We start from the raw sequence: 55454 nt of genomic DNA, 5'->3' as shown, positions 1-55454 counted from the left end.
ACCTATCAAGAAACAGCAAGAAAGGTCGCCGCTGATCAAGGGATGTCATTACAAGAGGGTGTTTATATGGGCTTCTCCGGTCCTACGTATGAAACACCAGCTGAAATCCACATGGCTCGTACAATGGGAGCAGATGCAGTGGGCATGTCCACAGTCGCAGAGGTTATCGTAGCAGCACATAGCGGCTTGAAGGTCCTTGGTATTTCTTGTATTACTAACTTGGCTGCCGGCATGCAAAGCAGTTTGAACCATGAGGAAGTTGTTGAAACAACGCAGCGTGTGAAAGAACAGTTTAAACAGCTGATCAAGAGAACGTTGGAGGAGTTATAATTTAGTTCGAAAAATAAGAAAAAAGGGGCGAAACAAATGAGTGTTCATATCGAAGCGAAACAAGGTGAAATTGCTGATAAAATTTTATTACCGGGCGATCCGCTGAGAGCAAAGTATATTGCTGAAACATTTTTAGAAAACCCTGTCTGTTACAATCAGGTTCGAGGGATGTTGGGCTATACAGGTACGTATAAAGGTGAGCGTATTTCTGTTCAAGGAACAGGGATGGGTATGCCGTCAGCGACGATTTATGCCCATGAACTGATCAATTCTTATGACGTGAAAAAACTGATTCGTGTAGGGACTTGCGGTGCACTTTCAACAGATGTTCACGTTCGCGATTTGATTATCGCGCAAGGAGCAGCGACAAGCTCTTCCATGATTGCGAAGAACTTCCAGCAATTCCACTTCCCTCCAATCGGGGATTTTGATTTATTGCTGAAGGCTTACAAGCTTTCAATGGAAAAGGGCTTTACGACACACGTTGGGAATGTCTTGTCAGAAGATACATTCTATAAAGATGATACTACTGAAACCATGAAGCTGGCAGAGCTTGGCGTTCTTGGTGTTGAGATGGAAGCAGCAGCTTTATACTATCTAGGTGCGAAATTCCATGTACAGGCATTAGCTATTTGTACAGTTAGCGACCATATTATCACAGGCGAAGAAACAACCGCAGAAGAAAGACAAACGACCTTTAATGAAATGATTGAGGTTGGATTGGAAACGGCAATCGCGTAGTAATGATAGTCTAGTGATATGACCAAATCGTTCTCAAAAATTAGACGATAACTCTAATTTCTGAGAACGATTTTTTACGTCATTAGAATTAGTTAGAAAACTGCTTTCTGTACGGCTGTATATGGTATGCTGTTGTTATCGTTGTTTGAGCAAAATAGGAGGATGAAATGAAAATAAGAAGTGATGAATCAAACTATATTTCCTACTTAGAAAAAACTATCCAGAAGAGGAATTCGTTTTAGGCAGATCTGTAAGATGCGGCGAGCCTGACGAGGGGTCAGCGCTTGGAGGAACGGCCTTCTTTCTTTATTTTGGCAAAAAATCCGTCTATTTTACCCCTCTAGATCCAGTTGACCTTGATTATATTGAAGTGGATTGTTGGAACTATAGAGAAAAAAATATTTTAGGGATAAGGTTAAGTAAAACATTTTTAGCGTTTGTTATTGATATTATTTTTCAAGATGATGACGAAAATGTTTGCTTGAGACAATTTACTTGTGGTCGATTTGATATATTCAATAAGTTTAATAGAGAAACTTTTGCTAAGCTGCTGCAGGGAAAAAGTAATGTTCTAATTTACAAGTCAGAACATTTTGATGATTTCATGGAACGAGTATCAAAAGATAATGGAGGGCATTACGAAGCTATTCCTTTAGGGGTTCAAGTAGATCAATGAGTGCTAGCAAGACCTAAGAGAAGAGTAATAAGAAAAATTGATTATGTAAATTATAGAAGAGGCTGAGCCGAAAGTGAATGCTCCGAGAAATAAGAAGAAATAGACGAAGATAGCTGTTCATAGTTTCAGTATCCAAGTAGGTACTTTGCCGCATCAGATCTACTGCGGTAGTTTCTGTGTGTTAAAGCAATTTCGGCTTAATTTCGAAGGAGCAGTTTTTGGCTCGCCGTTTATTTTGTGTTTAGAGTGTAAGACAATTTCTAATTTGAATATTGTCTTACACTCTTTTTAATATATTATATGTTGCTGCTTCAGTTTTGAATCTCTATCAAAAGTAAGAAACATGCCTAAAAAAGTGAATAGTAAATAAAATTTTTGATATTTATTTTTTAATTTTTGTAATATGGTAATGAGAAGGAATTCGTTCCTATTCTAAGTATAATTAATGTTATTTTTTAGTCAAATAGCGCTATTTTCCTTTTTTATTGTCTTGTTTATTTGTATATTTTTATCTAAACTAAAATAAAGGAGGAAATAAATGATGAGTGAAGTATCAGTTAAGTTGGGGGTTGCAGCCGCTGCCTCACAGAGAATGAGTCAAGCTGCCAGTGCATTAGCCAGTGTGTCGACAACAGGAAACAGCAGTAGTCGAACCACCGTATCAGGAAACAATAACGCAAAGAGTAGTATTCAGAGAACGGTTCAATCAGGGCAGCGGATTTCCAATGCTTTGGCAAGAGACGGCAATAATATTCATTCGGTGGCACAAGAGTTTTCTGCCATTGATCAAAAGCTGGGTCAGAAATTTGATGGATTCAGTATCCTTTCCGGTCCTGGTACAGGCGGCTCCTCATGAGAGAGGTAGAGGATCAGGAGCTGGCTATTCTAAAACAGCTTTCAGCAGTAGTTGCGAATCAGGAGAAAAATCGCAAAGCGTCATGGAAGCTGGAGGAACGAGAAAACGATTATCGCCTATTGGCGAAAAAACAAGAAGCGTATCTAAATGAACTCATTTATACAAATAGGGGAGAGCATCACGATTATTTTGCAGAAATGGAAGAAGAGCTGTCCTTTCTTCAGAGAAAAAACTTGGCAGAGTTGGAGGAAGAACGGGAGGCTCTTTACGAAGAGGCAAAAGCTCTTACTATAAAAGAAGAAGCGCTTCTTAGTGAGAGACGAAGCTTGTTGTTGGGAGAAAACAATCAGTTGAAGGAGATGAAAGATAAAAAGGGGGAAAAGAGTTGAGTATCAATTTTTATATTGGAGAGGTTCAGGCACAAAGCAGTTCGGCGGTATCCGTCGCCAATGCTTACATTCAACATGCCGGCACTTTGAAGGATAGTATCAATACCTTTTTAAGGGCACCGCTATCTGGTGAAACGTATAAATCAGCAAAACGGTATTTCACGGCGGTCTATCCGCCTATCAGCAGTGCGCTGATTTTGGTGGGGGAGTCCATGATCGAAGCCCATACGAAATTCCCGGAGGAATTTCAAGCGATGGTGGATACCTGTGATGTAGAGGAAGATCGGTTGAAGGCACAAATCCAACAGGGACAGAACCTGTTGAAATCCTATGCGGAGGTGCTGAACAAGGAAGAGAAGACCAACCAGCGTATGGAACAAGCCTATATGCGTATGCAAGAGGGTATTGGCAAGCTGGAGGAAAAGCTGAACGATCTCTACAGCTTTGATGCGAAATCCACAGGAATCTTTTCCGAGGTGGAAGCGAATCTGGATAACTTGGAACAAGGCTTATCAGCTATCGAAAACTGTACAGCATGGAATCCAAGCACTGGCACCTTTGATATTTCAAAGCTGAACCTATCATGGACGAAGCCGATCAATGAAGCTTGGCGGGAAAGAGAAGAGCGAAACAAGCAGGAGATCCAAAAGAGACTGGCACGATTGAATGCTTATGAGATAGAATGTATAGAGTATGGCGGCAAATATGGAAAGAGTTGGACAATCATCAAAGACGGTCAGCGACTATCCAAAAAAGACCATCCGGAGCTTTATGCTCTGTTGGAAGAATACGGAGAACATCTGGCAAAGGACCAGTATACCGTAAAAGAACTGAAGATCATCAAAAATGAAGTGACCTATCTTCCAGGAGCCGGAATATTTGGAAACCTGGGTGCTATAGACAAGCTTGTGAAAGGGCTGGGAGCACTAAAGGTTGGCCAGCAGTTTCTGGATCAGATGAAGAATGGTATCACGATATCTAGGAGCGATGCTGAAGAGGTTGAAATTGAGATACCCAAAGATGTTCAACGGAAGATAAAGAAACTTTCGCCTGAACAGAAAAAAATATTCGATGAAGCATTAGACAAATTATCTAAAGGAGATAAGACTGGTTTGAATGACCATGCTTTGCAAGGAGATAGAAAAGGTCAAAGAGCTTTTGATGTAAAAGGAAAAGGTACTGGTGGGAATAGAGGAGGGATCAGAGGGGTATACGAAAGGCTCAAAGATGGTAGTTTGAGACTTAAAGATGTTATAAGAGGACATAACTATAAGAAATGAGGAATTAAATATGGAAATGGTACATGTATTATTTGAAATCTATTATGAAGATGGGCTTGATCTAGAAAAATTATTTGATGATACTACTTCTTTTGAAGAGCTAGTTGCGAGTGGTATTAGTTTTACCTATGCTCCTTACGAGCTCGCTTATGCAGGTTCGAAAGGAATTGTTTATAATATTGAAGATTTGGCAGGTTTTGGCGGAGATATGGAGATAGATCCCGAAGAAGAAAACTATGAGGCAAAGAGGGGAAAGCTGATTGAAAAATGGCAAGAAATAGCTGTGAAAAAAATTGATGAGGCAATGAAAGAGTATATGGCAGTGAAAGACTCTGTTCTGGCGGAGTTTGATAAAGAAAATTAGTTATAGCGAGCGAATAAAGTACTGAGGTCTGTTATTGGAGAGGTGAATGAAACACGTATTGTTTGAGATATTTTACCCAGAGGCTTTGAATTTGGAACACGTTTTTAGCGAAGCAGCAAGATTTGAGGAAATTGTTCACAGTGGAATTAGCTTTACTTACGCAGAAAACAAACTGTGTTTTGCTGGGGAACATGGTATTGTACACAAGCTAGAAGACTTTGTTGGTTTTTGTGGAGATATGGATATCGATCCAAGCTTAAGTGATTACCATGAGCATAATGTACAGTTGAAAAAAGAGTGGGAGAAAATCGCTAAAAATAAAGTGCAAGAGGCCTATGAAGAATACATGATTTTGAAAAAGAACTATAAGATAGAACATGGAATCAAAGATGATCTTGAATAACTGAGGAGAGTCAAGCTGATTGAGATATTCTGAAGTCAGCTTGGCTTTTTAAATAGTATACTGTAAAAGAACTGAAGATCATCAAAAATGAAGTGACCTATCTTCCAGGAGCCGGAATATTTGGAAACCTGGGTGCTATAGACAAGCTTGTGAAAGGGCTGGGAGCACTAAAGGTTGGCCAGCAGTTTCTGGATCAGATGAAGAATGCGCCGAGTCTTGTGAAGGTAAGGGAAGTTAATGGAACTGATGAGCTTCCCCACCAAAGACAAGTTGATGGCGGTGTAGAGGGTGGTAATCCAGTAGCAGCCGGAAAACAAGGAAAGCATGTTATAGGGCATAAAAATAATAATCAGTCTAAGGAAAAAGGAGAAAAGAAAAATACTTGGACAGAAGGAACTAATGGTGTCCCTGAAACTCAAGAAGGTTGGATGAATGGGGAGGATGTTCCAGATAGAAATGGGGAGTTTGGTACAGTAAAGGAATATGATACGGGAAAAGTTGTCGGCAGTGAGGGGGAAACCTGGATTAAAGTTCATACTGATCGGTATGGAAATATTCATGGTTATCCAATACACAAATGATAGAAAGAGGAAATGATATGAAAAGTAAGTTAGCAATAGATTTTGTAAATAGAACCTTGAATGAGGGCGATTATGGTTATACACTGAGAAATTATTTAAAGATAGATACATTAGATTATCTATTACTAGATAACATGGACGGGATTACTTTTCTGCATATGACAGATTTTAATTATGGACGTTGTTTTGCATATATGTTTATGGAAGATATTCAGTTAAGTAAATCTTTTTTTACAGTTAAAGCAAGAGAAGAAGTGATTCAGCGCGGCTACATTGAGTTTATCAGTTTAAAAATTTCTGCTATTAGTCCTTTTTTTTATATGGATAAGGCAATGTATATACCGGAAGAGGGAAAATTGAGAATTGTACTCTTAGATCAATTTAAAAATGAAAAATTGGAAGAGAAATTTAGTAATATATTGCTAAATTTAGATGAAAAATTTGATAGAGTAGATCCAGACGACTTAAGGATTCCATTAGAAGGGGTTCGTTTGGAGAATGTAGAGCCAGAAGATGTAACGATAGGAAGATATCTATTCGAATAGTTGGATGAAAAGATTTCTGTTCGAGCAAATGAAGCTGACTGGATTTGAACTATTCCGAAATTTAGTCAGCTTTTTAATCATAACGATGCAATAGAGTGCAGAACATGGAATCAAAGATGATCTTGAATAACTGAGGAGAGTCAAGCTGATTGAGATATTCTGAAGTCGGCTTGGTTTTTTAAATAGTATACCGTAAAAGAACTGAAGATCATCAAAAATGAAGTGACCTATCTTCCAGGAGCCGGAATATTTGGAAACCTGGGTGCTATAGACAAGCTTGTGAAAGGGCTGGGAGCACTAAAGGTTGGTCAGCAGTTTCTGGATCAGATGAAGAATGGTATCACGATATCTAGGAGCGATGCTGAAGAGGTTGAAATTGAGATACCTAAAAATGTTCAGCGGAAGATAAAGAAGCTTTCCCCTGAGCAAAAGAAAGCATTAGATAAAGCGTTGGATAAATTGGCAAAGGGAGATAAAACTGGTTTGAATGATCATGCTCTCGGTTATGATAGGCGTGGAGAGCGAGGGATAGACATAAAAGGGTTTGGTCCGCGTAGGGGAAGTGGAAGACTAACGTACGAAAAAGACTCAAATGGAAATATAAGAGTAAAGGATTTTTTACCGAAACATAACTATTAATAAAATGAGGTGTATTGAATGCTGCGAATGAAGCATGTATTATTAGAAGTCTATTTTGATGATGAACGAGTGAAGTTGGAAGAAGTGCTTACACATACATCAAATCTGGAAGAATTGATGTACAAAGAGGTGAAATTTACCTATGCAGATAATGAGTTAGCTTATGCGGGTCAAAAAGGAATTGTTTATAACATTGAAGATATGGCAGGCTTTGGTGGAGATATGGAGATAGAGCCCGAAGAAGAGAATTATGAAGCGAAAATGGAAAAGTTGATTGAGGCATGGCAGGAAATAGCTGTAAGAAAAATTGATGAAGCGGTAAATGAGTATATGGCTGTGAAGGACTCAATTCTTGCGGAGTTTGATAAAGAAAATTAGTTATAGCGAGCGAATAAAGTACTGAGGTCTGTTATTGGAGATGTGAATGAAATACGTATTGTTTGAGATATTTTACCCAGATGCTTTGAATTTGGAACACGTTTTTAGCGAAGCATCGACATTTGAAGAAATTGTTCACAGTGGAATAAGCTTTGCTTACGCAGATAATGGACTATGATTTGCGAGAGAACATGGAATCAAAGATGATCTTGAATAGATGGGGAGAGTCAAGCTGGTTGAGATATTCTGAAATCGGCTTGGTTTTTTTAATAGTATGCCGTTAAGCTTGTGAAAGGGCTGGGAGCACTGAAGGTTGGCCAGCAGTTTCTGGATCAGATGAAGAATGCATCAAATATACAATTGAGTGAGAAAAAAGAATATAAGACACCTATATCTGGCAGTGGAAAAAAAGGCAAATGACAGGGCAGAAGGAGAAAGACCATACGTTGATGAGAATGGAAATGGGTTTGCTGAGAAATTAATGGATGGAAAATATGGAAAGGGAAACTGGAATAAAAAAATCCAGAATTAAAGAAACTTAAAAAATATGGAGATAGAGGTTTCAAATGAGGAGGGAAATAATTGGATTATAACGATGAAGAAACAGTATATTTATATCAATTGCTTATATATAAGCAATTGAAACAATACGTTATAGAATGTATTGATGAAAAAGATTTTTATGTTAGTGAGCAAGAAAAAATCCTGCTTTTTCAAAATAAAGAAGACATTGAGAAGTATGTAAAAAGGAACAAAATTGATTTAGAAGAAAGCGACATGGCAGAAGAAACAATTGATTTAGATAAATTGGCACATTGGTTAAATGAAAAACAAATAGCTTTTGATAATTCAGAGTTTTTGACTTTATGGAATTTTTTTGATGATGTATCCTTTTCTATCAAGAAAATTTTTATTGGTAATGGTAATGATTACGATAATATTTATGTTAAGCTCTTTCATGGAAATAACCTACCGACAATCAATACTTCTGGAAAAGAATATGTCCCTGAATGGAACGATAATGAAATTATTAAGATTAGGAATGTTATGAAAGCAGGTTTGGAGTTGTTTGGTGATAATATATGCATATATAACTAACGAGTTAGCTTTATGGAGTAGAATCGTTGAACTCTGAGAAAGGGAATACATGTAAAAGAATGGGAGAATATTGCTAAAAAGAAGATAATGAAGAATACATGATTTTGAAAAAGAATTATATAGTAGAGCATGGAATCAAAGATGATCATGCATAGATGTGTATTATTCGCTGCCTATAATGCTTGAACAAGCAAGAAAAGCTGAATTGATTTTGGATGTTAACTCCAAATCAGTTCAGCTTCTTCATATTTTTAACTATATATGATTAGGGAAATAGTACATAGTTTTCTATTCACCCAGCAAGGATGTTTTCACATCTTCGATGATCTTTGTGTAAGCGATAGGACCGTTGTATAGCCAGCCTGAATCTCCTCCGAAGGTGAAGACTTTATCATTTTTGACAGCAGGGAGATTTTTCCAAACCTCTTCTTGGAAGAATGGATCTGCTTCGTCGCTGTTGATGACGAAAAGGTTGTCGGCATCCAATTCAGCCAGCTTTTCTAAAGAGACGCTACTCCAATCCGCTGTGGCAGATGCTGAAATTTCTTTGACCAAGTCAGGTACCTTCAAGCCAAGATCCCCATAAAGAACAGCACCACTTGACCGAGTTTCTCCAACCATGAATGCTTGATTATTTGTGATCCATAGAACTGCAGCAGATTGATCTCCTGCTTTATCAGCCAGTTCTTCTTTTGTTTTTTCTGCAAGAGTATCGTAGTCAGAAAGGACTGCTTCAGCCTCGTCCTCTTTGTCTAAAACAGCACCGACATCTAAGAGTTGATCTCTCCAAGTGACATCGTCACCATTTTTTACCACATAGGTTGGTGCGATTTTACTGTATTCATCGTATTTTCCACCTTCTACAAGCGCAGAAGAGCTAACCAATAATAGGTCGGGTTCATATTTTAGGACTTCTTCGTACGGCAAGTCATATGAAATTGTAGGTATCCCGTCTAGTTCATCCTGTAGATAATCTTGAATGCTTGAGTTGTTAACTGTCCATTGGGCAACAGGCGTCACATCCAATGCAACCAGATAGTCTTCCAAATAGCTTCCGATGATCTTCTTTGGATTCGCTGGAATCGTTACTTCATTGCCTAGAGCATCAGTCATTACTCGTTCTTTTGCAGAAGTACTTTCTGTTGTGCTATCTGATGAAGAATCAGTTGAACCGCAGGCGGCAAGTAGTGATCCGCCTACTAATAAAGATAAGCCTAAAGCAGTGTATTTATTGAATAATTTCATGTTGTTCTCTCCCCGTTGTTTTATTGATAAAGTGAGTCAGATAATTGCCTCGTTTGTTTGATTTACAAATCTTAATGTTCCGTGTTTCTCATATAAATGATAATGATTCTCATTATCATTTATATAGATGGTTTTGTCAATCCTTATCTGAAAAATAAAGTGATTTTGAATAAGATCTTTTGTAAAATAGTTGTTCGTTTAAATATCATTGCTTTTTGAAGGAGAGTTTCTTATAATTAAGTGCGGTCTGTTGAGAATGATTCTCAATATGACGACGGAGTAAGAAAAAAATAAGGACTTCGCAGGGGAAGGAAAACTATGGCAATTTTATCTACTGAAGAGCTGGCAACAGGCTACGGTAAGGAAACCATCAGCGAAAAATTGAACTGCTCTTTTGAAGCAGGAACAATTACTAGTATTATTGGCCCTAATGGTTGTGGGAAATCGACATTGTTGAAAACATTAGCGCGAATCCAACCGGAAATCAAAGGACATGTTCTATTGGAAAGTAAAGCGTTGAATCAATATACATCAAAGGAAATCGCACGAAAGCTGGCGATCCTGTCGCAGAATCCGGAAAGCGCAATTGATCTATCCGTCTTCGATTTGGTTTCTTTTGGGCGTCATCCTTATCAATCTGGTTGGAAAAATCTGACAAACCAAGACCAGAAATATATCCAATGGGCATTGGAAATGACAGGTTTGACAGAATTGGCTCGAGAATCTGTTGCCATCCTATCCGGCGGTCAACGTCAAAGGGTTTGGATCGCTATGGCGCTTGTTCAGGATACAGAGGTGTTGCTGTTAGATGAGCCGACTACCTATTTGGACCCGGCACATCAGCTGGAAATCTTGAATGTATTGAAAATGATCAATAAGGAGCACAAGAAAACGATCGTTATGACGATTCATGATATCAATCTTGCCTCACGTTTTTCAGATCGAGTCATTGCAATGAAGCAAGGACAGGTACTGAAGGAGGGAACGCCTTCGGAAGTGATTACAGCTGAGACGCTGAAGCAAGTCTTTGCGATTGAAGCAGAGATTGTCTGTCACGGCAAAACCCAGCGGCCGTTACTTCTTTCTTATGAGATGATGAAGGAGAATGGTGATGACCTTGAAAGCTAAACTGCAGCAGCATCAATGGCTCTCCTTTATTTCCTTATTGTTTCTTCTTATCATTGCAATAATGATATCGATCAGATATGGTGCAGTTCAAGTACCGCTTGAAACATTTTGGGAGGCGCTTTGGCACTTTGATAAGCAGAATCAGCTGCATCAAGTTATCTACTCGATTCGTCTTCCGAGAGTGTTGGGGGCGGTGCTGGTTGGTACGAGCTTGGCAGTCAGCGGCGGCTTGGCTCAAGGAATCACTCAAAATCCATTGGCAGACTCGGGGCTTATGGGGGTCAATGCAGGGGCAGCTTTAGGGTTGGCGTTTGTTTTCGCCTTCTTTCCATCTGCGGGGTATTGGCAAATACTGCTGGTTTCTTTTTTAGGCGCAGGTGTCAGTATTGCGATCATCTATTTTATATCCAAACGCTCAAGCCGTGGAGCAACACCGATTCGTCTGGTGTTGGCGGGTGCGGGGATCAGTGCCCTATTTATCTCAATCAGTCAGTTTATTGCTTTGCAATTCAATTTGAGTCAAGACATTACATTTTGGTCATTGGGGGGAGTTAGTGCGATTTCTTGGAAGCAGCTGCAAGTTGCAGCACCGTTCTTTCTGTTGGCATTACTGCTGGCGATCGGCTTCAGTTCTTCAGTGACTATTCTGCGCTTCGGGGATGATACGGCTGTCAGCTTAGGAAAAAATCCGCAACGTATTCGTCTGATCGTCAGTCTGCTGATTTTGATTTTATCAGGGCTTTCGGTGGCTATTGCTGGCTCGGTCAGCTTTGTCGGTCTGATTGTTCCTCATATGATGCGCTTTTTTGCGGGAGAAAATTATCGCAAGCTAATTCCGTTCACGGCTGTTGGCGGTGCCTTATTGGTCGTGTTGGCAGACTTTGCAGCTCGTATGATCAATCCGCCTTTTGAGACACCATTCGGCGCAGTGGTAGCAGTTATCGGTATCCCCTTCTTTATTTATTTGTTTCGTAAAGGAGGGAATCTGGGATGAGCAAAAAGAAACTTACTGGATTTTACCTGAGTGTTGCTGGTCTGATTATTGTAGTAGCCTTTTATAGTTTAACTCATGGCCAATTGGCGATTTCAGCGAGTGATCTGTGGGCAGTTATTGGTGGGTCTGGAAGTAGAGCGCAGAGACTATTGATTCTTGATTTTCGCTTGCCGAGGATCATCCTAGCTGTGTTGGCTGGCGGGGCTCTGGGAATGAGCGGCACGATTTTGCAAAGCGTGACAAGGAACCCATTAGCAGATACAGGGATTCTAGGGATCAATGCTGGTGCAGGATTTACCGTACTATTGTTTATCAGCTTTGTTGAAACGACGACAGCAACTGTCTTTCTATTGCCGTTTGTGGCCTTGATAGGTGCTTTGGCTGCTGCCGGAGGGATTGTATTGATTGCTTTCGATAAGCGAAAGGGACTGACACCGGTTCGAATGATTCTGACAGGGGTGGTTTTAAGTACAGGTATTTCTGCCATGACAATTTTATTGACCACCAAGCTGGATTCTGAAAATTATCGATTTGTGACGATGTGGCAAGCGGGAAGTATCTGGGGAAGCAACTGGTCCTTTGTGGTTGCAATGATCCCATGGCTGTTGATCTGTTTCTTGGCGGCGATGAGCAGGCATCGAATCTATGATATCCTGCAGTTGGGAGATGAGACAGCTGTTTCTGTTGGCGTAAATGTTGGACGGGAACGCTTGCTTTCTCTGGTTTTGGCGGTTGTTGCCGCAGCTGCCGCTATTTCTGTGACCGGCGGCATCGGCTTTCTTGGGCTGATTTCACCGCATATCGTTCGTGGGCTGGGGATCAAAAAGCATATGAATTTACTACCGGCATCACTTTTGACTGGCGGCTTGCTGCTGCTGTTGAGTGATACGTTGGGGCGACTGCTGCTGCCCACGGGAGAAATACCTGCAGGTGTGATTGTAGCAATCATTGGAGCACCATATTTCTTATATTTGCTATTGAAAAATGATCAGTGAAATATAAAAGCAACTATCTGAGGCGGAACTCATTTCTACCTCAGTTTTTTTGTATTTATCAACTGGACACTGTCGTCGTTTTACTTTTGGTTGTTTGGAAAAATGATTGCCTCTATTAAGCATCAGTGACTGGCAGAAGTGTTGAAAAAAGTATATGATGGAATTGAATTAAAACTATACTTTTAAAGTGGGTGAAAGAATGGATAATTTTCGTTTTTATGTACCAACTGATGTCCGTTTCGGTAAGGATCGTCTGACGGACGAATTGGCGGATGTTTTGAATGTGTATGGTAAGACAGTTCTGCTGGCGTATGGCGGCGGCAGTATCAAGAAAAACGGCTTGTACGATCAGCTGATTCAGCTGATGGAAGCAAACGGAAATACAGTAATTGAGTTAAGCGGGATTGAGCCGAATCCTCGAACGGAAACTGTTGATCGAGGCGTTGCTTTATGTCGCGAACACAAAGTAGATGTGATTCTGGCTGTCGGCGGCGGGTCAACAATCGACTGTGCGAAAGTCGTTGCGGCTGGTTTCTATTTTGAGAAATCTGCTTGGGATCTAGTTCTGGCACGTCGTACATTTGATGGACCGGCATTACCGTTAGTGACAATCCTTACTTTGGCAGCAACAGGTAGTGAAATGAATAGCGGCGCAGTAATCAGTAATTTATCGACGAACCAGAAGCTGGGAGTCGGTGCTGCATCAATGATGCCTAAAGCGTCGTTTTTAGATCCGCAAAATACGTATACTGTTCCTCAATATCAAACAGCAGCAGGCTCAGCGGATATCCTGAGTCATTTGTTTGAGAACTATTTTAAAGTGACAGAAGGAACGGATGTACAGGACGGGATTTCTGAAGGATTGATGAAGACAGTAATCAAAAACTGTCCAATAGCACTTGAATCACCGGAAGATTATGATGCACGGGCAAACCTGATGTGGGCCAGCAGCTTGGCGCTGAATGGTTTGACTGGAGACGGTAAAGGGGGCGCTTGGTCCTGTCACCCAATGGAGCACGAGTTAAGTGCTTTTTATGATATTACGCATGGCGTAGGTCTGGCAATTTTGACCCCTCGTTGGATGAACTACATTCTTTCTGATAAAACAGTGGGTAAATTCCAGCAGTTTGCCCATAATGTCTGGGGGATAACAGAAGAAGATCCTTTCACAGCTGCGAAAAAAGGAATTCAAGCAACTTACGACTTCTTTAAGTCCTGCGGGATTCCGATGACACTGCCGGAGGTTGGCATCAACGAAGACAAGCTGACTGTGATGGCGGAACAGGCAGTTGAGCATAGTACAATCGAAACAGCAGCCTATGTACCGCTGAGTGCGGCTGACGTAACAACTATTTATCAGGAGTGTTTGACAGAATCTTCTTATCTGTAGATCGTCATTGAATCATCATGACAGCTCTTATGCCCTTCTTATCTGGAAAGGCATAGGGCTGTTTTTTACTGTGCAGAAATCGCTTGATAATATAACGTGTTTGGAAGATGAGTGTATGCTGTGGAGGGAGCAGTCATTCTTTGTAAGTCAATGTTTTTAGGCTCAATATTTCTATTTTAGATACTCGTTGTTGAAAATTAAAAAACATTCATTATAATTGAAATGCCGTTGAGATTGTAATACGTTTATAGTATTCAGAATTATGGAGAATGACGATTGTTTTGCCGCAATAGCATTATTGGTTTGTTGCATTTTCATCAGTGTATGTGTTTTTTGGAAGGTTTGTACCCAATCATACAGAAAATCAAGAGAGGTTGTTAAAACAAGGAATGATCAAGGATAGAGTAGTAGTGATTAAGGAAGAAATTCGAAAAAGAGAAGAAGAAACGCTGAGACAGACGTTGACGATTTTGACAAAAGCCTTCGGCAACTATCTACTAGAGGAGCTGAACGATCCTCTAATTATCAAAGATGGTTTCGTAGGGATCGCTTCTAGTCACTTATTCACTAAGCTGGGGATTGAGTCCAAATATTTGAATAAGCGGAGCTTTAATAAGGTATTCAAGTACATAAAATCATATTGTAAAAAGCAAGGCTTGAGAGTGAAGGTAATAAATAAGGAGAGTAAATTTTTCTATTTAGAGGTCGTTTTCATTGAATATCGACCATTCACTAATCGAGTAAAGGATCATTTATTGTTGCTGATCAATCGCTATCTATTGGCCAATTGATCAATGAATAGCTGGAAGATAAAAAACTGAGACTGCCGATGGGCATCTCAGTTTTTTTGATTGTAGTTGCTAAATCCCTTTCACATCCAAAACAGAATATCCTCGCTGATCATATCGATTACGGCTGCGGGAATATTCTAAAGGACGCCCATTCTTTAGGTAAACGACTTGTTCTACTTCAAGTACAGGGTCGTTGACACCGCAATTCAGGTATTCTTGATCATAGGAATCACTTTTGGCCGCTTGAATAGTTCTAAAGGCTCCAGCGAATTGAATTCCAAGCTCTTTTCTCAAGTATTCGTAAATAGAATGCTCCAGAATCTCATTTGTTAGGCCGGGAGCCAAATCAACAGGCATATATGTATGCTCCAGCACATAGGGGATATCTTCCAGAATCCTCAGACGAATGATTTTATAAACCGGCTGTTCTGCGGGGATCAGCAGTCGTTCCTGTACATCTTTACTTGGAAATTCTACTTCGAATAAGATAGCTCGACTAGATAATTTTCGATTGGCAGCGGCCATCTGGATGCTCAATCCTTGGTATTCATTCGCTGGGGAAGTGTCTTTATCCCAGAAAGAGTGATCCAATATCCGAGTACCGGCCCCTCGTTGGGAGTAGACAAGTCCTTCCATCGTCAAAATATTTACTGCTTTTTTTATGGTCATCCGACTAACGGAAAATTCTTCCACCAAATCTGTTTGGTTTGGCAAAAGGCTGTCAACCGGGTAAGTTTTATTTTTAATTCGTTCTCTTAATATATTTGCGATTTCTTCGTATTTTGGCATAAATGTTCACCTCAATCTGAGTATAACGAACTCTTTGGTTTTCTACAATCATATTCTTATTGAAAAGGTGTTTGACTAGTTATGTTCTTACTATTCTAAGAAGTTTTTTGAGTATAAAAGAGAGTGGGACAATAATCTGTTGCCACTCTTTTCCATACCCTAAATCCGAATAAACGGCGAGTCAGAAGCAGCTCCTACGACAATAAGCCGGAATTCAACAAAAATTTGTGAAACAATTTTCGTGAATTCCGGCTTATTGCTTGTAGCTAAACACTTCTGTCTCAGCCTCTTTTATGTGATAAACAATCTTTTTTTGCTTTAAAAATTAAATGTCAACATCGACCTGTTTGTCCATAATTTTTAAGAATGGGTACCAAATCACTCCAACAATCAGGAAGTCAATGATTTGAAGGAGACCACCTAACCATGAGTTCGTTGCCAAAACACCGCTGGCAATGATTGGTACAGTCCATGGAACAGACACACCAGTTGGTGCAGGGACTATTCCAGCTGCCATGACCAGATAGTTGAATGTCGTAACGACTAGTGGTGCTAACAGCCAAGGAATGAAAATCGATGCGTTAAGCACGATCGGCAGACCGAAGATGACAGGTTCATTTACGTTGAAGATTCCTGGTGCTAGAGCTAAACGACCAACATCTCTGTATTGTTTTTTCTTCAGGAAGAAGGCCATGATCAAAACAACTGCCAGAGTCATACCGGAACCACCTAAACCAACAGTGAAGGTTTCCATGAATGGTTTTGTAATGATGTGAGGCAGCTCTTTACCTGATTGGTAAGCTTCTAGATTATCCAGCATCAATGTGTTCCAGATTGGGTCCATCACTGAGTTGACAATGATTTGTCCGTGAAGCCCGAAGAACCATAGGAATTGAACGAAGAACAAAGCAATCAATGTTGCCGGCAAGCTGCTGCCTAAGCCAGTCAATGGTTTTTGGATCAGTTCATAAACGACATCATGAAGATTGGTGTTGAAAAATCCTGTTACCGCAGCATTGATGAATAGAAATACAGTTAATGTCAGCACCGCTGGGATCAATGCAGCAAAGGATTTGGTTACTGCTGGTGGAACGCCGTCAGGCATCTTGATCTGCCAGCCTCGTTTTGTGATACGGCAATAGATCTCAGCAGCAACGAATGCAGCAAACATACCGATAAACATTCCTTTAGCGCCTAAACGATCTAAGCTTAAGACACCGCTTACAGTTTCGCCGCTTTCAGTACTCATGAAGAAAGGCGTCAGGATCAGGAAGCTGGCAAAAGAAACCGCTCCGCCGAAAATCCCTTCTACATCATAAGATTTAGATAAATAATAGCCGATACCAAAAGTAACGAAGACAGTCATGATACTCATTGTTGCATTTTGCCCGTTACCGAACAAGTTTCCTAGCGTTCCTTTCAAATCATCGCTAAAAAACGGCAGGTTGTTGAAAACAACGACGATTGAACCAAACATAGTTAGTGGAAAGGAAAGCATGAAAGCATCTCTTAAAACAGTTAAATAGCGATTTTGACCTAGCCAGTTGGCCAGCGGCATGATTTTTTCGCCGAGTTTGTCCATAAAGCTATTCATAATTATCACCCCATTGAATAATTTTTGTTGCAATCGATTACATTTTAAATATAGCATCTTTATAAAATAATGTCTAGTCATTTAATTAAAAAGATTGATTTTTGTCTAAAAGTAACTTATCATGAAGTGGAAAAGAGAAAGAAAGGATAGATGATTAATGACAACATACAAATTTCCAAAAGGGTTTTGGTGGGGATCAGCTGCAAGCGGACCTCAAACAGAGGGGCGTGTTGCCGGAGATGGTAAGGGAGAGAGTATCTGGGATTACTGGTACCAACAGTCACCTGAAAAGTTTTTCGATCAGGTAGGACCGGAAAAAACCTCTCAGGTTTATACAAAATACAAAGAAGATATTCAATTAATGAAAGAAACTGGGCACAATAGTTTTAGAACATCCATTCAATGGAGTCGCTTGATTCCTAATGGGACAGGAGAGGTCAATCAAAAAGCGGTTGATTTCTATAACGATTATATTAATAGTTTGATTGACGCTGGAATCGAACCATTCATGAATCTATATCATTTCGATATGCCATTGACGCTTCAAGAGAAAGGCGGCTGGCTAAACAGAGAAACGGTGGATGCCTATGTTGCTTATGCGAAAATCTGTTTTGAGTTATTTGGTGATCGAGTGAAGAAATGGTTTACCCATAATGAACCGATTGTTCCAGTTGAAGGCGGGTACTTGTATCAGTTCCATTATCCGGAAGAGATCAACATGAAGCACGCTGTTCAGGTGGGCTATCATGAAGTTCTTTCTAATGCATTAGCAGTAAAGGCCTATCATGAATTAGGGCTGGATGGACAAATTGGGATTATCTTGAATCTAACACCAAGTTATCCACGAGATGAAAATGATCCTGCTGATGTAAAAGCAGCGGCAATCGCAGATGCCTTTTTCAACCGCTCGTTTCTTGACCCGTCTGTCAAGGGCGAATTTCCTGCAGAACTTGTTGAAATTGTTAAAGAATTAGATATGGTTCCGGCAATGGAAGAAGGCGATTTGGCTCTTATCAAAGAGAATACGATCGATCTTTTAGGGATTAACTATTATCAGCCGCGCCGGATCAAAGCGAAGGAATCTAAAATTGACCATACACATGGACCGATGCCAGATGATTATTTTGACAATTACGATATGCCCGGGAAGAAAATGAATCCTTACCGCGGCTGGGAAATCTATGAAAAAGGTATCTACGATATTCTTACAAATGTTCGGGAAAACTACGGCAACATTCCTTGTTACATCTCTGAAAATGGGATGGGTGTTGAAGGAGAAGAGCGCTACCGCAATGCTGAAGGGGCAATTGAAGATGATTACCGTATTGCGTTTGTAACCGATCATCTGCGCTATGTACATCAAGCGTTGGAAGAAGGCAGCGGCTGTCTGGGTTACCATATGTGGACATGTATGGATAACTGGTCTTGGATGAATGCCTATAAAAATCGCTACGGCTTCATTTCAGTAGACTTGGATCAAGATGGAAAACGCATGATCAAGAAATCTGGTCATTGGTTTAAAACAGTAGCTGAAAATAACGGATTTGACGACTAATAATAAAAAATACTCCAGAGCATGATTAAACTGTGTTCTGGAGTATTTTTTTGTTTGAACAGTTAATGAGCAGCAAGATAGTGATTGGAGATCTTTCGATGAATAAATAATTGATTGTAGTGTTTTCGATTAAAATATTCTTTGAAGTCGAAAACATTCAAAAAAATCGAAAAAATATTTTTTTGTGCAAAACGTATGTTATTATTTTAGTTGTAAACTTACACAAGTTGGGTATGTAAGTTACGAATAAAAAGGAGGAAATAACATGAAAAAGAAAAAATGGTTATTTGGTGCGGCTGTGTTAGCTGTTCTGACGTGTCACGATGGAATGGTGTTTGCAGATGAAACACAGATACCTGTTGAGGGTGTGATTGAAGAGGGACGAACGGAAGTGTCGGCAGATAGCTCGATAAATCCTTTGAGTGCCTCGACAGCGACAGATTTTTCTGTAGAACAGGTAAGGAAAATTCAAGACTATCAGAAAAGGTATAAAGAGATACGTAGCAAGGAAGCTGTTGATGATAAATTCGATGTTGCACCAATCATTGGTCCGGATCAGTATACGACAGGGACGTTCAAGTCATCTACATTGGAAAATGCAACAGATTATATTAATCTGTTACGGGAGAGCGCAGGCCTGACTCCTGTTACAGTCTCACCAGCAAGGGTAAGTACTGCCCAGCATGCTGCAGTAGGAATCGCTTCACTTCGCGTGATCGATCATTATATCGGAACGAAATATCCGAAACCGACGGGAATGACGGATCAATTTTGGCAGGAAGCTTCTAATGGTGCTCGTTTAAGCAATTTAGCGCGGAGCGTTCGCAGTCCGTTTTACGGAGAAGCAGTACCAACCCTAAACGAGTATAGTGATTTATATATGTTTGATTATGGTAATGGAAATCAAACTGTTGGTCACCGGAGAATTGTTTTGAATCCGTGGTATCAAACGATCGGCTTTGGGTTTGCCCAGCTGGATGTTCCTGAAAGAAGAGAGGTTGAATACTCAGCTGCCCTTTATGCTCAAGGAGATGGTTCGTATACTGTATCTGATGATTCGATTGTTACTTGGCCGACAGAATCAGTTTTTCCTTTACAAAGTATGAAAAAATATAGCTATAATCTTCGGTGGTCCGCAAGTTTTAATTCAAATGGTTACGATTTTGACCAGAACAAGTTGAAGGTCACAATGACAAATAATAAAAGTGGTCAGGAATGGCACTTTTCAAATACACAAAAAGATGGTGAATTTACAGTTGCGGCAAATAGCTGGGGCTATGATACCGTAGTCTTTGCACCGGATGAAATCAGTTATGCGGAAGGTGATGAATTCACTGTTAAAGTGGAAGGCCTGAGTGGAAAACAAGATTCTTATGAATATACAACGAGACTGTATGATTTGAATAAGGAATACAAAGTACCGTTGGAAGACATCAATTTTGAGGAGTCCTTTATCAAAATGCAACAGGGTGAAGAACGAAAGCTGAACTTAACATACTCACCAGAGGATGCGGAATATGCAGGGAAAATAATCTGGAGCAGCTCCAATGCTAATTTAGTCAGTGTGTCTCAAGAAGGAATTCTTACAGCAAAAACTGCTACAGGAAGTAGTGTCACGATTACAGCTAAAACAGAGGATGGAAAAATCAGCAAAACCATCAAGGCTTCTGTTGCAACCGTTCAACCAGGAACGACAAAAGAGGATGCACCTGAGATCAATCCAGGCTTTACGGCAGCCAGCAGTCAGTCTTCTCGGATTTTCGTCAATCAAACAGGATGGGTGAAATTCAAAGCGGATGAAGCAGCTATGTATTCATTGGCAGGCGGATTGAATGGAAACAATGTAGTCAATCAAAAATCAGAAATTAATTTCTATAATGAATGGGAGAATCGTTCTTTGGGGTATTATTCAGCGCACAGAAGAACGTCTAATTCATCCTCGGTATCGTCAAAAGCGCCAGTTTACTATGGTGCCGGAGAGTATATCTATTTGAAGCTTTCTACAAATATGGATGGCGAACCGTTTTATTTTGTTCTACAACGAACGACGAAAGATGCGCAACCTATTTACACTAAGCAAATAACGATTCCATATAGATATAAGCCGTTGCTGAATCCAGGCAACTCAGTGTCCTTCTCATACACGGTCGATAGTTATACAACAAAAGCAAATGATGTTCAGTATTTTTCTGATGATGAAACGATTGCTGAAGTTGTTAGTGATGGTGCTAATCGTTTTAAAATCATCGGGAAAACGCCTGGGAAAACAACCATTCGCATTAAAGAGATGAGTGGAAGTAATCAGGAAGAGCTTATAGAAGTTGAGGTGTTTTCTTTAGGGCAGACACAGGAAACGGCTGCAGAAGTAGAAGTAAATTTCGGTATGGGTTTTGGCATGGGTACCATTTATGCCAATCAAACAGGCTGGATCAAATTTAAAGCGCCTGAAACAGCTAAATATGATGTGCAGAGTCTTTGGTCACAGGACACAGCCACTTCAAGTCACAGAATAGAAACGAATTTTTATGATGATACCCAATGGAGAGGGTATTACTTTGCCAATTGTGCACAAGGTGGGAAAAGTGCTGGAACAGGTGGTAATCTGCCGCTAAGTTATGAGGCAGGGTCGTATGTGTATGTGCATCTGACGAACCGTAAAGCAGGAGCGCCTTATTATGTGAGCTTCAAGTATTCAAAATAGGTAAGAAAAGCTGACAGAAGCGTTGTCGATTCGATTTGCTATCGCAGCATAGGCGCCGCAAGATTTCAGCAGCTCCTTTAACTACAATAAAAAACCTCGTTCTGATTTACTCAGAACGAGGTTTTTCTTTGCTTATAAGTAGTATTTCTTCGCAACTGTCAAATCATCGTTCAAATCATAAACAAGAGGCTGACCAGTTGGGATTTCAAGATCCATGATGTCATCATCAGAGATTCCTTCGATGTGTTTAGCTAATGCACGTAAAGAGTTACCGTGTGCTGCAACTAAAACAGTTTTGTTATCTAGTAAAGCAGGAGCGATTTCATCTTGCCAGAAAGGCAATGCACGTTCCAAAGTAACTTTCAGGTTTTCTCCGCCTGGTACATCACGTTGATCAAGCATTGCATAACGACGGTCGTTAGCTGCTGATTCAGGATCAGTTGCTTCCAATAGTGGAGGAAGAGTGTCGTAAGAACGACGCCAGATATGAACCTGTTCGTCTCCATATTTTTCAGCGGTTTCTTTTTTGTTCAATCCTTGCAATTTACCATAGTGACGTTCATTTAAGCGCCATGATTTTACTTGTGGAACCCATAGTTGATCTGAGTTTTCCAATAATAGGTTACATGTTTTGATTGCGCGCTTCAAAACTGAAGTGTAAGCAATATCAAATTCGATTCCGGCTTCTTTGATTTTACGTCCGCCTTCGACTGCTTCTTCGATACCTTCTGGTGCTAAATCTACATCAACCCATCCAGTAAATTGGTTTAATGCATTCCATTCACTTAGTCCGTGACGAGAAAAAACTAATTTTGGCATGATAAGTCTCCTTTGTATATAGTTTCTGAAAATTTCATTCCTTGTTTATTGTACAATGTTTCATTAGCAATTTCCAATGAAAATTCATGAAAGGGTAGAATTTAAGTGAAAAAGTATAAAAGAGAAATAAAAACGTCTGGTTTTTGTGTAAATATACTGAAAATAATTGGACTTGGCATTAGAAAAACTACTATATTAAAGCAGAATCAATTATATAAGACAGGGAACTGATATGGCGAAGCATTGGTGGGATGTAAATGGGGGCGAAGAAATGTTGTCTTGTTCTATTTAAAATCAGCAAAGGCTTGGTTGATTGAGATGGAAAAAGATGCAGCACGGTCACATCGACGAGTGCTGCATCCTAAATTAGCTAATGCAATAAGGGTTAAGAGGGACTGGTCAGTTTCTTAAGATCCTCTTCGGATAAATTGATGTATTTGTAGCAAGTACCCAAAGAGACGTTGCATTTCGTTGCAATGGCTTGAACTGTTTCCTGCTTTTCGTAGTACATTTTCCGAATTTTAAGAACCGTTTTTTTATTTGTCTTTGGTCGCCCGCCGACTTTCCCTTTTTTGCGGGCGTTTGTTAATCCCACTAAGGTCCGTTCCTTCAGCAGTTCGCATTCCATGCGAGCCAGTCCGTCCATTAATCGAAAATAGACTGTGCCTTCTATACCTCGAGTATCTATGTTTTCTTCTAAGCTGACAAGATGAATATTGTTCGTTTCGAATAATTGCGTTAATTCTGTTAACTGTCTTGTAGATTTGCCCAGATAGTTCAAGCGGCAGATCACCAGTGTATCGTCCTCTTCCAAATCAGCAACCACTGAATCAAGTAAAGAAGCACAGGCTCTGTCGCCGGTAAGCTCAAAGGTCTCCTGATAGATTTTGTCACAGCCGAATTTCGATAAGAGAGAGAGCTGTGCATCTAAATCATTTTCATTGATTGTTGTTCGCGCATAACCGATTAAATTCATTGCGTCTTTCTCCTATAGATTATTTTCACTGATAGCTGACACTGTTATTTAGTGTCAAATTATTCTGCATTTGGATTGTGAATCGTTTTCGGCCCTGCTTCGCTGCCGATGATCACAGTAGAAACAACCTGTAAAAAGAGTCCATGTTCAACTACGCCTACTAATCGATCCAGATAATCTCCTAATGCAAGAGGGTCTTCTATTACATCCAGATGAAGATCGATGATATGGTGACCACCGTCTGTCACAAGTGTAGTATGTTCATCTGTCTCACGAAGGGTAGGATGAAAGCCTTTCTCTTCGAAAATACGCATCAATTGCTGACTGCCGTAAGGAATGACTTCCACTGGTAATGGAAAAGCGCCTAGTTTTTCAACCTGCTTTGATTCGTCAACGATCCATATATTCTTTTTAGAGTAGGTGGCAACGATTTTCTCGAAAAGCAGAGCGGCACCACCGCCTTTTATGCCATGGAAATCAGCACTGACTTCATCTGCTCCATCGATCGTAACGTCTACATAAGGAACCTCGTCGATGCTTTTTAAAGGGATACCAAGTTCCAATGCCTGCTTCTCTGTTGCTTTCGAAGTAGTGACGCCGATGATTTCGAGATTTTCTTCTTTTACTCTACGTCCGATTTCGTCAACCATATACTTTGCTGTCGAGCCTGTACCAAGCCCGACGATCATACCGTTTTTTACGTACGTTGATGCTTCAATACCAGCCATTTGCTTAAGATTCATTTCAGTGCCTGCTCCTTTCGTTTTATCAAAATAATTGTACCGTTTCTCCAAGGGAAAAGATAGAACGATTTCATAAATGAAGTAAATTTTAATTAAAAAAAAGAAGGTCAAAAAACATGGCGGAAAAACTTAGGAAAAGGTTGACAGCTATAGATTATCATGATATTCTAGCAAAGGTGCTTTATGTACAGGTCTCTTAAAGAGACGTGCTGACTGTCTATCAAAGCATATTTGATAAAGGATGCATGAATGCATTATTTTTTATCGCGAAAAAAGAACCACCTGGATGTGTGGGACTAGAAGCGAATTGAGGAAGGAGGAAAACAAGGAATGCCTACAATTAACCAATTAGTACGTAAGCCTCGTAAATCAAAGGTGGAGAAATCTACTTCACCAGCGTTGAACAAAGGATATAATAGCTTTAAGAAAACTCAAACAAACGTGAACTCACCGCAAAAACGTGGGGTATGTACACGTGTGGGAACAATGACACCTAAAAAACCGAACTCAGCTTTGCGTAAATATGCCCGTGTTCGTTTGTCAAACCTAATCGAAGTTACAGCTTATATCCCAGGGATCGGCCATAACCTGCAAGAACATAGTGTTGTATTGCTGCGTGGTGGACGTGTAAAGGATTTACCAGGGGTACGTTACCATATCGTTCGTGGTGCGCTTGATACTGCCGGTGTTACTGACCGTAAACAAAGCCGCTCTAAATATGGTACTAAGAGACCTAAAGCTGCTAATTAATTTGACATTAACTCATATATTACAAAAAGAATATAGTTTGGAAGGAGGAGTTACGGATGCCTCGTAAAGGTCCTGTTGCAAAACGTGATGTTTTACCAGATCCAATTTATAACTCAAAATTAGTAACTCGCTTGATCAACCGTGTAATGGTTGACGGTAAACGCGGGATTGCTGCTAATATTATCTATAATTCATTTGATATCATCAAAGAATCTACAGGTAACGATCCATTGGAAGTTTTTGAACAAGCAATGAAGAATGTTATGCCTGTTCTTGAAGTAAAAGCTCGCCGTGTTGGGGGTTCTAACTATCAAGTACCGGTTGAAGTTCGTCCGGAACGTCGTACGACTTTAGGTCTTCGTTGGGTTGTTAACTACGCACGTCTGCGTGGAGAGCACACAATGGAACAACGTCTTGCGAAAGAATTGATGGATGCTGCCAATAACACTGGCGCTTCAGTTAAGAAACGTGAAGACACACATAAAATGGCAGATGCCAACCGTGCGTTTGCACATTATCGCTGGTAAGACCCTCTCTGCATACACCATTAAAATGAGTATGGCAGAATAGTTATTTACCATTGATTTTACTAGAGAGAGGAGATACAAGCTGAGATGGCAAGAGAATTTTCACTGGAAAAAACTCGTAATATAGGGATCATGGCTCACGTTGATGCTGGTAAAACAACAACAACAGAGCGTATCCTTTACTATACTGGTAAAATCCATAAAATCGGTGAAACGCACGAAGGTGCTTCACAGATGGACTGGATGGAACAGGAACAAGAACGTGGTATTACCATCACATCTGCTGCGACAACGGCAGAATGGAATGGCTTCCGTGTAAACATCATCGATACACCAGGACACGTGGACTTCACAATCGAAGTACAACGTTCATTGCGTGTATTGGATGGCGCGGTAACAGTTCTTGATTCACAATCAGGTGTTGAGCCTCAAACGGAAACAGTTTGGCGTCAGGCTACTGAGTATAAAGTACCACGTATCGTATTCTGTAACAAAATGGATAAGATCGGTGCGGACTTCTTATATTCAGTAAACTCACTACATGACCGTTTACAAGCGAACGCTCACCCAATTCAATTACCAATCGGTGCTGAAGATGACTTCACTGGAATCATTGACCTAGTTAAGATGAAAGCGGAAATCTACACAAACGATTTGGGAACAGACATTCAAGAAACTGAGATTCCAGAAGATTATATGGACTTAGCAACTGAATGGCGCGAAAAATTGGTTGAAGCTGTTGCTGAAACAGACGAAGACTTGATGATGAAATATCTTGAAGGTGAAGAAATCACTGAAGAAGAGCTGAAAGCGGGTATCCGTGCAGCGACAATCAGAGTTGAATTCTTCCCAGTATTAGCTGGTTCAGCCTTCAAAAATAAAGGTGTTCAATTGATGCTTGATGCAGTACTTGACTACCTGCCGTCACCACTTGACATCGACGCTATCAAAGGTGTGGATGTGAAGACAGACGAAGAAACAACTCGTCCGGCTGATGACGAAGGTCCATTTGCTTCATTGGCATTTAAAGTTATGACTGATCCATTCGTAGGTCGTCTGACATTCTTCCGTGTATACTCTGGTGTCCTTGAAAGTGGTTCATATGTATTGAACGCTTCTAAAGACAAAAAAGAGCGTATCGGTCGTATCCTGCAGATGCATGCAAACACACGTAAAGAAATCGATAAAGTATATTCAGGAGATATCGCTGCTGCGGTAGGTCTGAAAGATACTACTACTGGAGATACATTGTGTGCGTTAGACGCGCCGGTTATTCTTGAGTCTATCGAATTCCCAGAACCAGTTATCCAGGTTGCTGTTGAGCCTAAATCAAAAGCTGACCAAGATAAAATGGGTGTGGCTCTGCAAAAACTTGCAGAAGAAGATCCTTCATTCCGTGTTGAAACAAACGTTGAAACAGGTGAAACAGTTATCTCAGGTATGGGAGAACTTCACTTGGACGTATTGGTAGACAGAATGAGACGTGAATTCAAAGTTGAAGCCAACGTTGGTGCTCCTCAAGTATCATACCGTGAAACATTCCGTGCGCCTCTTACTCAAGCTGAAGGTAAATTTGTCCGTCAGTCTGGTGGTAAAGGTCAATACGGTCACGTATGGGTTGAGTTTACACCGAACGAAGAAGGTAAAGGCTTCGAATTCGAAAACGCAATCGTTGGTGGTGTGGTTCCTCGTGAATACATCCCTGCTGTTGAAAAAGGATTATCAGAAGCAATGAACAACGGTGTTCTTGCTGGTTATCCATTGGTTGATATCAAAGCGAAGCTTTATGATGGTTCTTACCATGATGTCGATTCCAATGAAACTGCCTTCCGTGTAGCTGCTTCTATGGCACTTCGTGCTGCAGCTAAGAAAGCAAATCCGGCAATTCTAGAACCGATGATGAAAGTTACAGTTACTGTACCGGAAGATTACTTAGGTGATATCATGGGACACGTAACAAGTCGTCGTGGACGTGTTGAAGGTATGGAAGCTCATGGTAACTCACAGATCGTTAATGCGATCGTTCCATTGGCTGAAATGTTCGGATATGCAACTACACTACGTTCAGCAACACAAGGACGCGGAACATTTATGATGGTATTTGACCACTATGAAGATGTACCTAAGTCTATCCAAGAAGAAATCATCAAGAAAAACGGCGGGAAATCTGAATAATAAATGCGATTGATTTTTAAGTACTGATTCGTTGAGGGCATAACCAAAACGACAGCTTGAAAATGATTGTATATTCAATTTTCTTAAAGGGTCTGCTTTTAGACTAGGCTTTTTTCAGGATTTCAGGTAAAATAATTAAAGATGATCAGGCAGTCGTTGAACTGCCTATCAGATAAAAAAATAATCAATTGATTTTAGGAGGAACATTTTAAAATGGCTAAAGAAAAATTTGACCGTTCTAAACCCCATGTAAACATTGGTACTATCGGACACGTTGACCATGGTAAAACTACATTAACTGCTGCAATTGCAACTGTACTAGCTAAAGCTGGTGGCGGAGAAGCTGCAAGCTATGCTGATATCGATAACGCTCCGGAAGAAAAAGAACGTGGAATCACAATCAACACGTCTCACATCGAGTACGAAACAGACGCACGTCACTATGCGCACGTTGACTGCCCAGGACACGCGGACTACGTTAAGAACATGATCACTGGTGCTGCACAAATGGATGGAGCTATCTTAGTAGTATCTGCTGCTGATGGCCCTATGCCTCAAACTCGTGAGCACATCCTGTTGTCTCGTAACGTTGGTGTACCATACATCGTTGTTTTCTTAAACAAAATGGATATGGTAGATGACGAAGAATTACTTGAATTAGTAGAAATGGAAGTTCGTGACCTGTTGTCAGAATACGACTTCCCAGGTGATGACACTCCAGTTATCGCTGGTTCTGCGTTGAAAGCTCTTGAAGGAGACGCTTCATACGAAGAAAAAATTCTTGAATTGATGGCTGCAGTTGACGAGTATATCCCAACTCCAGAACGTGACACTGACAAACCATTCATGATGCCAGTTGAGGATGTATTCTCAATCACTGGTCGTGGTACTGTTGCTACAGGTCGTGTTGAACGTGGACAAGTTCGCGTTGGTGACGAAATCGAAATCGTTGGTATCCAAGAAGAAACATCTAAAACAACTGTTACAGGTGTTGAAATGTTCCGTAAATTGTTGGATTACGCTGAAGCAGGCGACAACATCGGTGCTTTACTACGTGGTGTAGCACGTGAAGACATCGAACGTGGACAAGTATTGGCTAAACCAGCTTCAATCACTCCACATACTAAATTTAAAGCAGAAGTTTACGTATTATCAAAAGAAGAAGGTGGACGTCATACTCCATTCTTCACTAACTACCGTCCTCAGTTCTACTTCCGTACAACTGACGTAACTGGTGTAGTTGAATTGCCAGAAGGAACTGAAATGGTAATGCCTGGTGATAACGTAGCTATGGACGTTGAACTTATCCATCCAATCGCGATTGAAGACGGAACTCGTTTCTCTATTCGTGAAGGCGGACGTACTGTTGGTTCAGGCGTTGTATCTGAAATCGTTAAATAATTTTCGATTAAAATATATGCATTAAATCTGACTTGGAAAAGTCGGTGTACTCGGACGTAAGACCTTGAAGAATTTCTTCAAGGTCTTTTTTGTATGTCTAGAAAATAATTCTCCTGTTATATTATAAAAGTTTTTCGTAAGAACGGAATGATTTTCAAATGGATTTGAAAGATATGATAATTGCCTTTGGATGAAGTTTGCATAACATTATGAACTGTATCTTGATTGAGGAAGTGATATAACGTATAATTTTATTTACTATAAAAGAAATTGTGGGTAAAAATATTTTTTTATCAAGGAGAAATAAATGAAGACAAAAATAGTATTACTAATAGGAGGTATTTTTTTTATGACAATGATGGGTGGTTGCGGGAATCAAGCAAAGGAGAATGCTCAAAAGCAGCTGAGGGATTTCACTTCTCTTTATCCGATGAAGGATCTAACGGAGTTTTATGATCTTGAAGGTTCCAGAGATGAGGCGTTTGCTGAAGATGATCAAGGGGTGTGGGTTATAAGCTCTGGTTACAGTTATGAGCAAGATGATGAGCTTCATAGTCATAGAGTCACACTTGACTTTAATAAAAATACTCGAAATGCAGAGGGATATTATTATTACTCCATTTTTGGTGATACTCCCGGTGGCCGGGAAATCAAAAAAATAGCAATAAAGTATGATCATGATCAGATTGTGTCAGCGGATGAGCAAACACTGCCAGAAGAAATGGCGAACTATAAATTCCTTATCCAATATGTAGAGCTTGGCAATAGTTTTCTGAATTCCTTGGATGTATTGGATGCCAGGTACAATGAACAAACAGCCATTTGCTTTGTTAAATACCAATTAGAAAAAGAGGAGCGGATGCTGGTCGCTGTAGAAGGAGCATATAGAGAAACGGCTGGTGAGACGCCCTCCTTGTTAATTGAAGGAGACGGAAAAGATGGTTGGGAGCAACATTCTTCCAGACATTTGAGTATAAGCTTTGGTACATCAAATGATTATACGGTTGATGAGAGTATTTCATTCATACCTTCTTCGTTGAAAGTCACGGAGGGGGAATAAAATGGAGAATACAAGCTATATATCAGATATTTCTTATATGATTGAAAACTGGCTTTATCAAGGGAAAAGCATAGCGCAAATTGAAGCGTTAATAAACGATAGAAAGAATAGCGGACAGTTTCCTGCCAATCTCAACTTAGTAAATGCTTTCTATGATAAAGGCTCTGGTACGAGCGGTTGTGCTTTTTACGATGTGAATACTGGGGAAACAATTGTTGGATTTGCTGGAACAAATCTCGATAACGGTCTTTTAGAAAGCGGCAAGGATCTTTTTGCTGATGGTATTGGGATTGGTGTGACAGGAATTAATCCGAATTCTCCCTTCATGAGTGAAGCGAATGCGTTTCTTAATAGCTTGAAAGAAGGTGGATATACAGTCACGACAGCAACAGGCCATTCTCTTGGTGGTTGTTTGTCAGTTCTTGTCGCTCTCCAACATGGCATTCCGATGACTGTGACTTATAATGCAGCGCCGGTTTACATCAATCCGCTATTCATTAGCATGCTAAGCGGCATTATGGATCAATACGCTGCCGATCATGATGGAAGAATCATTCAATTTGTGTCGTCGGATGATTGGCTTAATCCGTTAAGTGATTTTCTTGGAGGGACTTATCTAGGTGAGCGTTACACACTTCATAATGGCAGCGGGCACGACCGAAAAGATTTTCTTAAACAAGATGAACAAGAGTATATCATGATGATTTTGACCATGGAAAAAGGATTTGTAGAAGGGAAGTTAGGTTTTTCACTGGATTTCGATAAGGATGGAATACCGGACTTGTTGCTTGATCCTAAACAACTGCTTCCAAAAAATCTTTTGGCTTCTCCGGGAAGCGTCGGCGGAGCAGGAATGGCGGTTAGTGTCGATTCGCAATCACTGTGGTTCTTGGGGCTAAATCTAACGACTATGCGCGTGGAAGATCTCGGATGGATTCATTCTGCTATTGCTGAATGTATAAACAAGAATGATCAGATAAAAAATGATTTGGAAGGCAGGCATGATACGTTATCTGCGGAAATAGTGAGCGAATTGGAAGCAGCATCATTAAATCAGTTGTTGTCTGGAATCAATGAATCCTTTGCGAAAATAGAAAAGAAGACGGATATATTAGCAACCCTAAAAAGTTTCGATGCCTATTCTATCACTCGGAAGTTTGATGAATGGGGAGCAAGCGGGAATCGAAGGTGGTATGCAGATAATGAAACTTGGAGTAATACAGATTTTATTGACGCGGTAGCAAAGCTGAAAGATTCTGCCTTTGTCCTACAGCATAATATAGAGACGACAGGTGAGTTTGACTATACTGGCAGGAGCGGTTCGAAAGAAATTTATACCTATGATACGCTTTCTAAAATCGGTGATGCATTTGTGGAAGTTACGAATGGTTTGGAACCGAAAATTAAAAAAGTATTTACAGGAAGTGGATTGCGTGAAGGGAAGCAGGATGGGATATCAGAGGCTTTAACTGAAATTTTACAAGTCGAAAGCGATAATTTGATTGAACTTCAAAACAGCTTAGATAATACCAGTCAAATTGCGCAGGGGCTTTCGAAAAATTTTGAGGCTATGGATGAATGGATTGGAGAGGCTATCCAGAATCAAGGTACATTGACCACTTATGAAAAAACAGCACTGCCGGAGACTTACACGGCGTATTTAACAGAGGCGGAAATTTTAGATGACGTAAACGATGTTTTAGCAGCCTTTGATCAGCAGGTAGAAGAGCGGAGCATGGAATTGGCTAAGGTTCTAGTAACTGACTACGGGGATCTGTTGTCTCGTTTTAACGAAAAGTGTTCGGCTATTATTGATCATATTACTGACTTTGAAACAAGTGTGAAAGATATACATGGCTGGATGGGGAAGAGCATTACTTCTAAGTATGATAAGGTAGAGATGGTCAATAATTTTATGGAGAACGGCGATATTGACATCGTTACACCACAGAAGCCGAAATTTACTGAAATTGAAGACTATCACGGTGCGCTGTCTTCTGCCTTCCCGTCTGAAATAGTGGAGGCAATTGCTGATGCAGAAAGGGATATTTTACCTTCATTGGAAATCTTTCACAGTACATTAGCTTTATCTGAGACGTTTACTGTCAGAGTATATGATTTACAAAACTATCTTAAAACGATGGTGGAAAAAGGTGTCTACAAATCGATGGAATTGGACTGCATAGTAGCTGCTCAGAATGGTATTGGCCAAGTGCTGAACAAAATAATGTTTGAATTGAATTCTCTGAATGGTCAACTTCTTGATTCTTCTAAAGGGAGTGCAATAACTCAGTTTACTAATCTGATTAATGAGATGATTGCTTTGATGGGCTATTTTGGTCAGCTTGTTGAGGATTGCTTTGGTGTTAAGCTTGAAGAGGTCAAGCCTACAGTCAGTTCAAAATAGGGATGCTTAGATATGGATTGCAGCAGTGTTATATTGTAAAATGCTGCGACGTAAAGTGAGCTTGTTGGTAAGAGGATAGTTTGACGAGTTTTCTATTTAGTGATGACTGCAAGCCGCTTTATTTATAAAAGGAAAAGTGAAAAATGGAATTGAATGAATTTAGACAAACGGTTCATAGGCGAGGAATGTTTTTGGGTTCGGTTATGGGTGTTGTTTTTGTGTTTCTTCTTATTTATGTCTTTCTTATCTGAGGATGGGTTTAACGCAATGGGATGGAGTCTTACAGCGGCAGTCTTTACAATTGCGTGCATAATTACTTTCTTTGAGTACCTTTATAAGGAAGATAGTGTTTATTTGCGTGAACAGGAGCTTGAAGTTGTTCGTTTTAGAAAAGTGAAAACATACCATTATGAGAGAATCCAACATTTTTCACTAGTGAAGAAATGGCGTTTGGCAAGAGCTAGCAGTTTTTTTGTTTTGGTTCAACAAGAGCCTCACTTTAAAATTCAGCTTGCTGATGGGGATACGCTGGAGCTGTTTTTTTGAGCAACACCAACCATAAAGCGATTGTTGGCAATGTACATCCAGTATGTTGAATAGACAGGAAGTCTTATCAATAAGTTTACAGCGATGAGATAGAAACTAAGCGCCCCCCAAGAACCTTTGAGTTGTATATTAAGGGCTCGTGGGGGAAAGAACATTTATGGTTGCTAAAGCATACCGTTATCTCTGGCGGCGTTAGATGGGTTCGTTTTCTGCAATGATCTTATTCAGCTTCCAATAGATTCGGAGGCTCAAAACAACCAATGCAGCTGTAAGGAAAGCATAGATGATGAAAAAAATCATCCAAAATATGCTATCAGAGTTATAAGAAAACGTACTTGTAAAAGAAGAGAATACAATCAGGATTGGCAAAAGAACAACCCATTGCGAACGCATCACTTTTTTTGCCATTTCTGCTCTTGAAGCAGCATCGTTAAAAATACTGTTTTCGTTGTCATCTTCTGATTTTCTTTTTCTAAAGTAGTGCCACCCGTTCAATTTATGGAAATATTCCCATCCGCAGTCTTCAAAAAGTTGAAAGTAATCCTCTCCAACTTGTCCCTCCTCGATGAAGTCAAGCTGATAAATATATTCTTCCGGCTCGCATTTTTCAAAGACGAAAACCCAACCAAGCTTTTTTGAGCCAGTCATTTTCCACCCTGATCGGTGCTGTTCTTGCAAATATTGCTCTTCCTCCAAATAATCTGACAACCCAAAATATTTAAGTTCTTCCTTTTTCATGTCGCTTTCACTCCGATGCTGTTTTTGTATAATCGTTCAATTCTTTTGATTTCGATAAAAAGGATCTCTTTTCCTAAATCAGTTACCAAATAAAATTTTCTTCGATTCTCTTCTTTTGTTACAGTGATCAATCCATCTTTTTCCATTTTACTTAAGCTGCCGTACATCGTACCGGCGCTGATGATGATTTCTTCATTTGTTACTTCTTTGACAAGCTGGATGATTCCATAGCCATGGTTTTCCTCCTGCAAATAATAGAGGATGTAAAAACCCGTTTCTGTCATAGGAGTATAGATTCGCTTCAATTTTTCTTCTATCAATAGAATCAACTCTCTTCGCTATTCAATCTTTTGTATTGAGCTACGATGTATCGTGGTTCGATACATCGTAGCTCAATATTAACTCGATTTGCAGAGATTGTCAATAAATCGAAAAGAAAGGATTGCTTTCTCTATTGAAAAACCTTAGGATAATAGTATATATATGAATCTTATTGAATAAATGTTACTAGATTCAATTCTATTTGCGATAGCTTTTGAGCAAAAGGTATCTTTGTGTGATGAATCTTTAATAGGGTTTATATAGATAGAAAAAATTTTGGGGAGAGAAAAAATGAAAGCAAAAAGAAGAAGTGGATTATTGGGGTTAATGTTACTGGTTGTATGTTTATTGGCGGCGGCTTGTTCTTCTGGTGGAGCAGCAACGTCTAAGGACGGCAGTAAGAGTAAAGATGATGGGTTATCAACAACTGTATTTGAAGCAAATGTAAATGGTGTTGAAACCGAAATGACTTATACCCACAAAGGGGATAAAGTTGTAAAACAGGAAACGCATTCTGTGATTCAATACGAATCATTAGGTGTGTCTTCGAAAGAAGAAGCGGAAGAAATGTTCTCATTTGTTGCAGAAGAATACGACATCGATGGTGTTACTTATGAAGTGGACTATCAAGAAGAAGAAATGACTGAGAGTGTTACCGTGGATTACGAGAAGGCTGACATTCAAGAAGTCATGAGCTTGATGGGAACGCTGAATGACCAAGAAGAAGAAGGTCAAAAGGTTAAATACATCAGTATGAAGCAATCAAAGGAATTGTTGCTGGAGCAAGGATATACAGAAAAGAAGTAATACTATAGAAGCAACACAACTCAAAAGATAATGAAGACATATCGGGATTTCCTGATGTGTCTTTTTTTGCTTAATAAAAACTGAGGATCGAACTAAAAAGACATGCTTCTATGATGAAAACTTACTCGATGGAAATTTAATAAGCAGGAAGAACAGAATGAATAAGAAATGATCCAATCAAGAAATTTTATGCAAAAATTCGACATTTTTGAAATAATTTCCAGCATATGAAAAGCTGTGAAAATAATCGTGAAAAGTCTGAAAAAACCCTTGCTATTCATGTATTTCTGTAATATAATCATAAAGGTGCTGTTTACAGAAGTGTAAATACACTGGTAATTCTGAAAAAGAATTTACCGGCTGGGAAACGAGAGGTTGCGACACGCCCGGACGCTTTGCCATGGACGAGCGTGACGGAGATTTTCGTGGAGCCATGTCTACTTTTCAAAATAGGCGAAGGAGGGAAACAAGATGGCAAAACAAAAAATTCGTATCCGTTTAAAAGCGTATGAACACCGTATTTTAGATCAATCGGCGGACAAAATTGTGGAGACTGCAAAGAGAACTGGAGCTGGCGTATCAGGTCCGATTCCATTGCCAACAGAGCGCTCATTGTACACAGTTATCCGTGCGACACATAAATACAAAGATTCACGCGAACAATTCGAAATGCGTACTCACAAACGTCTGATTGACATTGTGAACCCAACACCAAAAACAGTTGATGCTTTAATGAAGCTTGACTTACCATCTGGTGTGAATATTGAAATCAAACTATAATAAAAAAATTAAGATGATGGAGGTGTACTCATGACCAAAGGAATCTTAGGGAAAAAAGTTGGAATGACGCAGGTCTTTACTGAGTCAGGTGAATTGATCCCAGTAACAGTTGTAGAAGCTACTCCAAACGTAGTACTACAAGTGAAAACTGTCGGAACAGACGGCTACGAAGCGATTCAAGTCGGGTACCAAGACAAACGTGAAGTATTAGCGAACAAACCAGCGAAAGGTCATGTTGCAAAAGCAAACACGGCTCCTAAGCGCTTCATTAAGGAATTCAAAGATGTTGAGCTGGGAGAATATAAAGTTGGAGAAGAAATCACTGTAGATGTTTTCCAAGCGGGTGACATCGTTGATGTTACAGGTACTACGAAAGGTAAAGGATTCCAAGGGGTTATCAAACGTCACGGCCAAAGCCGCGGACCAATGTCCCACGGTTCTCGTTACCATCGTCGTCCTGGGTCAATGGGTCCAGTAGCACCTAACCGTGTATTTAAAAATAAAAAGCTTGCCGGCCGTATGGGTGGCGATCGCGTAACGATTCAAAATCTTGAAATCGTTAGAGTAGATGCAGAGAAAAATGTAATCCTAATCAAAGGAAACATTCCTGGATCTAAAAAATCATTAATTACAATCAAATCAGCTGTGAAAGCTAAATAATCGTTAGGAAAGGAGGAACTAAGGAATGCCGAATGTAGCATTATTCAAACAAGATGGAACTCAAAACGGTGAAATCACTTTAAATGAAGAAATCTTCGGAATCGAGCCTAATGAAAGTGTTGTCTACGATGCAATCATCATGCAGCGCGCTTCATTAAGACAAGGAACACACGCTGTGAAAAACCGCAGTGCTGTTCGCGGCGGTGGTCGTAAACCATGGCGTCAAAAAGGAACAGGTCGTGCCCGTCAAGGTTCAATCCGTTCACCACAATGGCGTGGAGGTGGCGTAGTTTTCGGACCAACACCACGTTCTTACAGCTACAAACTTCCTAAGAAAGTTCGTCGTTTAGCAATGAAATCTGTATTGTCAGAAAAAGTTGCTGAAAACAACCTGGTAGCAATCGAAGCATTGAGCTTTGATGCACCAAAAACAAAAGAATTCAAACAAGTTCTTGCTAACTTGTCTATCGATACAAAAGTATTGGTGGTAGTAGAGCCGGAGAATGACTTTGCAGCATTGTCAGCTCGTAACTTATCAAACGTAACTGTTGTTACTTCAGACAACATCAGCGTTCTGGATATCGTTTCAGGCCAAAAAATGTTAGCAACGCAAACTGCTCTTACTCAACTTGAGGAGGTGCTTGCATAATGAACTTACTAGACGTAATCAAACGCCCAGTGATCACTGAGAAATCAATGCTTGCTATGGACGAAAAGAAATACACGTTTGAAGTAGATGTTCGTGCGAACAAAACTTTAGTGAAACAAGCTGTTGAAGCTGCGTTTGACGTAAAAGTGAAAAACGTGAACATCATCAACGTACGTCCTAAATTCAAACGCATGGGCAAATATGCAGGATATACTAAGAAACGCCGCAAAGCTGTTGTGACGTTGACTGAACAATCAAAAGAAATCCAAATTTTCGAAGCTGCTGAATAATCAGTGGAACATGAAATAACGATCAAAGTAAAGTAGGAGGGAAACAAGACGTGGCGATTAAAAAGTACAAACCTACCACAAATGGCCGTCGTAACATGACAACTTCTGATTTCGCAGAAATCACAACGTCAACACCAGAAAAAACGTTATTACAGCCATTAAAAAATAATGCCGGTCGTAACAACCACGGTCGTATTACTGTACGTCACCAAGGTGGCGGACATAAACGTCAATATCGTGTAATCGACTTCAAGCGTAACAAAGACAACGTTGTTGCTACTGTTCGTACGATCGAATATGATCCAAACCGTTCAGCTAACATCGCGTTAGTACACTATGAAGATGGAGTGAAAGCTTACATCTTAGCACCAAAAGGATTAGAAGTTGGCATGAAGCTGGTTTCAGGTCCTGAATCTGATATTAAAATTGGTAACAGCTTGCCATTGGCAAACATTCCAGTGGGTACTGTTGTTCACAATATCGAAATGAAACCAGGTAAAGGCGGACAATTGATCCGTTCAGCTGGTACAAGTGCTCAAGTACTTGGTAAAGAAGGTAAATACGTATTGATCCGCTTGAACTCAGGCGAAGTTCGTATGATTCTTGCTGCATGCCGTGCAACAATCGGTTCTGTAGGTAACGAACAACACGAATTGATCAATATCGGTAAAGCCGGTCGTTCTCGCTGGATGCGTAAGCGCCCAACTGTTCGTGGTAGCGTAATGAACCCTAACGATCACCCACACGGTGGTGGTGAAGGTAAAACTCCAATCGGACGTAAAGCGCCAGTATCACCTTGGGGTCAACCAGCATTGGGTTACAAAACTCGTAATAAAAAAGCAAAATCAGACAAACTTATCGTTCGTCGTCGTACTAAATAATCTATATAAATTTATGAACTGTATGTTTAACAGAATTTATATAATTGACCATGTGTCGCACATTTTGAGAGGAGGTTCACCATGGGTCGTAGTTTAAAGAAAGGGCCTTTCGCTGATGATCATTTGATGAAAAAAGTGGAAGCTCAACAAGGCGCTGAAAAGAAAAAAGTTATTAAAACTTGGTCTCGTCGTTCTACAATCTTCCCAAATTTTGTAGGATTTACAATTGCTGTATATGATGGACGTAAACACGTTCCTGTATACATCCAAGAAGACATGGTAGGACATAAATTAGGTGAATTCGCACCAACTAGAACTTATCGTGGGCATGCTGCCGATGATAAGAAAACTAGACGTTAATTTTGAGGGAGGGAAATATCAACATGGCAGAACAAATCACATCAGCTAAAGCAACTGCAAAAACAGTTCGCACTTCTCCTCGTAAAGCACGTTTAGTAATCGATCTTATCAGAGGAAAAAGCGTTGCGGATGCAATTTCAGTTTTGAAATTCATGCCGAACAAATCTGCTGGAATCATTGAAAAAGTTTTAATGTCAGCAGTTGCTAACGCAGAAAACAACTTTGACTTAGACGTTGAAAATTTGGTTGTATCTGAAGCTTTTGTTAACGAAGGACCAACTATGAAACGGTTCCGTCCACGTGCCAAAGGTTCAGCATCACCAATCAACAAACGTACAAGTCATATTACAGTAGTAGTAGCAGAAAAATAATTGAGGCGGAACTATTACTTTAGTGTTTTCGAACCTAAAAGTAATAGACACCACACCTCGCACTGAACTTCTTTCAATAGAAGGAAGTGTCAACAATTAAGAGGAGGGACAATCAGTGGGTCAAAAAGTACATCCAATTGGAATGCGTGTAGGCATCATCCGCGACTGGGATGCAAAATGGTATGCTGAAAAAGAGTATGCTGAATTCTTGCACGAAGATTTGAGAATCCGTAAATTCATCGCAAAAAAACTAGCTGATGCCGCTGTGTCTACAATTGAGATTGAGCGCGCTGCAAACCGTGTGAATATTTCAATCCACACAGCTAAACCAGGTATGGTTATCGGTAAAGGCGGATCTGAAGTCGAAAACCTTAGAAAAGAATTAAACAAACTAACTGGTAAAAGAGTTCATATCAACATCATTGAAATCAAAAAACCAGATTTAGATGCTAAATTAGTCGGCGAAGGAATTGCACGTCAATTAGAAAACCGTGTAGCTTTCCGTCGTGCACAAAAACAAGCGATCCAACGCACAATGCGTTCAGGCGCTCAAGGAATCAAAACACAAGTATCTGGTCGTTTGAATGGTGCGGATATCGCTCGTTCAGAAGGATACTCAGAAGGAACTGTTCCTCTTCATACATTGCGTGCAGATATTGACTACGCATGGGAAGAAGCAGACACAACTTACGGAAAACTAGGAGTAAAAGTGTGGATCTATCGTGGAGAGATTCTTCCAACGAAAAAAAACACTGAGAAAGGAGGGAAATAAGCATGTTAGTACCTAAACGTGTAAAACACCGTCGTGAGTTCAGAGGTAAAATGCGCGGTGAAGCAAAAGGCGGAAAAGAAGTCGTGTTTGGTGAATGGGGATTACAAGCAGTAGAATCTCATTGGATCACAAACCGTCAAATCGAAGCTGCCCGTATCGCTATGACTCGTTATATGAAACGTGGCGGGAAAGTGTGGATCAAAATTTTCCCTCACAAATCTTATACAAGTAAAGCGATCGGTGTTCGTATGGGTAAAGGTAAAGGCGCACCTGAAGGCTGGGTATCTCCAGTTAAACGCGGCAAGATCATGTTTGAAATTGCCGGTGTACCTGAAGAAGTAGCACGTGAAGCACTTCGCCTTGCATCCCACAAATTACCAGTTAAAACTAAGATCGTAAAACGTGAGGAAATGGGTGGTGAATCGAATGAAGGTTAAAGATATCAGAGAATTAACCACTGCCGAAATGCTTGATCAAGAAAAACAATTAAAAGAAGAATTGTTTAATCTGAGATTCCAATTAGCAACAGGTCAATTAGAAAACACTGCACGTATTAAAGAAGTACGTCAATCGATTGCACGCATCAAAACAGTATTGCGTGAACAAGCTAACTAATAGTGGAAGGAGGCCAAACGCGTATGACTGAAGAAAGAAATCAACGCAAAGTTTACCAAGGTCGTGTTGTTTCAGACAAGATGGATAAAACAATCACTGTTGTCGTAGAAACAAAGAAAAACCATCCTATTTATGGTAAACGTATGAAATATTCTAAAAAGTACAAAGCTCATGATGAAAACAACACAGCAAAAGTTGGAGACATCGTAAGAATCATGGAAACTCGTCCATTATCAGCTACAAAACGTTTCCGTTTACTAGAGGTAGTCGAAGAAGCAGTTGTTATCTAAATAAAACGAGATTTTCCTATATAGATTGAAGTACAAAATCTGAAAGGGGGATACACATCGTGATCCAACAAGAAAGCCGATTAAGAGTTGCTGACAACTCAGGTGCACGTGAAATTCTGACGATCAAAGTCCTTGGTGGTTCTGGTCGTAAAACTGCTAATATTGGTGACGTTATTGTTGCTACGGTTAAACAAGCAACGCCAGGTGGTGTTGTCAAAAAAGGTGAAGTAGTTAAAGCCGTTATCGTTCGTACAAAATCAGGCGCTCGTCGTCCTGACGGTTCTTATATCAAATTTGACGAAAATGCTGCGGTAATCATCCGTGATGATAAAAGCCCGCGCGGCACTCGTATCTTCGGACCTGTTGCACGTGAATTACGTGAAAACAATTTCATGAAGATCGTTTCTCTGGCACCAGAAGTATTATAATCCAGACACTTATCAAAGGAGGTGCGAAACAGTAATGTTTGTTAAAAAAGGCGATAAAGTTAAAGTTATCACTGGTAAAGATAGAAACAAAGAAGGCGTTGTGCTAGCAGCGTTTCCTAAAAAAGACAAAGTTATCGTTGAAGGTGTTAACATGATGAAAAAACACCAAAAACCAAGTCAGGCGTCACCACAGGGTGGTATTCTGGAAGTAGAAGCACCGATCCACATTTCAAATGTAATGGTGATCGATCCTTCAAACGGAGAAGCTACTAGAATTGGTTCTAAAGAAGTAGACGGTAAAAAAGTACGTGTTTCTAAAAAAACAGGTGAAGTTTTAGATAAATAGAATTTAAGGAAGGAGGGGCTTATTGAATGAACCGCCTGAAAGAAAAATATATTAAAGAAGTAACACCATCATTGATGGAAAAATTCAATTATAGTTCAATCATGCAAACACCAAAAGTTGAAAAGATCGTTATCAACATGGGTGTCGGTGATGCAGTATCTAACGCTAAAAACTTAGATAAAGCTGTTGAAGAATTGGCATTGATCTCAGGTCAAAAACCAATCATCACTAAAGCAAAGAAATCAATCGCTGGATTCCGTCTTCGTGAAGGAATGCCGATCGGTGCGAAAGTAACACTACGCGGAGAAAGAATGTATGAATTCTTAGATAAACTGGTTTCAGTTTCTCTACCTCGTGTACGTGACTTCCACGGTATCAGTAAAAAAGCCTTTGACGGACGCGGTAACTACACTTTAGGTATTAAAGAGCAATTGATCTTCCCAGAAGTTGATTATGATTTAGTAGATAAAGTACGCGGTATGGATATCGTTATTGTTACAACAGCAAACACTGATGAAGAATCTCGTGAGTTGTTAGGACAATTAGGCATGCCATTCCAAAAATAAAAAAAGGAGGCGAACTACGTGGCTAAAAAATCAATGATTGCTAAAAACAAACGCCCAGCTAAACATTCAACACAGGCTTACACTCGTTGCGAACGTTGCGGACGTCCACATTCAGTTTATCGTAAATTTCATCTTTGCCGTATTTGCTTCCGCGAACTTGCCTATAAAGGTCAAATTCCCGGCGTGAAGAAAGCTAGCTGGTAAACAAGTAAACTTGCATAAAGGAGGTAACTAGTTCAATGGTCATGACAGATCCAATTGCAGATTTTCTAACTCGCATTCGTAATGCGAACATGGTTAAACATGAGAGTTTGGAAGTGCCTGCATCAAAAATCAAGCGTGATATCGCTGAGATCCTGAAACGTGAAGGATTCGTTCGCGATGTAGAATATATTGAAGATGACAAGCAAGGCGTGATCCGTGTTTTCCTTAAATACGGCAGAAACGACGAGCGCGTTATCACTAACTTAAAACGTATCTCTAAACCAGGTTTACGTGCATATGTAAAAGCTGACGAAGTACCAAAAGTACTGAATGGTTTAGGTATTGCGATCATCTCTACTTCAGAAGGTGTTGTCACTGATAAAGAAGCAAGAGCGAAAAACATCGGCGGCGAAGTAATCGCCTACGTATGGTAATTTAAAAGAATACACAAGGAGGTGTCTCTAAGTGAGCCGTATTGGTAATAAAGTTGTTGTTCTTCCTGCTGGCGTTGAAGTTAAGCAAGACGGAAACAACATCACTGTAAAAGGACCAAAAGGTGAATTGACTCGTGAATTCTCTGCAGATATCAAAATGAATATCGAAGGAAACGAAGTTACATTTACTCGTCCGGATGACAGCAAAGAAATGAAAACAATCCACGGAACATCTCGTGCGAACTTCAACAACATGGTTGTTGGTGTGAGTGCAGGATTCGAGAAAGCTTTAGAGCTTATCGGGGTTGGGTACCGTGCCCAAGCGCAAGGAAATAAATTAACGCTTAACGTTGGTTACTCTCACCCAGTTGAGATGACTGCACCAGAAGGCGTAACATTTGAAGTACCTTCAAACACGCAAGTGATTGTTAGAGGTATCAATAAAGAACATGTCGGCGAATTAGCAGCGAATATCCGCGGCGTTCGTCCTCCAGAGCCTTATAAAGGCAAAGGTATCCGCTATGTTGGCGAATACGTGCGTCGTAAAGAAGGTAAAACTGGTAAATAATAAAAGATGTGTAGGAAAATCGCTTAGAAGCGAGCAACAAGAGAAATCAACTTTGTTGAAACGAAGTTTCAATCAAGTGATTCACTTGCGCCGCAGCTTCTATTTTCCGGAACTCGTTAATCTCGAGTTTTAGAGAAAATCGCTTAGGCTGATTTTCCAACTGTCGTTTATTTCCGGTTTCTGGATGAAAACTGTTGAATAAACAGTTTATCAAAACAAAGAGGTGACAATTGTGATTACAAAACCAGATAAGAATAAAACACGTCAGAAGAGACATCGTCGTGTTCGTAACAAAATCTCTGGTACTGCTGAGTGCCCACGCTTGAACGTTTTCCGTTCAAACAAAAACATCTACGCGCAAATCATTGATGACGTAGCGGGTGTAACGCTAGCAAGTGCCTCTGCCTTGGAAAAAGATATTTCAGGTGGAACAAAAGTTGAGCAGGCTGCTTCAGTTGGTAAACTGGTTGCAGAACGTGCTGCTGAAAAAGGTATTAAAGTAGTAGTCTTTGACCGTGGTGGGTACCTTTACCATGGCCGCGTGCAAGCTTTAGCAGAAGCTGCTCGTGAAAATGGACTGGAATTTTAGGAGAAGGAGGAACACCATTCATGGTTTATATTGATCCAAAACATTTGGAATTGGAAGACCGCGTTGTTGCAATCAACCGTGTAACAAAAGTTGTTAAAGGTGGACGTCGTCTACGCTTTGCTGCTTTAGTTGTTGTCGGCGACAAAAACGGTCACGTTGGTTTTGGTACAGGTAAAGCACAAGAAGTACCAGAAGCAATTCGTAAAGCAATCGAAGATGCGAAGAAAAACTTAATTGAAGTTCCTATGGTTGGTTCTACCATCCCTCACGAAGTTATTGGAGTGTTCGGCGGCGGCCGTATCCTTATGAAACCTGCAGTAGAAGGTTCTGGGGTTGCAGCGGGCGGACCAGTTCGTGCCGTATTAGAGTTAGCTGGGGTAGCTGATATCACATCTAAATCTTTAGGTTCAAACACACCGATCAACGTTGTTCGCGCAACTGTTGATGGATTGACTCAATTAAAACGTGCCGAAGAAGTGGCAGCACTTCGCGGTAAATCTGTAGAAGAATTAATCGGTTAAGGAGGACAAAAATAATGGCTGAATTAAAAATTACTTTAAGACGCAGTGTTATCGGACGTCCTCAAAACCAGCGTGATACAGTAAAAGCGTTGGGATTGAAAAAAATGAACAGTACAGTTGTTAAACCTGCTAATGAAGCAATCAAAGGTATGGTTAACACTATCTCTCATTTAGTGGACGTAGAAGAAGTTTAATTAACTTAATTTAGAATGTTTAAGGAGGTGCCAAACCACAATGAAACTTCATGAATTAAAACCTGCTGAAGGTTCCCGTAAAGTACGTAACCGTGTTGGACGTGGTACTTCATCTGGTAATGGTAAAACATCCGGCCGTGGACAAAAGGGGCAAAAAGCTCGTTCAGGCGGCGGTGTACGTTTAGGATTTGAAGGGGGTCAAACTCCATTGTTCCGTCGTTTACCAAAACGCGGATTTACAAATATTAATCGTAAAGACTATGCAGTCATCAATTTAGATGTATTGAATCGATTCGAAGATGGAGCTGAAGTAACTCCTGTTGTCTTGAAAGAAGCAGGAATCGTTAAAAGCGAAAAAGCAGGAATCAAAGTTCTTGCTAATGGTGAATTAACGAAGAAATTGACTGTTAAAGCAGCAAAATTCTCTAAAGCAGCACAAGAAGCAATCGAAGCTGCTGGTGGGTCTATCGAGGTGATCTAATGCTTAAACTATTAAAGGATGCTTTTAAAGTCAAAGACATTAGATCAAAAATCTTCTTTACAGTTTTCATACTGTTCATCTTTCGTTTAGGTGCTCATATTACTGTACCTGGGGTAAATGCCAGAGGATTACAGGAATTGAGCGGTTTGCCGTTTCTGAATATGTTGAACATTGTCAGTGGTAGTGCTATGCAGAACTTCTCCATCTTTGCGATGGGGGTTTCTCCATATATCACTGCATCGATCATCATTCAGCTGCTGCAAATGGATATCATACCAAAATTTGTTGAATGGTCAAAACAAGGTGAGGTTGGACGTAAGAAATTGAACCAGGCGACTCGTTACTTGACGATCGTTTTGGGGATTGCTCAATCGTTTGCTTTAACTTATGGATTCAATTCACTAAGCGGCATCGGGATCGTAAAAAATCCTACAGCTTCAACTTATGTGATGATCTCGATCATTTTAACTGCTGGAACGCTCTTTGTTACATGGATGGGCGAGCAAATTACGGAAAAAGGAATTGGAAATGGTGTTTCCATGATCATCTTTGCCGGTATTATTTCAGGTTTACCTGGATCTGTCAAAGAGATTATCGAAGATTATTTCATTAATATCCCTTCTTCTGATCTTGTTAACTCAATCATCTTTATTGTGATATTGCTCATTGCAATCTTGATTATAGTGACTGTTGTTACATTTGTTCAGCAGGCAGAAAGAAAGATTCCAATTCAGTACACAAAACGTGTATCTGGAGCACCAACAAGCAGCTATCTACCATTAAAAGTAAATGCAGCGGGAGTTATCCCGGTCATTTTCGCCAGCTCATTGATTTCAACACCTAATGCAATTTTGCAAGGTTTTGCATCAAGCTATTCTGGTGAAGGATGGTACGAAGTAATGACACAAATTTTTGATTACAACACTATACCAGGTGCAACAATCTATACTGTACTGATCGTCGCTTTCACGTTCTTCTATGCATTTGTTCAGGTCAACCCTGAGAAATTAGCGGAAAATCTGCAAAAACAAGGAAGTTACATTCCAAGCGTGCGACCAGGTAAAGGGACAGAAGATTATGTATCCAGTATGTTGATGAGACTAAGTGTAGTTGGTTCTATCTTCTTAGGAACTATTGCATTATTGCCGATCATCGCGCAAATGCTTTGGAACCTGCCTCAATCAATCGGTTTAGGCGGAACCAGTTTGCTGATCATCATCGGTGTTGCGTTGGAAACAGCAAAACAATTAGAAGGTTTAATGTTGAAACGTCAATATGTTGGCTTTATCAATAAGTAAGAATCGTGTGTTGAGGATTTTCCTCAGCACCATTCTCACATTTGGCTAATTTTGTGGTCAGCCTTTTAAATTAGGAGGAAGTCAGATGAACCTCATTTTAATGGGACTGCCTGGAGCTGGTAAGGGAACACAAGCTGAGCGGATTATCGACGGATATGGGATTCCTCATATCTCTACTGGTGATATGTTCCGTGCAGCAATGAAGAACCAGACAGCTCTTGGGCTTGAAGCAAAATCTTATATCGACAAAGGCGAGTTGGTTCCGGATGATGTAACAAATGGAATCGTGAAAGAGCGCTTGGCGGAACCTGATACAGAAAAAGGTTTTCTGCTAGACGGATTTCCAAGAACGCTTGATCAAGCTGAAGCATTAGATAAAATGCTTACCGAATTGAATAAAAAAATTGATGCTGTTATCGACATCCATGTTGAAGAAGATGTATTGATTGAACGTCTGGCAGGACGCTTTATGTGTAAAAACTGCGGGGCAACTTATCATAAGATCTTCAATCCTCCAACCGAGGAAGGAACATGTGATCGTTGCGGCGGACATGAATTTTATCAAAGAGAAGATGATAAGCCTGAAACGGTAAAAAATCGTTTGACAGTAAACATCAAAAGCAGTGCGCCAATTTTGGCATACTACAAAGAAAAGAACGTGTTGCATACAATCGATGGCAATCGTGAAATCGATGAAGTGTTCTCTGATGTGAAAACAATCATTGACAACTAGTTGATTCATTTGACTGCTCGCGAGTAACTGTTTTGTTGTGCTTTGATTCTCTTGCTAAATGTAATGATTTATGATAGAATGTATCAGTCCGACTTCTATAGAAAAGTTTTTGGAAGTCTAACTTGAAGATTCTAGGTGGGAGCAGCAGTTTCCGCCGTTTTATCGTGTGAAAATGCGAAACAAGTACAAGGAGGTACTGTGCGTGGCAAAAGATGATATGATTGAAATCGAAGGTACAGTCGTCGAAACTTTGCCGAATGCAATGTTTAAAGTTGAATTAGAAAATGGGCATGTTGTATTGGCTCATGTTTCTGGTAAAATTCGTATGCATTACATCCGAATTCTGCCTGGGGATAAAGTAACTGTTGAGTTGTCACCATATGATTTAACTCGCGGTCGCATCACTTATCGCTTTAAATAATTGTACTCCGTAAAATCTCAGGAGGTATTATCATGAAAGTAAGACCATCAGTAAAACCAATGTGTGAGCATTGTAAAGTAATCCGTCGTAAAGGACGTGTTATGGTCATTTGCCCAGCAAATCCAAAACATAAACAACGTCAAGGATAATAGGAGGTGTAACGAATAATGGCTCGTATTGCAGGAGTAGACATTCCTCGTGACAAACGTGTAGTAGTTTCTCTTACTTATATCTTCGGTATTGGTAACACTACTGCGAAAAAAGTTTTAGCGAATGCAGGTGTATCTGAAGAAGTTCGTGTTCGTGATTTAACGAATGAACAAACAGATGCTATCCGTGCGGAAATAGACAAATTAAAAGTTGAAGGTGACCTTCGTCGTGAAGTGAACTTGAACATCAAACGTCTGATGGAAATCGGTTCTTACCGTGGAATCCGTCATCGTCGTGGATTACCAACTCGTGGACAAAACACGAAAAATAATGCACGTACTCGTAAAGGCCCAGCTCGTACTGTAGCAGGCAAGAAAAAATAATTCCTAAGTGAAGGAGGTTAGAACTTCATGGCAGCAAAGAAAGTTAGTCGTAAACGCCGTGTAAAAAAGAATATAGAAGCGGGTATCGCGCATATTCACTCTACATTCAATAATACAATTATCATGATCACTGATACTCATGGCAATGCATTGGCATGGTCATCAGCAGGATCATTAGGCTTCAAAGGAAGCAAAAAATCAACTCCTTTTGCCGCTCAAATGGCTGCAGAAGCTGCAACTAAGGTAGCACAAGAACATGGACTGAAAACTGTCGAAGTAACAGTTAAAGGACCTGGTTCTGGACGTGAAGCAGCAATCCGTTCATTACAAGCAACAGGTTTAGAAGTGACTGCAATTCGTGACGTGACTCCAGTTCCTCATAATGGATGCCGCCCTCCAAAACGCCGTCGTGTTTAATGAGTGCAGCTCATTTTGAGTTTGAACCAAAAACGTCATTGAACAAGACACTTTTCGTTTTGAAAGGGGTATAGATAAGAATGATTGAATTTGAAAAACCAAGAATCGAAAAAATTGATGAAGATAGAGATTATGGCAAGTTCGTTGTAGAGCCTCTTGAACGAGGATACGGGACTACTTTAGGCAATTCTCTACGTCGTATTTTATTGTCTTCATTACCTGGGGCTGCTATTACTAATATCCAAATTGATGGCGTACTGCATGAATTCTCAACTGTTAAAGGTGTGAGAGAAGATGTAACGCAAATCATTCTGAATATCAAAGGTCTGGCATTGAAGCTCTATTCTGAAGATGAAAAAACCCTTGAGATCGATATTACAGGACCCGCTACAGTAACTGCCGGCGATATTATCGTTGATAGTGATGTTGAGATCCTAAATAAAGATTTAATTATCTGTAGTGTCGCTGAAGGAGCTGCTTTCCATGCTCGCTTAACAGTGAAACCTGGTCGTGGCTATGTTCAAGCAGACGAAAACAAAAAGGAAGATATGCCTATTGGTGTTCTACCTGTCGATTCTATCTACACACCAGTACGTCGTGTGAACTACCAAGTAGAGAATACACGTGTCGGTCGTCGTGATGATTTCGATAAATTAACAATGGAAATATGGACAGATGGTTCAATCATTCCACAAGAAGCTCTTAGTTTAGCTGCTAAGATCATGACTGAACATTTAGATATCTTTGTGAATCTTACTGATGAAGCGAAAAATGCTGAAATCATGGTTGAAAAAGAAGAAACACAAAAAGAAAAAATGTTGGAAATGACCATCGAAGAATTAGACTTGTCTGTTCGTTCATACAACTGTTTGAAACGTGCAGGAATTAATACTGTACAAGAGCTTACAAACAAATCCGAACCTGAAATGATCAAAGTACGTAATTTAGGTCGTAAATCTCTTGAAGAGGTTAAACTGAAATTACATGATCTAGGGTTAGGCTTACGTAAAGACGATTAATACTTTTTACGAAGGAGGGAAACCAACGTGGGTTATCGTAAATTAGGACGCACATCAAGCCAACGTAAAGCGATGTTGCGTGACTTAACAACTGACTTAATTATTAACGAACGTATCGTTACGACTGAAGCTCGTGCGAAGGAAGTTCGTTCAACAACTGAAAAAATGATTACTTTAGGTAAACGTGGAGATCTTCATGCACGTCGTCAAGCTGCGGCTTTTGTACGTAATGAAGTTGCCAGTGTTCGTGAAGAAAATGAGGCTATCGTAGTTGAATCAGCTTTGCAAAAACTATTCAGCGACTTAGGTCCTCGTTATGCTGAACGCCAAGGTGGATACACTCGTATCCTGAAAACTGAACCTAGACGCGGAGATGCTGCGCCAATGGTAATCATTGAATTTGTTTAATAATCAAACTATACCGTCACTTTATGGATGATTCTGTTAGAGTGTTATGATGTTGGAGGCGACTCCTAGTCTAGCTCACGCCATGTCCGCTGGTTTCCAGCGGACAGGCACTCATCATATAAGGTGTTTTTTTGTACATATTGAGCTGTTGAAAAAAACATAAAGAGGAAGTCAGGCATATTCTATTGCCTGACTTCCTCTTTTACTATTAAAATCAGAGACCGACGTCCTCTAGAATCAAAAACAGTGTGATTCTATCAGCGAGTTTGGAACGACGTGTAATCGCCAGTGTACTGCAGATACATTCATCTTTCAAACAGTCGCCGCAGTTTCCTGTTTTGATACAAGGCGTCTGCTGGAGCTCAAGACGAAAAGAATTTTTTGGCGCTGTTTTATTTCTGACCATCGAGATAGTTGTATCCAAATCTCCATAGACTTTATTGATGCCTACAAAGATGAATACTTTATCCGGTCCATAAGTCAGTGCGGCTACTCTGTTGCCGACACTATCCATATTAACAAGAATACCGTCATCGGTGAGTCCATTGATGCTGGTTAGATAAATATCTGATAATAGAGACTTTTTCATGAGCTGATGCCGTTCCGTGAGATCAGCTGCTAACTCCCGATTGATGATTGACTGGTTGCGGCTATAAAGCGCATCAATGATTCCAGATTGTTCAATCGTTATAGAGCCTCCAAATGCAACGACTGCCTCGGAGGGAATCTGTAAGAGCGCGGCTTCTTTTGCAGCTTCAAGAGTGTCACAAACTACAACATTAAAATTTCGCTGACTCAGCTTTCGTTTGATTTTCTCCGCTGCTGTTGAATAGTATTTCTTTTGATACGCTTCCATATGGGTGTCCCTTTCTGTAATGCTGTTTCTATGTATACTCATCTATATAAAGCCTGTAAAGGATTCCAATGTACAATAAGTGTCTGTACTTTCATAACAGAGGTAAAAGAAATCCTATCGTCTTTCAATTCTTTAATAGATTCATCTATATACTACCATAGAAGAAGTGATTAAATCAGTGAATAAAAAAATTAATAGGAATTGCGTTGTCTTGACAGTTTCGCTCCCATTTAAAGTATTCTTTTGCTATAATGGAAATTACGGAATACGCAGCAAGAAACAAGCAAAAGAACTGATTTTTTGATAGAATCAGTAAGAATAAATGATTGAAGGAGTATGAAATGGAACCAATAATCGAACTTAAAAATATATGCTTCAATTATCAACCCGAAGATGCGTCTCCGGCGTTGAATGATGTGTCCTTCAGCATCGAGCGTGGAGAATGGATCGCGATCATTGGTCATAACGGCTCAGGGAAATCGACACTAGCTAAAACGATCAATGGATTGCTGCTGCCGGCTTCTGGAAGTATATCGGTAGGCGGTAAGCAACTAGATGAAGAAAATGTGTGGGATATTCGACGGATGGTTGGGATGGTCTTTCAAAATCCTGATAATCAGTTTGTCGGATCTACAGTAGAAGATGATGTGGCCTTTGGCCTTGAAAACCAAGGAGTACCCAGAGATGAAATGGTAAAACGAGTCTATGATGCACTTGAGAAGGTTCGAATGGACAGCTTTGCTGACAGAGAACCAGCACGCCTTTCAGGTGGACAGAAGCAGCGTGTGGCGATTGCCGGAGTCGTTGCTTTACGTCCGGATATCATCATTTTGGATGAAGCAACAAGCATGCTTGATCCAGAAGGTCGAGAGGAAGTTATTGCTACGATTCGCAAAATCAAAGCAGAAAGTAATCTGACGGTAATCTCTATTACCCATGATATCGATGAAGCCGCTAATGCAAATCGAATTCTGGTAATGAAACAAGGGCAGCTGATTGATGAAGGCACGCCTGAAAAAATCTTTTCAGCAGGAACTGATTTGATTGGTATGGGGTTGGATCTTCCGTTTCCTGAAAAACTGAAAATTGCTCTGGAGGAACGCGGGATGACTGTACCAAAAGAGTATTTGACTGAAGAAAGTATGGTGGAATGGCTATGGACATCCGTTTTGAACAAGTAGATTTTACTTACCAACCCAATACTCCGTTTGAACAGCGAGCCTTGTTTGATATCGATCTGTTGATCAAGGATGGTTCTTATTCAGCGATCGTTGGTCATACAGGCAGCGGTAAATCCACACTGCTTCAGCATTTAAATGCGTTGGTCAAACCGACAAAAGGTACTGTGACGATTGGTGATCGTGTGATCGCACCAGAGACGGACAATAAAAATTTAAAACCCCTTCGAAAAAAGGTCGGGATCGTTTTCCAGTTTCCTGAGGCTCAGCTTTTTGAGGAAACAGTCGCAAAGGATATTGCATTTGGTCCGCAGAATTTCGGGGCAACTGTAGAGGAAGGGCGGAAGTTGGCAGAGGAAATGTTACGCTTAGTCGGGCTCGATGAGAGCTACCTTGAGCGTTCACCTTTCGAGCTTTCCGGCGGTCAGATGCGTCGTGTGGCGATTGCCGGAGTTCTGGCAATGGAGCCGGAGGTTCTGGTTCTTGATGAGCCGACAGCGGGTCTTGACCCTCAAGGGCGAAAAGAAATGATGGAGATGTTCTGGAATCTGCATAAAGACAAGGGAATAACAATCGTTTTGGTTACCCATTTGATGGATGATGTTGCAAATTATGCAGATCAAGTGTTTGTACTGGAAAAGGGCTATGTAGTGAAAACTGGCAAGCCAAGTGATGTTTTTCAAGATACACAGTGGTTGAAGGAAAGACAATTAGGCGTACCTACTGCTGCAGAATTTGCGGAGAGATTAGCTGAAAAAGGTTTTTCAATGTCCAAGCTGCCACTAACAGCAGCAGAACTGGCTGATTTGATCCTTAACGAAAAGGCTGGTGGGAAGCAATGATGAACAAACTGATTTTTGGTCGATATATACCGGGGGATTCATTTATTCATAAAATGGACCCGCGTGCGAAGCTATTAGCCAGCTTTTATTTCATTGCTATTATTTTTCTGGCAAATAATTGGGCGACGTTTGCTATTTTCGGCGCATTCACATTAGGCGCAATCGCCGCTTCCAAGATCAACCTGCGCTTCTTCATTCGAGGGATTCGTCCACTGTTGTGGCTGATCCTGTTTACGGTTGCGTTGCAGATGCTCTTTACACAAGGGGGCGCTGTTTACTTCCAATGGTGGATATTTTCTGTCACTGAATACGGTGTAACGAATGGCTTGTTCATCTTTTGTCGATTTGTTTTGATTATTTTCATGTCGACTCTGTTGACCCTGACAACACCGCCGTTGGCATTATCAGATGCCATCGAATACTTGCTGCGTCCTTTCAAGGTAGTTAAGCTGCCAGTTCATGAGATCTCATTGATGCTGTCGATTGCTTTGCGTTTTGTACCGACTTTGATGGATGAAACAGAAAAGATCATGAATGCACAGCGGGCAAGAGGGGTTGATTTTGGCGAGGGCAATCTGGTTCAGAAAATGAAGGCTGTGATCCCACTGCTGATTCCGCTATTTGTCAGCAGCTTTAACCGAGCTGAAGATTTAGCAACTGCTATGGAGGCAAGAGGGTATCAAGGTGGAGAAGGACGGACGAAATACCGTATCCTTCATTGGCAAAAAGGCGACACAGCTGTGATGCTGATATTTGCTGTATTAACAGCGGTTCTGATTTTTGTAAGAAGTTAAACAAAAGAAAAGGTGGAAAAAGATGCCGCGTTATAAAGCAGTGATTGCTTACGATGGAACGAATTTCAATGGCTTTCAGGCACAGCCCAATGGTAGAACTGTTCAGGAAGAGCTTGAAAAAACGTTGAAGAAAATGAACAATGGCAAGACGATACAGATTTTTGGTTCCGGTCGGACTGATGCCGGCGTTCATGCAGAGGGACAGGTCATTCATTTTGACTATCCGGAAGATAGACCGCTGGAAAGAATCAGGTATGCTCTGGACACGCAGACACCGGAAGACATCAGTGTAAAGCAGGTAGAGAAGGTTCGAGAGGATTTTCATGCAAGGTATCATGTAACGGAGAAGACCTATCAGTTTCGAGTAGATATCGGTAAGCCGAGAAGTCCGTTTCGACGTTTTTATGCCAGCTATTACCCGTACCCTTTAGACTTAGATAAGATTTATCGTGCATTACCTGATCTGTTAGGAACACATGATTTTACTTCATTTTGTGCTTCCGGCAGCAGTGTGGATGATAAGATCCGTACGATTTATGAGGCGAAGATGGAGGTCAATAAGCAGGGAGATGAGCTTCTCTTTACTTTTAGAGGCGATGGCTTTCTGTATAAAATGATTCGAATACTCGTCGGGACATTGTTGAAAATTGGTAATGGACGAATGGATGAAACATCGATTCCAGCTGTTCTAGCTGCTAAGGATCGTAATTTAGCCGGACCTACCGCTCATCCGGAAGGACTGTATCTTGTGGAAGTGAACTATGAATCAGAAATAGTCTGAGGGTGGCTAATGCGGAAGAAATCTTGTAGATAGAAAAATGAAGAAGTCATACTGGAGCGGCTTCTTTAAAATGTAGAGGAGTGTGTGGATGAATCATCGCACGCTCCTCTTTTCTAATTGCCCATAGATGAATGATGCAGTAAAAAATATCCTATAAAGGAGGAAAGAGAAATGGATGCGTTTGACTATATGAAGCATAAATATTGGTTGTTGGAGCACATGTATCAGTCACGTATATTTTGTTACACCGGTCAGGAAGAGGAACAGCTGAGGAATGAAATCAATCGAGTTTGTTTTGAAGGATTGATTGGTAAAACACAGGTAGATGAGCAATTTGCCGCATGCTATTCTACTTACTTCTATCTATGCAGCAAGCATGGGCTATCTGTTGAGAACAATCTGGTCGAACTGGATCAGTCTATCGCATTTTTAGAAAAAGGATCAGCTATTTTAAAAGATGAGCAAAAAGAAATTGTAGCTGAAGATCTTGAAGAGCTTCTCTTTATCAAGAAGCAGTTATCTGAAAGAACAGACTTGAGTGCTAATAAGCTTTCCTTCTGGAATAAACTCTTATAAGTGTTGAGATTATTTGCTTTAGGATTCAGCCAACTCTTCAAGCCGTTGATCTTGTAAAAAAAGGTATCGGTGCGCCCACATCCAAAAGGATGGGACACCGATACCTTTTAATATCCTGAGGCAGCATTCTTTTCTCTGAACAGCTTATTCAGCCGAACATAAAGATAAGCCAATTCTTCATCTCCATATGAAAGATCCATGAAATAAAGAGGCAGGTCCGGATATGTTTTTAATGGCAATAAAGATGAGCTGATCACTAAATCATAGTCAGTTGTGAGTTCATCTATGTATGGATAAGCATCTACAAATCCCAAGCGGTTCAAGAATTGATAAAGATTTCGTACCAATAAAAACTCATGCTCAAAAGCAACCCCGATTTTCAGATTATCTGAGTGCTTTATTTGGTCTAAATAAGGGAGTAAGACATTTTTCAATGATTGGATCAAATTAGCTTGAATCTTTGGCAGGTAGGGAAAGGTATCATGATTCAAATGCTGGATGAGAAACTGCCGCATTTTTTGCTCAAGAAGAATTTCCATCTGTTGCTGGCTCTTTTCCGGCTGAGTTATCAGACCTTGCAAGCTCGGAAAAGGCTGCTGAAGAACATGAAAAACGAAAAACACATTGAAAAGATTTCCCTTTAGTAATGATTGGTCTAAAAGCTCAGGTGCTTCGTAAAAAACTTCCTTCTGCATATACGTAATGAAGGTGTCCACGAATCTCTGAATGCTGTTTTCACGTCGCAAAAAGTCAGTCAGTGTTTGCTGCAGTGCCGGGTCGCTTTCAAGAGTATAGAATGGTGCATAATGAGCAAGAAAGAAAATAAAACTACTTTCCGCCTTATGTTTTTCCGGTGGGAGAGCTTTG

Annotated in this window: 73 protein-coding genes (2 of these 73 running past the window's edge); 63 read left to right on the top strand and 10 right to left on the bottom strand. The window is 40.3% G+C overall.

The features are described from left to right. From I6N96_RS09965 to I6N96_RS09905, 14 genes are all read left to right on the top strand, one after another. Positions 1-330, top strand: the 3' end of a protein-coding gene (locus I6N96_RS09965; protein ID WP_209557405.1) for a purine-nucleoside phosphorylase. It extends 489 nt beyond the left edge of the window; 330 of the gene's 819 nt are visible here — the last part of the coding sequence; its start codon lies off the left edge, out of view; the stop codon is at positions 328-330. A gap of 36 nt (positions 331-366) precedes the next feature. Then, complete coding sequence (gene deoD / locus I6N96_RS09960) at positions 367-1071, top strand: purine-nucleoside phosphorylase (protein WP_209557404.1); 705 nt, start codon at positions 367-369, stop codon at positions 1069-1071. A gap of 370 nt (positions 1072-1441) precedes the next feature. After that, on the top strand, positions 1442-1747 hold the full coding sequence (locus I6N96_RS09955; RefSeq protein ID WP_209557403.1) for a hypothetical protein: 306 nt from the start codon (positions 1442-1444) through the stop codon (positions 1745-1747). Positions 1748-2285: 538 nt separating this feature from the next. Continuing rightward, positions 2286-2603, top strand: a complete 318-nt coding sequence (locus tag I6N96_RS09950) for a TIGR04197 family type VII secretion effector (RefSeq protein WP_245186914.1) — start codon at positions 2286-2288, stop codon at positions 2601-2603. Further along, positions 2600-2992 carry a DUF3958 family protein gene (locus I6N96_RS09945; protein ID WP_209557402.1) on the top strand — a complete coding sequence of 131 codons (393 nt, stop codon included), beginning with the start codon at positions 2600-2602 and terminating at the stop codon, positions 2990-2992. The genes I6N96_RS09950 and I6N96_RS09945 overlap by 4 nt, the downstream gene beginning before the upstream one ends. Further along, positions 2989-4272 carry a T7SS effector LXG polymorphic toxin gene (locus tag I6N96_RS09940; RefSeq protein WP_209557401.1) on the top strand — a complete coding sequence of 428 codons (1284 nt, stop codon included), beginning with the start codon at positions 2989-2991 and terminating at the stop codon, positions 4270-4272. The genes I6N96_RS09945 and I6N96_RS09940 overlap by 4 nt, the downstream gene beginning before the upstream one ends. A 10-nt stretch (positions 4273-4282) precedes the next feature. Beyond that, positions 4283-4636, top strand: coding sequence for a hypothetical protein (locus I6N96_RS09935; RefSeq protein WP_209557400.1), 354 nt, complete (start codon positions 4283-4285; stop codon positions 4634-4636). 46 nt (positions 4637-4682) lie between these two features. Further along, the gene (locus I6N96_RS09930) at positions 4683-5039 is read left to right on the top strand and encodes a hypothetical protein (protein WP_209557399.1); all 357 of its coding nucleotides are present in this window, start codon (positions 4683-4685) and stop codon (positions 5037-5039) included. 92 nt (positions 5040-5131) lie between these two features. Next, a complete protein-coding gene (locus I6N96_RS09925; protein WP_209557398.1) occupies positions 5132-5620 on the top strand; it encodes a hypothetical protein in 489 nt (162 codons plus the stop codon). 17 nt (positions 5621-5637) lie between these two features. Continuing rightward, the gene (locus I6N96_RS09920; protein WP_209557397.1) at positions 5638-6165 is read left to right on the top strand and encodes a hypothetical protein; all 528 of its coding nucleotides are present in this window, start codon (positions 5638-5640) and stop codon (positions 6163-6165) included. 222 nt (positions 6166-6387) lie between these two features. Next, positions 6388-6804, top strand: coding sequence for a hypothetical protein (locus tag I6N96_RS09915; protein WP_209557396.1), 417 nt, complete (start codon positions 6388-6390; stop codon positions 6802-6804). 18 nt (positions 6805-6822) lie between these two features. Further along, the gene (locus tag I6N96_RS09910) at positions 6823-7182 is read left to right on the top strand and encodes a hypothetical protein (RefSeq protein ID WP_209557395.1); all 360 of its coding nucleotides are present in this window, start codon (positions 6823-6825) and stop codon (positions 7180-7182) included. A gap of 46 nt (positions 7183-7228) precedes the next feature. After that, positions 7229-7360: a hypothetical protein gene (locus tag I6N96_RS19900; RefSeq protein ID WP_283811185.1), complete on the top strand. Its 132-nt coding sequence runs from the start codon at positions 7229-7231 to the stop codon at positions 7358-7360. A gap of 404 nt (positions 7361-7764) precedes the next feature. Continuing rightward, a complete protein-coding gene (locus I6N96_RS09905; protein ID WP_209557394.1) occupies positions 7765-8280 on the top strand; it encodes a hypothetical protein in 516 nt (171 codons plus the stop codon). A gap of 288 nt (positions 8281-8568) precedes the next feature. Here I6N96_RS09905 and I6N96_RS09900 read toward each other — a convergent pair whose 3' ends face one another. Beyond that, positions 8569-9525, bottom strand: coding sequence for an iron-hydroxamate ABC transporter substrate-binding protein (locus tag I6N96_RS09900; protein ID WP_209557393.1), 957 nt, complete (start codon positions 9523-9525; stop codon positions 8569-8571). Positions 9526-9843: 318 nt separating this feature from the next. On the opposite strand from I6N96_RS09900, the gene I6N96_RS09895 reads away from it, so the two are divergent. The 5 genes from I6N96_RS09895 to I6N96_RS09875 all read left to right on the top strand — a co-directional run bounded on the left by I6N96_RS09895 (position 9844) and on the right by I6N96_RS09875 (position 14823). Beyond that, positions 9844-10653 (top strand): ABC transporter ATP-binding protein, encoded by an 810-nt coding sequence (locus I6N96_RS09895; RefSeq protein ID WP_209557392.1) that lies wholly within the window; start codon positions 9844-9846, stop codon positions 10651-10653. After that, positions 10637-11647: a FecCD family ABC transporter permease gene (locus I6N96_RS09890; RefSeq protein ID WP_209557391.1), complete on the top strand. Its 1011-nt coding sequence runs from the start codon at positions 10637-10639 to the stop codon at positions 11645-11647. The genes I6N96_RS09895 and I6N96_RS09890 overlap by 17 nt, the downstream gene beginning before the upstream one ends. After that, on the top strand, positions 11644-12642 hold the full coding sequence (locus I6N96_RS09885) for a FecCD family ABC transporter permease (protein ID WP_209557390.1): 999 nt from the start codon (positions 11644-11646) through the stop codon (positions 12640-12642). Before I6N96_RS09890 ends, I6N96_RS09885 begins: the two co-directional genes overlap by 4 nt. 199 nt (positions 12643-12841) lie before the next feature. After that, positions 12842-14032, top strand: a complete 1191-nt coding sequence (locus tag I6N96_RS09880; protein WP_209557389.1) for an iron-containing alcohol dehydrogenase — start codon at positions 12842-12844, stop codon at positions 14030-14032. Between the two features lie 410 nt (positions 14033-14442). Next, positions 14443-14823: a hypothetical protein gene (locus tag I6N96_RS09875; protein ID WP_209557388.1), complete on the top strand. Its 381-nt coding sequence runs from the start codon at positions 14443-14445 to the stop codon at positions 14821-14823. Positions 14824-14892: 69 nt separating this feature from the next. Here the strand turns inward: I6N96_RS09875 and I6N96_RS09870 are convergent, their stop codons facing one another. Both I6N96_RS09870 and celB read right to left on the bottom strand, forming a co-directional pair. Next, complete coding sequence (locus tag I6N96_RS09870) at positions 14893-15612, bottom strand: GntR family transcriptional regulator (protein ID WP_209557387.1); 720 nt, start codon at positions 15610-15612, stop codon at positions 14893-14895. A 325-nt stretch (positions 15613-15937) separates the two neighbouring features. After that, positions 15938-17206, bottom strand: a complete 1269-nt coding sequence (gene celB / locus I6N96_RS09865; RefSeq protein ID WP_209557386.1) for a PTS cellobiose transporter subunit IIC — start codon at positions 17204-17206, stop codon at positions 15938-15940. Between the two features lie 157 nt (positions 17207-17363). Between celB and I6N96_RS09860 the strand changes: the two genes are divergently transcribed. Together I6N96_RS09860 and I6N96_RS09855 are read left to right on the top strand one after the other, a co-directional pair. Beyond that, positions 17364-18761 carry a glycoside hydrolase family 1 protein gene (locus I6N96_RS09860; RefSeq protein ID WP_209557385.1) on the top strand — a complete coding sequence of 466 codons (1398 nt, stop codon included), beginning with the start codon at positions 17364-17366 and terminating at the stop codon, positions 18759-18761. A 265-nt stretch (positions 18762-19026) separates the two neighbouring features. Beyond that, positions 19027-21462 (top strand): CAP domain-containing protein, encoded by a 2436-nt coding sequence (locus tag I6N96_RS09855; protein WP_209557384.1) that lies wholly within the window; start codon positions 19027-19029, stop codon positions 21460-21462. Positions 21463-21594: 132 nt separating this feature from the next. Here I6N96_RS09855 and gpmA read toward each other — a convergent pair whose 3' ends face one another. From gpmA to rpiA, 3 genes are all read right to left on the bottom strand, one after another. Further along, positions 21595-22281 carry a 2,3-diphosphoglycerate-dependent phosphoglycerate mutase gene (gpmA, locus tag I6N96_RS09850; RefSeq protein WP_209557383.1) on the bottom strand — a complete coding sequence of 229 codons (687 nt, stop codon included), beginning with the start codon at positions 22279-22281 and terminating at the stop codon, positions 21595-21597. A gap of 385 nt (positions 22282-22666) precedes the next feature. Beyond that, positions 22667-23257, bottom strand: a complete 591-nt coding sequence (locus tag I6N96_RS09845; protein WP_209557382.1) for a recombinase family protein — start codon at positions 23255-23257, stop codon at positions 22667-22669. Positions 23258-23316: 59 nt separating this feature from the next. Continuing rightward, the gene (gene rpiA, locus I6N96_RS09840) at positions 23317-24000 is read right to left on the bottom strand and encodes a ribose-5-phosphate isomerase RpiA (protein ID WP_209557381.1); all 684 of its coding nucleotides are present in this window, start codon (positions 23998-24000) and stop codon (positions 23317-23319) included. Positions 24001-24330: 330 nt separating this feature from the next. Between rpiA and rpsL the strand changes: the two genes are divergently transcribed. The 7 genes from rpsL to I6N96_RS09805 all read left to right on the top strand — a co-directional run bounded on the left by rpsL (position 24331) and on the right by I6N96_RS09805 (position 32866). Further along, positions 24331-24750, top strand: coding sequence for a 30S ribosomal protein S12 (gene rpsL / locus I6N96_RS09835; protein WP_209557380.1), 420 nt, complete (start codon positions 24331-24333; stop codon positions 24748-24750). Positions 24751-24806: 56 nt separating this feature from the next. Next, positions 24807-25277: a 30S ribosomal protein S7 gene (rpsG, locus tag I6N96_RS09830; protein ID WP_086349652.1), complete on the top strand. Its 471-nt coding sequence runs from the start codon at positions 24807-24809 to the stop codon at positions 25275-25277. 87 nt (positions 25278-25364) lie between these two features. Continuing rightward, positions 25365-27452 (top strand): elongation factor G, encoded by a 2088-nt coding sequence (gene fusA, locus I6N96_RS09825; RefSeq protein WP_209557379.1) that lies wholly within the window; start codon positions 25365-25367, stop codon positions 27450-27452. A gap of 213 nt (positions 27453-27665) precedes the next feature. Continuing rightward, positions 27666-28853, top strand: a complete 1188-nt coding sequence (tuf, locus tag I6N96_RS09820) for an elongation factor Tu (protein ID WP_086349654.1) — start codon at positions 27666-27668, stop codon at positions 28851-28853. A gap of 349 nt (positions 28854-29202) precedes the next feature. Then, a complete protein-coding gene (locus I6N96_RS09815; protein WP_209557378.1) occupies positions 29203-29913 on the top strand; it encodes a Csa1 family protein in 711 nt (236 codons plus the stop codon). Position 29914: 1 nt separating this feature from the next. Then, positions 29915-32320, top strand: a complete 2406-nt coding sequence (locus I6N96_RS09810) for an SA1320 family protein (RefSeq protein WP_209557377.1) — start codon at positions 29915-29917, stop codon at positions 32318-32320. Between the two features lie 267 nt (positions 32321-32587). After that, positions 32588-32866 (top strand): hypothetical protein, encoded by a 279-nt coding sequence (locus I6N96_RS09805; RefSeq protein WP_209557376.1) that lies wholly within the window; start codon positions 32588-32590, stop codon positions 32864-32866. A gap of 192 nt (positions 32867-33058) precedes the next feature. On the opposite strand, the gene I6N96_RS09800 is transcribed toward I6N96_RS09805, so the two are convergent. Continuing rightward, entirely contained in the window at positions 33059-33604 is a 546-nt protein-coding gene (locus I6N96_RS09800; RefSeq protein ID WP_209557375.1) for a DUF2812 domain-containing protein, read from the bottom strand. Continuing rightward, positions 33601-33888, bottom strand: coding sequence for a PadR family transcriptional regulator (locus I6N96_RS09795; RefSeq protein WP_209557492.1), 288 nt, complete (start codon positions 33886-33888; stop codon positions 33601-33603). Before I6N96_RS09795 ends, I6N96_RS09800 begins: the two co-directional genes overlap by 4 nt. A gap of 328 nt (positions 33889-34216) precedes the next feature. On the opposite strand from I6N96_RS09795, the gene I6N96_RS09790 reads away from it, so the two are divergent. The 30 genes from I6N96_RS09790 to rplQ all read left to right on the top strand — a co-directional run bounded on the left by I6N96_RS09790 (position 34217) and on the right by rplQ (position 49560). Then, positions 34217-34732, top strand: a complete 516-nt coding sequence (locus I6N96_RS09790; protein WP_209557374.1) for a YehR family lipoprotein — start codon at positions 34217-34219, stop codon at positions 34730-34732. A 471-nt stretch (positions 34733-35203) separates the two neighbouring features. After that, a complete protein-coding gene (gene rpsJ, locus I6N96_RS09785) occupies positions 35204-35512 on the top strand; it encodes a 30S ribosomal protein S10 (protein ID WP_010734471.1) in 309 nt (102 codons plus the stop codon). A 30-nt stretch (positions 35513-35542) separates the two neighbouring features. Then, positions 35543-36172, top strand: coding sequence for a 50S ribosomal protein L3 (rplC, locus tag I6N96_RS09780; RefSeq protein ID WP_202058267.1), 630 nt, complete (start codon positions 35543-35545; stop codon positions 36170-36172). 25 nt (positions 36173-36197) lie between these two features. Continuing rightward, entirely contained in the window at positions 36198-36821 is a 624-nt protein-coding gene (gene rplD / locus I6N96_RS09775) for a 50S ribosomal protein L4 (RefSeq protein ID WP_209557373.1), read from the top strand. Further along, complete coding sequence (gene rplW, locus I6N96_RS09770; protein WP_202058263.1) at positions 36821-37111, top strand: 50S ribosomal protein L23; 291 nt, start codon at positions 36821-36823, stop codon at positions 37109-37111. Before rplD ends, rplW begins: the two co-directional genes overlap by 1 nt. Before the next feature lie 50 nt (positions 37112-37161). Further along, on the top strand, positions 37162-37992 hold the full coding sequence (gene rplB, locus I6N96_RS09765) for a 50S ribosomal protein L2 (protein WP_202058261.1): 831 nt from the start codon (positions 37162-37164) through the stop codon (positions 37990-37992). 81 nt (positions 37993-38073) lie between these two features. Continuing rightward, positions 38074-38352, top strand: coding sequence for a 30S ribosomal protein S19 (gene rpsS / locus I6N96_RS09760; protein ID WP_010756443.1), 279 nt, complete (start codon positions 38074-38076; stop codon positions 38350-38352). A 23-nt stretch (positions 38353-38375) separates the two neighbouring features. Beyond that, the gene (rplV, locus tag I6N96_RS09755) at positions 38376-38723 is read left to right on the top strand and encodes a 50S ribosomal protein L22 (protein WP_209557372.1); all 348 of its coding nucleotides are present in this window, start codon (positions 38376-38378) and stop codon (positions 38721-38723) included. 115 nt (positions 38724-38838) lie between these two features. Further along, positions 38839-39495 (top strand): 30S ribosomal protein S3, encoded by a 657-nt coding sequence (gene rpsC, locus I6N96_RS09750; protein ID WP_202058255.1) that lies wholly within the window; start codon positions 38839-38841, stop codon positions 39493-39495. Positions 39496-39497: 2 nt separating this feature from the next. Further along, positions 39498-39932 (top strand): 50S ribosomal protein L16, encoded by a 435-nt coding sequence (gene rplP, locus I6N96_RS09745; RefSeq protein ID WP_086349665.1) that lies wholly within the window; start codon positions 39498-39500, stop codon positions 39930-39932. Continuing rightward, a complete protein-coding gene (gene rpmC, locus I6N96_RS09740) occupies positions 39922-40110 on the top strand; it encodes a 50S ribosomal protein L29 (RefSeq protein ID WP_209557371.1) in 189 nt (62 codons plus the stop codon). The genes rplP and rpmC overlap by 11 nt, the downstream gene beginning before the upstream one ends. Before the next feature lie 23 nt (positions 40111-40133). Next, a complete protein-coding gene (gene rpsQ, locus I6N96_RS09735; RefSeq protein WP_010766219.1) occupies positions 40134-40400 on the top strand; it encodes a 30S ribosomal protein S17 in 267 nt (88 codons plus the stop codon). A gap of 59 nt (positions 40401-40459) precedes the next feature. Further along, entirely contained in the window at positions 40460-40828 is a 369-nt protein-coding gene (rplN, locus tag I6N96_RS09730) for a 50S ribosomal protein L14 (RefSeq protein ID WP_086349668.1), read from the top strand. 34 nt (positions 40829-40862) lie between these two features. Continuing rightward, positions 40863-41174, top strand: a complete 312-nt coding sequence (gene rplX / locus I6N96_RS09725; protein ID WP_209557370.1) for a 50S ribosomal protein L24 — start codon at positions 40863-40865, stop codon at positions 41172-41174. Positions 41175-41200: 26 nt separating this feature from the next. Continuing rightward, on the top strand, positions 41201-41740 hold the full coding sequence (gene rplE / locus I6N96_RS09720) for a 50S ribosomal protein L5 (protein ID WP_202058253.1): 540 nt from the start codon (positions 41201-41203) through the stop codon (positions 41738-41740). Between the two features lie 18 nt (positions 41741-41758). Beyond that, on the top strand, positions 41759-41944 hold the full coding sequence (locus I6N96_RS09715) for a type Z 30S ribosomal protein S14 (RefSeq protein WP_002356214.1): 186 nt from the start codon (positions 41759-41761) through the stop codon (positions 41942-41944). Positions 41945-41979: 35 nt separating this feature from the next. After that, a complete protein-coding gene (gene rpsH / locus I6N96_RS09710) occupies positions 41980-42378 on the top strand; it encodes a 30S ribosomal protein S8 (RefSeq protein ID WP_202058251.1) in 399 nt (132 codons plus the stop codon). 31 nt (positions 42379-42409) lie between these two features. Then, positions 42410-42946, top strand: a complete 537-nt coding sequence (gene rplF, locus I6N96_RS09705) for a 50S ribosomal protein L6 (RefSeq protein WP_209557369.1) — start codon at positions 42410-42412, stop codon at positions 42944-42946. Between the two features lie 232 nt (positions 42947-43178). Then, positions 43179-43535, top strand: coding sequence for a 50S ribosomal protein L18 (rplR, locus tag I6N96_RS09700; RefSeq protein ID WP_086349673.1), 357 nt, complete (start codon positions 43179-43181; stop codon positions 43533-43535). A gap of 20 nt (positions 43536-43555) precedes the next feature. After that, on the top strand, positions 43556-44056 hold the full coding sequence (gene rpsE, locus I6N96_RS09695) for a 30S ribosomal protein S5 (protein ID WP_202058247.1): 501 nt from the start codon (positions 43556-43558) through the stop codon (positions 44054-44056). A 14-nt stretch (positions 44057-44070) separates the two neighbouring features. Beyond that, entirely contained in the window at positions 44071-44250 is a 180-nt protein-coding gene (gene rpmD / locus I6N96_RS09690; protein ID WP_086349675.1) for a 50S ribosomal protein L30, read from the top strand. Positions 44251-44290: 40 nt separating this feature from the next. Then, positions 44291-44731: a 50S ribosomal protein L15 gene (rplO, locus tag I6N96_RS09685; RefSeq protein WP_202058245.1), complete on the top strand. Its 441-nt coding sequence runs from the start codon at positions 44291-44293 to the stop codon at positions 44729-44731. Next, positions 44731-46029, top strand: coding sequence for a preprotein translocase subunit SecY (secY, locus tag I6N96_RS09680; RefSeq protein WP_209557368.1), 1299 nt, complete (start codon positions 44731-44733; stop codon positions 46027-46029). Before rplO ends, secY begins: the two co-directional genes overlap by 1 nt. A gap of 85 nt (positions 46030-46114) precedes the next feature. After that, positions 46115-46762, top strand: coding sequence for an adenylate kinase (locus tag I6N96_RS09675; protein ID WP_209557367.1), 648 nt, complete (start codon positions 46115-46117; stop codon positions 46760-46762). Positions 46763-46964: 202 nt separating this feature from the next. Continuing rightward, positions 46965-47183 (top strand): translation initiation factor IF-1, encoded by a 219-nt coding sequence (gene infA / locus I6N96_RS09670; RefSeq protein WP_067395111.1) that lies wholly within the window; start codon positions 46965-46967, stop codon positions 47181-47183. Positions 47184-47215: 32 nt separating this feature from the next. Next, positions 47216-47332, top strand: a complete 117-nt coding sequence (rpmJ, locus tag I6N96_RS09665; protein WP_002288710.1) for a 50S ribosomal protein L36 — start codon at positions 47216-47218, stop codon at positions 47330-47332. Between the two features lie 18 nt (positions 47333-47350). Next, positions 47351-47716 carry a 30S ribosomal protein S13 gene (rpsM, locus tag I6N96_RS09660; protein ID WP_209557366.1) on the top strand — a complete coding sequence of 122 codons (366 nt, stop codon included), beginning with the start codon at positions 47351-47353 and terminating at the stop codon, positions 47714-47716. 27 nt (positions 47717-47743) lie between these two features. Further along, positions 47744-48133: a 30S ribosomal protein S11 gene (gene rpsK, locus I6N96_RS09655; RefSeq protein WP_086349680.1), complete on the top strand. Its 390-nt coding sequence runs from the start codon at positions 47744-47746 to the stop codon at positions 48131-48133. Between the two features lie 80 nt (positions 48134-48213). Continuing rightward, positions 48214-49152, top strand: coding sequence for a DNA-directed RNA polymerase subunit alpha (locus tag I6N96_RS09650; RefSeq protein ID WP_086349681.1), 939 nt, complete (start codon positions 48214-48216; stop codon positions 49150-49152). A gap of 27 nt (positions 49153-49179) precedes the next feature. Further along, positions 49180-49560: a 50S ribosomal protein L17 gene (gene rplQ / locus I6N96_RS09645; protein ID WP_209557365.1), complete on the top strand. Its 381-nt coding sequence runs from the start codon at positions 49180-49182 to the stop codon at positions 49558-49560. 214 nt (positions 49561-49774) lie between these two features. Here rplQ and I6N96_RS09640 read toward each other — a convergent pair whose 3' ends face one another. Continuing rightward, the gene (locus I6N96_RS09640) at positions 49775-50458 is read right to left on the bottom strand and encodes a lactate utilization protein (protein ID WP_245186913.1); all 684 of its coding nucleotides are present in this window, start codon (positions 50456-50458) and stop codon (positions 49775-49777) included. A 299-nt stretch (positions 50459-50757) separates the two neighbouring features. Between I6N96_RS09640 and I6N96_RS09635 the strand changes: the two genes are divergently transcribed. From I6N96_RS09635 to I6N96_RS09615, 5 genes are all read left to right on the top strand, one after another. Then, entirely contained in the window at positions 50758-51597 is an 840-nt protein-coding gene (locus I6N96_RS09635; protein WP_209557364.1) for an energy-coupling factor ABC transporter ATP-binding protein, read from the top strand. Then, positions 51573-52436: an energy-coupling factor ABC transporter ATP-binding protein gene (locus I6N96_RS09630; protein ID WP_209557363.1), complete on the top strand. Its 864-nt coding sequence runs from the start codon at positions 51573-51575 to the stop codon at positions 52434-52436. Before I6N96_RS09635 ends, I6N96_RS09630 begins: the two co-directional genes overlap by 25 nt. Further along, positions 52433-53230, top strand: a complete 798-nt coding sequence (locus I6N96_RS09625; RefSeq protein WP_209557362.1) for an energy-coupling factor transporter transmembrane component T family protein — start codon at positions 52433-52435, stop codon at positions 53228-53230. Before I6N96_RS09630 ends, I6N96_RS09625 begins: the two co-directional genes overlap by 4 nt. A gap of 22 nt (positions 53231-53252) precedes the next feature. Beyond that, positions 53253-54011, top strand: coding sequence for a tRNA pseudouridine(38-40) synthase TruA (truA, locus tag I6N96_RS09620; protein ID WP_209557361.1), 759 nt, complete (start codon positions 53253-53255; stop codon positions 54009-54011). Between the two features lie 171 nt (positions 54012-54182). Next, positions 54183-54587: a hypothetical protein gene (locus I6N96_RS09615; RefSeq protein WP_209557360.1), complete on the top strand. Its 405-nt coding sequence runs from the start codon at positions 54183-54185 to the stop codon at positions 54585-54587. A gap of 107 nt (positions 54588-54694) precedes the next feature. On the opposite strand, the gene I6N96_RS09610 is transcribed toward I6N96_RS09615, so the two are convergent. After that, positions 54695-55454: the 3' portion of a helix-turn-helix domain-containing protein gene (locus I6N96_RS09610; protein WP_245186912.1), read on the bottom strand. It continues 758 nt past the right edge of the window; the window shows 760 of its 1518 coding nt (coding positions 759-1518); the start codon falls outside the window, past its right edge; its stop codon occupies positions 54695-54697.

It is taken from the genome of Enterococcus larvae (assembly GCF_017830045.1).
GTDB classification, from domain to species: Bacteria; Bacillota; Bacilli; order Lactobacillales; family Enterococcaceae; genus Enterococcus_L; species Enterococcus_L larvae.
Note: the sequence above shows the minus strand (reverse complement) of the source record. Positions and strands in the feature narration are given on the sequence as shown.

Excerpts from the sequence above, each read along its gene's own strand:
- deoD (WP_209557404.1), top strand. The coding sequence starts at position 367 with ATGAGTGTTCATATCGAAGCGAAACAAGGTGAAATTGCTGATAAAATT.
- I6N96_RS09950 (WP_245186914.1), top strand. The coding sequence starts at position 2,286 with ATGATGAGTGAAGTATCAGTTAAGTTGGGGGTTGCAGCCGCTGCCTCA.
- I6N96_RS09945 (WP_209557402.1), top strand. The coding sequence starts at position 2,600 with ATGAGAGAGGTAGAGGATCAGGAGCTGGCTATTCTAAAACAGCTTTCA.
- I6N96_RS09935 (WP_209557400.1), top strand. The coding sequence starts at position 4,283 with ATGGAAATGGTACATGTATTATTTGAAATCTATTATGAAGATGGGCTT.
- I6N96_RS09930 (WP_209557399.1), top strand. The coding sequence starts at position 4,683 with ATGAAACACGTATTGTTTGAGATATTTTACCCAGAGGCTTTGAATTTG.
- I6N96_RS09920 (WP_209557397.1), top strand. The coding sequence starts at position 5,638 with ATGAAAAGTAAGTTAGCAATAGATTTTGTAAATAGAACCTTGAATGAG.
- I6N96_RS09910 (WP_209557395.1), top strand. The coding sequence starts at position 6,823 with ATGCTGCGAATGAAGCATGTATTATTAGAAGTCTATTTTGATGATGAA.
- I6N96_RS19900 (WP_283811185.1), top strand. The coding sequence starts at position 7,229 with ATGAAATACGTATTGTTTGAGATATTTTACCCAGATGCTTTGAATTTG.
- I6N96_RS09900 (WP_209557393.1), bottom strand. The coding sequence starts at position 9,525 with ATGAAATTATTCAATAAATACACTGCTTTAGGCTTATCTTTATTAGTA.
- I6N96_RS09895 (WP_209557392.1), top strand. The coding sequence starts at position 9,844 with ATGGCAATTTTATCTACTGAAGAGCTGGCAACAGGCTACGGTAAGGAA.
- I6N96_RS09890 (WP_209557391.1), top strand. The coding sequence starts at position 10,637 with ATGACCTTGAAAGCTAAACTGCAGCAGCATCAATGGCTCTCCTTTATT.
- I6N96_RS09885 (WP_209557390.1), top strand. The coding sequence starts at position 11,644 with ATGAGCAAAAAGAAACTTACTGGATTTTACCTGAGTGTTGCTGGTCTG.
- I6N96_RS09880 (WP_209557389.1), top strand. The coding sequence starts at position 12,842 with ATGGATAATTTTCGTTTTTATGTACCAACTGATGTCCGTTTCGGTAAG.
- I6N96_RS09870 (WP_209557387.1), bottom strand. The coding sequence starts at position 15,612 with ATGCCAAAATACGAAGAAATCGCAAATATATTAAGAGAACGAATTAAA.
- celB (WP_209557386.1), bottom strand. The coding sequence starts at position 17,206 with ATGAATAGCTTTATGGACAAACTCGGCGAAAAAATCATGCCGCTGGCC.
- I6N96_RS09860 (WP_209557385.1), top strand. The coding sequence starts at position 17,364 with ATGACAACATACAAATTTCCAAAAGGGTTTTGGTGGGGATCAGCTGCA.
- I6N96_RS09855 (WP_209557384.1), top strand. The coding sequence starts at position 19,027 with ATGAAAAAGAAAAAATGGTTATTTGGTGCGGCTGTGTTAGCTGTTCTG.
- gpmA (WP_209557383.1), bottom strand. The coding sequence starts at position 22,281 with ATGCCAAAATTAGTTTTTTCTCGTCACGGACTAAGTGAATGGAATGCA.
- I6N96_RS09845 (WP_209557382.1), bottom strand. The coding sequence starts at position 23,257 with ATGAATTTAATCGGTTATGCGCGAACAACAATCAATGAAAATGATTTA.
- rpiA (WP_209557381.1), bottom strand. The coding sequence starts at position 24,000 with ATGAATCTTAAGCAAATGGCTGGTATTGAAGCATCAACGTACGTAAAA.
- rpsL (WP_209557380.1), top strand. The coding sequence starts at position 24,331 with ATGCCTACAATTAACCAATTAGTACGTAAGCCTCGTAAATCAAAGGTG.
- rpsG (WP_086349652.1), top strand. The coding sequence starts at position 24,807 with ATGCCTCGTAAAGGTCCTGTTGCAAAACGTGATGTTTTACCAGATCCA.
- fusA (WP_209557379.1), top strand. The coding sequence starts at position 25,365 with ATGGCAAGAGAATTTTCACTGGAAAAAACTCGTAATATAGGGATCATG.
- tuf (WP_086349654.1), top strand. The coding sequence starts at position 27,666 with ATGGCTAAAGAAAAATTTGACCGTTCTAAACCCCATGTAAACATTGGT.
- I6N96_RS09815 (WP_209557378.1), top strand. The coding sequence starts at position 29,203 with ATGACAATGATGGGTGGTTGCGGGAATCAAGCAAAGGAGAATGCTCAA.
- I6N96_RS09810 (WP_209557377.1), top strand. The coding sequence starts at position 29,915 with ATGGAGAATACAAGCTATATATCAGATATTTCTTATATGATTGAAAAC.
- I6N96_RS09805 (WP_209557376.1), top strand. The coding sequence starts at position 32,588 with ATGGGATGGAGTCTTACAGCGGCAGTCTTTACAATTGCGTGCATAATT.
- I6N96_RS09800 (WP_209557375.1), bottom strand. The coding sequence starts at position 33,604 with ATGAAAAAGGAAGAACTTAAATATTTTGGGTTGTCAGATTATTTGGAG.
- I6N96_RS09795 (WP_209557492.1), bottom strand. The coding sequence starts at position 33,888 with ATGACAGAAACGGGTTTTTACATCCTCTATTATTTGCAGGAGGAAAAC.
- I6N96_RS09790 (WP_209557374.1), top strand. The coding sequence starts at position 34,217 with ATGAAAGCAAAAAGAAGAAGTGGATTATTGGGGTTAATGTTACTGGTT.
- rpsJ (WP_010734471.1), top strand. The coding sequence starts at position 35,204 with ATGGCAAAACAAAAAATTCGTATCCGTTTAAAAGCGTATGAACACCGT.
- rplC (WP_202058267.1), top strand. The coding sequence starts at position 35,543 with ATGACCAAAGGAATCTTAGGGAAAAAAGTTGGAATGACGCAGGTCTTT.
- rplD (WP_209557373.1), top strand. The coding sequence starts at position 36,198 with ATGCCGAATGTAGCATTATTCAAACAAGATGGAACTCAAAACGGTGAA.
- rplW (WP_202058263.1), top strand. The coding sequence starts at position 36,821 with ATGAACTTACTAGACGTAATCAAACGCCCAGTGATCACTGAGAAATCA.
- rpsS (WP_010756443.1), top strand. The coding sequence starts at position 38,074 with ATGGGTCGTAGTTTAAAGAAAGGGCCTTTCGCTGATGATCATTTGATG.
- rplV (WP_209557372.1), top strand. The coding sequence starts at position 38,376 with ATGGCAGAACAAATCACATCAGCTAAAGCAACTGCAAAAACAGTTCGC.
- rplP (WP_086349665.1), top strand. The coding sequence starts at position 39,498 with ATGTTAGTACCTAAACGTGTAAAACACCGTCGTGAGTTCAGAGGTAAA.
- rpmC (WP_209557371.1), top strand. The coding sequence starts at position 39,922 with ATGAAGGTTAAAGATATCAGAGAATTAACCACTGCCGAAATGCTTGAT.
- rpsQ (WP_010766219.1), top strand. The coding sequence starts at position 40,134 with ATGACTGAAGAAAGAAATCAACGCAAAGTTTACCAAGGTCGTGTTGTT.
- rplX (WP_209557370.1), top strand. The coding sequence starts at position 40,863 with ATGTTTGTTAAAAAAGGCGATAAAGTTAAAGTTATCACTGGTAAAGAT.
- rplE (WP_202058253.1), top strand. The coding sequence starts at position 41,201 with ATGAACCGCCTGAAAGAAAAATATATTAAAGAAGTAACACCATCATTG.
- rpsH (WP_202058251.1), top strand. The coding sequence starts at position 41,980 with ATGGTCATGACAGATCCAATTGCAGATTTTCTAACTCGCATTCGTAAT.
- rpsE (WP_202058247.1), top strand. The coding sequence starts at position 43,556 with ATGGTTTATATTGATCCAAAACATTTGGAATTGGAAGACCGCGTTGTT.
- rpmD (WP_086349675.1), top strand. The coding sequence starts at position 44,071 with ATGGCTGAATTAAAAATTACTTTAAGACGCAGTGTTATCGGACGTCCT.
- rplO (WP_202058245.1), top strand. The coding sequence starts at position 44,291 with ATGAAACTTCATGAATTAAAACCTGCTGAAGGTTCCCGTAAAGTACGT.
- secY (WP_209557368.1), top strand. The coding sequence starts at position 44,731 with ATGCTTAAACTATTAAAGGATGCTTTTAAAGTCAAAGACATTAGATCA.
- I6N96_RS09675 (WP_209557367.1), top strand. The coding sequence starts at position 46,115 with ATGAACCTCATTTTAATGGGACTGCCTGGAGCTGGTAAGGGAACACAA.
- rpmJ (WP_002288710.1), top strand. The coding sequence starts at position 47,216 with ATGAAAGTAAGACCATCAGTAAAACCAATGTGTGAGCATTGTAAAGTA.
- rpsM (WP_209557366.1), top strand. The coding sequence starts at position 47,351 with ATGGCTCGTATTGCAGGAGTAGACATTCCTCGTGACAAACGTGTAGTA.
- rpsK (WP_086349680.1), top strand. The coding sequence starts at position 47,744 with ATGGCAGCAAAGAAAGTTAGTCGTAAACGCCGTGTAAAAAAGAATATA.
- I6N96_RS09650 (WP_086349681.1), top strand. The coding sequence starts at position 48,214 with ATGATTGAATTTGAAAAACCAAGAATCGAAAAAATTGATGAAGATAGA.
- I6N96_RS09640 (WP_245186913.1), bottom strand. The coding sequence starts at position 50,458 with ATGAGTATACATAGAAACAGCATTACAGAAAGGGACACCCATATGGAA.
- I6N96_RS09635 (WP_209557364.1), top strand. The coding sequence starts at position 50,758 with ATGGAACCAATAATCGAACTTAAAAATATATGCTTCAATTATCAACCC.
- I6N96_RS09630 (WP_209557363.1), top strand. The coding sequence starts at position 51,573 with ATGGACATCCGTTTTGAACAAGTAGATTTTACTTACCAACCCAATACT.
- I6N96_RS09625 (WP_209557362.1), top strand. The coding sequence starts at position 52,433 with ATGATGAACAAACTGATTTTTGGTCGATATATACCGGGGGATTCATTT.
- truA (WP_209557361.1), top strand. The coding sequence starts at position 53,253 with ATGCCGCGTTATAAAGCAGTGATTGCTTACGATGGAACGAATTTCAAT.
- I6N96_RS09615 (WP_209557360.1), top strand. The coding sequence starts at position 54,183 with ATGGATGCGTTTGACTATATGAAGCATAAATATTGGTTGTTGGAGCAC.